The sequence below is a fragment of the Dyella jejuensis genome (genome assembly GCF_044904675.1).
GTDB classification, from domain to species: domain Bacteria; phylum Pseudomonadota; class Gammaproteobacteria; order Xanthomonadales; family Rhodanobacteraceae; genus Dyella_B; species Dyella_B jejuensis.
In genome coordinates, this window is the sequence record NZ_JADIKJ010000010.1 from 57,672 (window position 1) to 115,342 (window position 57,671).

Sequence of the window (57,671 nt, forward strand, 5' to 3'; positions counted from 1 at the left end):
AGGGCAAGATTGAATTCATCCAGGCGCGGCACGAGGAAATGGCCGCCTTCATGGCGTCGGCGCATGCGAAGTTCACCGGCGAGCTGGGCGTATGCATCGCCACCTCCGGGCCTGGCGCGGCGCACCTGATAACCGGGCTCTACGACGCGCGGCTCGATCACATGCCGGTACTCGCCATCGCCGGCCAGCAGGCGCGCGCCGCGCTGGGCGGACACTATCAGCAGGAAGTGGACCTGCCTGCCCTGTTCAAGGACGTCGCCGGCTCCTTCGTGCAGCAGGCGAGCGTACCGGCGCAGATACGCCATCTGGTGGACCGCGCCGTGCGCACGGCCCTGTCCGAGCGCGTGGTCACGGCGCTGATCCTGCCCAATGACCTGCAGGATTTGCCGTATGAGGCGCCGGGACGCAAGCACGGTACCTTGCACTCGGGCGTGGGTTACCGCAAGCCCAAGGTGGTGCCTTACGAACAGGACCTGCGCCATGCGGCCGATGTGCTCAACGCAGGCAAGAAAGTCGCGATCCTGGTCGGCGCCGGCGCACTGCATGCCACTGACGAAGTGATCGCAGTAGCCGACAAGCTCGGCGCCGGCGTGGCCAAGGCGTTGCTCGGCAAGGGCGTGCTGCCGGATGACCTGCCGTGGGTCACCGGCTCCATCGGCCTGCTTGGCACCGAACCTAGCTACAAGTTGATGACCGAATGCGACACCTTGCTGATGATCGGCTCGGGCTTCCCCTATTCCGAATTCTTGCCCAAGGAAGGCAAGGCGCGCGGTGTGCAGATCGATACCAAGGCCGACATGCTCAGCCTGCGCTATCCGATGGAAGTCAACCTGGTCGGCGACAGCGCGGAAACGCTGCGCGCCCTGCTGCCTCTATTGCAGAAAAAGGAAGACGAAGACTGGCGCGAGGACATCCAGCATTGGATGTCCCAGTGGTGGAGAAAACTCGAAGGGCGCGCGCTGGCTTCGGCGGAAACCGGCGTCAACCCGCAGCGCACGGTATGGGAACTGTCGCCGCGCATTCCCGCCAACGCGATCGTCACCAGCGATTCCGGCTCCGTCGCCAACTGGTATGCACGCGACTTGAAAGTGCAGCGCGGCATGCTGTGCTCGCTTTCCGGCGGCTTGGCTTCCATGGGTGCGGCCGTACCCTATGCGATCGCCGCGAAATTCGCCTGGCCGCAGCGGCCGGTGATCGCATTGGTCGGCGATGGCGCGATGCAGATGAACAACATGGCCGAATTGATCACCGTGGCCAAGTACTGGAAGCAATGGGATAACCCATGCTGGATCTGCATGGTGCTGAATAACGCCGACCTCAACCAGGTAACCTGGGAACAGCGTGTGATGGAAGGCGATCCCAAGTTCGAAGCATCGCAAGATATTCCCTCGGTGCCGTATCACCGCTTCGCCGAATTGATCGGCCTGAAAGGCATCTATGTAGACGATCCCGAACAAATGGGCGCCGCCTGGGAAGACGCGCTGAAATCGGATCGCCCGGTGGTGATCGAAGTGAAGGCCGACCCGAACATACCGCCGCTGCCGCCGCACATTACGCTGGCGCAGGCCAAGGCCTTCGCAACGACGCTGATGGAAGGCGATCCCGACGAAGGCCACATCGTGCGCGATACCGCCAGGCAGGTATTAGGCGCGGTATTGCCCGGACACAAGGACAAGGAGTAATGAGGGCCGAGCCTGGCTCCGTGCCCGACCCTCATCCGGCATGCCGATGACGGGCAAACGCACGTCATGGATCGCGCTTGGTTGCGCGGTGGCGACGGTTGCGGCGACGGCGGCGCTCGCGCCGCATGCGTCCGGCTTGCTGCCGCGCCGACGCAAGCGGGCGCGGCAGGCGCATGTCGAAACCTCGCGCAGCTTCAATCGCGGCTCCGCCCTGCTGGCTTGTTCGGTGCTCACCGACAGCGCCATGGAACACTATCGCGGCGCCTTCTCCAATCCGGCGATGTATCTGCCGCCTGCCGTCGCCACGCTTTCGCTCCTGGCCGGACTGCACGGCGGCGCCGACCGGCATGCGCGGACACACGAAGTGCGCCATGCGATCTACTGGGGCGCCGCGCTGACCGGTGTGGCCGGCACCGGCTTTCACCTCTACAACGTCATGAAGCGCCCGGGCGGCTGGAGCTGGCAGAACCTGTTCTACGCCGCACCGCTCGGTGCGCCCACCGCGCTGTTGCTGTCCGGTGCGCTCGGCGCCGTGGCCGAACGCCTGCGCAACCAGCCGGCGCGTGCGCCGCGCTTGCTGGGCATGCCAGCCGGCAAGGCGCTCGGCTTGCTGTGCGGCATCGGCCTGGCCGGTACGGCGGCCGAAGCGGCGCTGCTGCATTTCCGCGGTTCGTTCCAGCACAAGGCGATGTATGCCCCGGTCAGCGTACCGCCGGCGGCATCCATCCTGTTGCTGCATGCCTCGCTGACCCCGCCGCGCCCACGCTGGCTGGCGCGCACCGTACTGCAACTCACCTGGCTGCTGGGCTGGATCGGTACCGCGTTCCATGTGCGCGGTGTCGCACGCCATCACGGCGGCTGGCGCAACTGGAGCCAGAATCTGTTCAACGGGCCGCCGGTGCCGGCACCGCCGAGCTTTTCCGCGCTGGCGCTGGCGGGGCTTGCCGCGCTGCGGTTGCGCGAGGGGGAGAGACGATGAGCACGCCGACTCGTTATCCGGACTACGACGTCCTGCGCAAGCGTCAATCGCCATCGTGGGACGAGGTGACTCGTTCGGTCATCGACGAGCGCCTCAAAACGCCTTCGGATCCGTGCTTTCTCGATGCCGTGCAATGGCGTGCGCTGGAGGCGTTGTGCGCGTGCATCGTGCCGCAAGATCGCCAGGACCGGCCACCGGTACCGCTGGCCGGCATGCTCGACCAGCGCCTGCATAAAAACAGCGGCGACGGTTTCCGCCATGCGCGCCTGCCGCCGTTGCGCGATGCGTGGCGCATCGGCCTGGCCGCGCTCGATGCGGAAAGCAAGGCGCGGCATGAACTGCCGTTCGCCAGCCTCGACCACGACCGGCAGGTAGCATTGCTCAAACAGCTCCAGCACGGTGAAGTCGCCGGCAGCGCATGGCACGGCATGGATGCGCAGTTGTTCTTCACCCAGCGGGTGTTGCCGGATATCTGCGGCGCCTATTACTCGCACCCGTATGCGTGGAGCGAGATCGGCTTCGGCGGTCCCGCCAATCCGCGCGGCTATGTGCGCATGTATTACGACCGCCGCGATCCGTGGGAAGCGGTCGAGGCCAAGCCGGGCCAGGAGCAGCGTGCACGCCGGGAAAACCGCCGTGTCCGCTGACGCGCAACACCAGCCACGCGGGAAAAACGGCCGTGCGCCGGATGTATTCCGGGTCGGCGGCTGGGTGCCGATGCGCGAATATCCGCAGAACGAAGAGGTGGATTTCGCCATCGTCGGCACCGGCGCCGGCGGCGCCACCCTGGCCTGCCGGCTGTCCGAATTAGGCTTCAAGGTGATCGCCTTCGACGCCGGCGCCTGGTGGCGCCCGCTGGAAGAATTCGCTTCCGACGAATCGCACCAGAAGAAACTGTTCTGGACCGACGAGCGCCTGTGCGACGGCGAGGATCCGGTCAAGCTCGGCAACAACAACAGCGGCAAGGCGGTAGGCGGCAGCATGGTGCATTTCGCCATGGTCTCGCTGCGCTTTCGTCCCGAATGGTTCAAGGCACGCACGCTGCTGGGCTACGGCGCGGACTGGCCGCTCGACTGGCGCGAGATGTGGCACTACTACGCGCAGGTCGAGGACGCGCTGAAAATCTCCGGGCCCGTGCGGTATCCCTGGGGTCCGGACCGCGGACGCTATCCCTATCGCGAGCACGAATTGAACGCGGCGGCGCTGGTACTTGCGCGCGGCGCCGAAGCGATGGGTATCGCCTGGACGCCGACGCCGCTGGCCACGATCTCCGCGCCGCGCGGCCTGGCGCATCCATGTGCCTATCGCGGCTTCTGCGTTTCCGGCTGCGCCACCAATGCCAAGCAGAGCACCTTGAATACATGGATCCCGCGTGCGTTGCAGGCCGGCGCGGAAATCCGCGACCTGTCGATGGTCGGCAAGATCGCGGTCAACGATGCCGGGCGCTGCACCGGCGTGGAATATTTCCGCGAAGGTCGCTGGCAATTCCAGCGCGCGAAAAACGTCGTGGTGGCCGGTTACGCGATCGAGACCCCGCGCCTGCTGCTGCTCTCGGCTACCGGGCGCTTTCCGGACGGGCTCGCCAACAGCTCCGGCCTGGTCGGCAAGAATTTCATGGTGCAAGCCAACCAGGCGGTATGGGGTTTGATGGACGAAGAAATCCGTGCCTACAAGGGACCACCCTCGCTGGCGATCACCGAACACTGGAACTACACCGACGAAGGCAAGGATTTCTTTGGCGGCTACTGCTACATGAGCCAGGGCCCGCTGCCCATCGTGTGGTCGCTGGCCGAGGCAAAGCGCGGCCTGTGGGGCGATGCGCTGCTGCAGGAGATGCAGCACTACAACCATCAGGCAGGCCTGAAGATCGTCGGCGAAACCCTGCCGCAGGAACGCAACCGCGTCACGCTGGCTGATGAAAAAGACGAGCACGGCCTGCCGGTCGCGCGCGTTACTTTCTCGTATTGCGACAATGACCGCCGCCTGATCGAGCATTCGCTCGACTTCATGGGCAAGGCATTGCACGCGGCCGGCGCAAAGAACATCTGGCGCGAGACCGACGATACCTGCCATCTCAATGGCACGGCGCGCATGGGCAGTGATCCGCGCAGCAGCGTGGTCAACGCGGACTGCCGCAGCTGGGACATTCCCAATCTCTGGATCTGCGACGGTTCGGTCTTTCCCACCGTCGGCGGCGTGAATCCTTCGCTCACCATCCAGGCCATCGCCTGCCGCACTGCGGACAGGATCGCAGTGCTCGCTTCGCGCGGCGAGCTATGACGGACGAGAGCGTTTGGCCCGGTCGCGTTCCCACTTGTTTTCAAGGGCTATTGCCTGGGCAATGCGAAGCACGTCGAGGCTGCGCACGCATCACGCCTTTTCGTTGATGACCAGGTCGAGCACGCGCTTCAATTCCGGGAGCCCGACTGGCTTGACCAGGTGGCAGTCGAAGCCGGCGTCCGTGGTGGCCGCCCTATCGGTTTCCTGGCCCCAGCCGGTTTGCGCGACAATGACCGTGTCTTTGAGCACGTCGTCTTGACGAAACAGCCTGCAAACCGCGTGTCCGTCCATATAAGGCATGCCGATATCCAGCAGCACCGCGTCGGGCCGGAATTCGCGCCCCGCCTCCAATGCCGAGCGGCTGTCATGGACCAGCAGGAAATCGTGGCCCATATCTTCCAGCAGCCAGCCAACGGTTTCGGCCACGTCGGCATTGTCGTCGACGACGAGTATGCGCAATCGCCTGCCCGGCTCGTTTTCACCATGCGGGTCGCTGCTGGGGGCATGCCGGACTTCCTCCGGCATTGCCGGGAGCCGCACCGTGAAGGTGGCGCCGCGGTCGATGCCATCACTTTGGACCGAAATGCTGCCTTCGTGCATCAGCACCAGTTGCTTGACCAGGGCAAGACCGATGCCGAGACCGCCCTTGGCGCGATGCACATGGCCTTCGACCTGCGTGAACATCTGGAAAATCTGCGATTGCATCTCGGCGGGAATGCCGATGCCATTGTCGGAAACGACGATGACAAGCTCGTCGTGCTCGCGATAGACATCCAATGCGATCACGCCATTCTGCGGCGTGTATTTGGCGGCATTGTTGAGCAGGTTGCCAATCACCTGGGCGATGCGGGTCTTGTCCGCCTTGATCGAAATCGGATACGAAGGCAACGTGACGTTAAGTGTATGGCTGCCGGCATCGATCAGCGGCCGGCACAGTTCGACCGCCGACTGCACCACCTCGCTCGCCGCCACCTCGGCTTTCTGCAGCGTGATCTTGCCCTGGCTGACGCGGGAAACATCGAGCAGATCGTCGACCAGCCGGACCAGATGGTTGAGCTGCCGGTCCATCATGTCACGCACCTGGGCGGCTCGTTCCGGATCGGGACAGCCGCTCAGGACATCGATGCCCATGCGCAGCGGCGTGAGCGGGTTGCGCAATTCGTGGGCAAGCACCGCCAGGAACTGGTCTTTGTTTCGATCCGCATGCCGGAGCGCCTCCGCCGACGCCTCCAGTTCGTCACGCTGGGCGGCGATCTGCTGCTGCTGGCGATGCAGCTCGAAAAAGACGTTGGTCTTGCTGCGCAGGATATCGGTCTCGATGGGCTTCTGGATGAAGTCGACGGCACCGGTCTCATAGCCGCGAAACTTGCGCTGGCTGTCGGCGCTTCCGGCCGTGACGAAAATGATGGGAACCCGGCGCGTGCGATCGTTGCCGCGCATGAGTTCGGCCAATTCAAATCCATCCATGCCCGGCATCTGGACGTCCAGCAGAGCCAGCGCGACATCGTGGACGAGCAGCAGCTCGAGCGCCTCTTCGCCCGAGCGCGCTTTCAACAGCACCAGTCCGTCGCGGCGCAACAGCGCCTCCAATGAAAGGAGGTTTTCCGCAAGATCGTCAACCAGGAGAAAATAAATCGGTGCCATAGACGACTTGCGCCTCACAAGGATTTCAGAAACTCGGATAGTTCGCCCACGGAGAGCATCCGGGCCTCGCTGCACGCGGCCAATGCCGCTTCCGGCATGGCCGAAGCGTAAGCCTGGGATGCGTCCTGCACGAGTACCATTCCGCCCGCTTCCTGGATGGCCCTCAATCCGTTGGCACCATCCTCGTTCGCTCCGGACAACACGATGCCGACCAATGAAGGGCCGTAAATGTCGGCAGCACTCTCGAACAATACGTCGATGGCCGGCCTCGAATAAAACACCGGCTCATCCGAGGAGAGCGCCATCGTTCCATCTTTCTCGATCAGCAAGTGATAGTCCGGAGGAGCCACGTATACGGTTGCCGGACAGATGGGTTCCTTATCCTCGGCTTCGCGAACTTCGAGCTGGCATTTCGATTGCAAGACTTCCACCAGGGCGTTCTTCCGATCGGAGGGCACGTGCACCGTTATGAAGATGGATGCCTGGAAACCCGCGGGTATGCTTCCGAGGATCGTTGACAATGCTTCGAGAGATCCCGCCGAACCGCCCATCACCACGGCTTTAACGAGCGGGCGATTCATGCGTCACGTTTTTGGTAGATGCGTTCATTTTTATCGAAATCGAGGAAAAAATCGGCTTCGCTGGAAAAGCGGAGGCTTTCTTTCGCTCCCAGCCCAAGGAACCCTTTCCTCACCAGCGATTCGCGGAACAACTTCAACGTTCGATCTTGCAGTGTCCGGTCGAAATAAATCAACACATTCCGGCAGGAAATCAGGTGCATTTCACCGAATACCGCATCGGTAACCAGGCTGTGGTCGGAAAATACCACCCGGTCGCGCAAGGTGCGGTCGAACGATGCCTTGCCGTAGGCGGCACTGTAGTAATTGGAAAGCGACGATTTGCCGCCGGACTTCTGGTGGTTTTCGGTGAACAGCTTGATCCGGTCCAACCCGTAGATGCCATCCGATGCCGCCTTCAACGCCGCCTGGTTGATGTCGGTCGCATAAAACATCGTGCGCTGTTCCAGGCCTTCTTCGCGGAACAGGATGGCCAGCGAATGAACTTCTTCGCCGGCGCTGCAGCCGGCTATCCAGACCTTGAGCGACGGGTAGGTCCGCAGCACCGGCACGACTTTCTCGCGTATCGCCCGGAAATAGCCGGGGTCGCGGAACATTTCGCTGACCTGCACCGTGAGATAGGCCAGCACGTGCGGCAGGATGCGCGTGTCGTGCAGCAGACTTTCTTGCATGGCCGAGAAATTGGTGAAGCCGAGTTTTTCTTTCAGCTGCCGCAGCCTTCTCTTGATCGAAGCCGGCGCGTAATCGCGAAAATCGTAGTGATAGCGCTGATAGAGCGCCTCGAGCAGCAGCTGGATTTCCAGGTCCTCGACCGGATCGTTCACGTCAATTCCTCAGCGTGACAGCCAGACGCGGACCAGCGAGAGCAATTTGTCGACGTCCAGCGGCTTGGCCATGTAATCGTTGGCCCCGGCCTGCAGGCAGGTCTCCTGGTCGTCGGGCATCGCCTTGGCGGTCAGCGCGATGATGGGAAGTTTCTTCCAGCGCGGGTCTTTGCGGATTTCGCGCGTCGCCGTCAAGCCGTCCATCACCGGCATCATCACATCCATGAGCACCAGGTCGATTTTCTTGCCGGTGTCGTCCTCGGACTTATTGAGCGCGGCGATGGCTTCCTGGCCATTTCTCGCGATCACCACCGAAGAGCCGTGCGGCTCCAGGATGTTGACCAGGGCATAGACGTTTCGAACGTCGTCCTCGACCACGAGGATCCGGCGTTTTTCCAGCACCGCGTCGCGATTTCGCGCCTTCTGGATCATGCGCTGCTGTTCGAGCGGAAGGTCTGAAACGACCTGGTGCAGGAACAGCGTCACTTCATCGAGCAGGCGCTCGGGCGATTTGGCGCCCTTGATGATGATGGAGGTCGAGTAGCGGCGAAGGCGCTGCTCTTCATCGGCGGACAGGTCGTGACCGGTATAGACGATGACCGGCGGGAAGGCATACGTACCCTCCTCGCTGAGCTTTTCCAGCAGCGAGAAACCCGATGCGTCGGGCAGCGACAGGTCGAGCACCATGCAATCGAACGTGTGCTCTTCCAGGCGCTTGAGGCATTCCCCCGCCGTTCCGGCGCCGATGATCTCCACATCGTCCGAGCGCAGCAGTGCGCAGATAGCCTCGCGCTGGACTTCGTCGTCTTCGACCACCAGCACGCGCCGTATGTCCTGGGAAAGCCGCGCTTCGAGCTTGTTCAACACATCGGCCAGTTGCTCGCGCTTGACCGGCTTGAGCAAATAGCCGATCGCGCCCAGCGAAAGCGCCGCGTGCGAGTGATCGCTTGCCGAAACCACATGCACGGGAATATGGCGGGTGCGGACATCGCGCTTGAGCAGGTCAAGCACCGAGAGCCCGGACTGGTCGGGCAGGCCCACGTCCAGCACGATGGCATTGGGCAGATACCGATGCGCCAGATACAGGGCCGTTTCGGCGCTCGTGGCGATGAGACAGCGGAAATCCATTTCATGCGCCAGGTCGCGCAAGATCTTGGCGAAGCTTTCATCGTCTTCGACGACGAGCAGGACGCGCTTGCGGTCGGACAGGTTTTCGCGGTCGTCCTGCAGTTCCGATATCGGAGCCGCCTTGCCGGCAGCAGGCTCGCGGTTGACCGGTACGCTCGGGACAGGGCTGGACAGCGGTGTGTCCTCCCGGCGGTCGGTCGCGGCACGGGACAGCTGTTGCGATACCACCACGGTAAACGTGCTGCCTTTGCCCGGATCGCTCTGCACGCTCAGGCTGCCGCCAAGAAGGCGCGACAATTCCAGGGAAATGGACAGGCCCAGACCGGTACCGCCGTACTTCCGGCTGATGGTCCCGTCGGCCTGCCGGAACGCCTCGAAAATGCGCTGCTGCTGTTCTTCCGAGATGCCGATGCCGGAGTCGATCACCGAAATGGCGATCTGGTCGCCCTCCTTCGCCTGCAAGTGCAGCTCGACGGCGCCGGTTTCGGTAAATTTGAAGGCGTTGGAGAGCAGGTTCTTGACGATCTGTTCCAGCCGCTGGCGATCGGTACGTATGATCGCCGGGCAACCGGGCGCGATGGACGCATCGAAGGCCAGGCCTTTTTGGTCAGCTACCGGCTTGAACAACGACGCCATGTCGTTGACGAGCCGCTCGACCGAAACCGGCTCCGGCCGGATATCGACGTGGCCAGCCTCGATCTTGGATAGATCGAGAATGTCGTTGATGAGCGTCAACAGATCGTTGCCGGAAGACTGGATCGTCTTGGCGTATTTGACCTGTTCCTCGGTCAGGTTGTTGTCGGGATTGTCGGCCAGCAGCTTGGCCAGGATCAGCGACGAATTCAGGGGCGTGCGCAATTCGTGCGACATGTTGGCGAGGAAGTCCGACTTGTAGCGGCTCGCCTGCTGCACTTCGCGTGCCTTGTGCTCGATATCGAGATTGGCGCGTGTGAGGTCGTCCCGCTGTCGCTCCAATTGCTGCGCCTGCTCTTCCAGCTGCGAATTGGTCTGCTCCAGCTCGACCTGCTGTTGTTCCAGGCGCAGCTGGGATTCCTTGAGGGCGCGGCTTTGTTCTTCCAGTTCCTCGTTCGAGACGCGCAGTTCCTCGCCTTGCACCTGCAGCACTTCAGACTGCCGCTGGGTTTCTTCCAGCAGCGTCCGCAGTTCGGCGCGATATTTCGCCGAGCGAAGGGCGGCGCCGATAGTCGAGGAAGCTTGTTCGAGCAGCGCCACCACATCGTCGTTCACCGGACGCAGGAAGCCCAATTCAATGACCGCGTTGACATCGCCATCGGCCACCACCGGCGAAATAACCAGATGCTTGGGCTTGGACTGTCCCAGCGCGGATTCGACATACAAGTAGTCGTCCGGCACGTCGGGCAGGATGACGGTCTTGGCCTCCACCGCGACCTGGCCGAGCAAACCCTCCCGCGGCACAAAGCGTTGCACGATTCTTTCGGCCTGGGCGACGCCATACGTGCCGATGCGCTGGTAATGCTCGCCCATCCCGACAAACAGCGCGCCGGCCTGCGCGCCGAGAAAGCGCGCGAGGAAATCCAGGATGTTCTCGCCCAGACGCTCGGTTTCCGGGTCGCCCAACATCACCGTTCCCAGCTCCAGCTGCCCGGCCTGGAGCCAAGTCTCCCGCTGGCGCGCGCGCGCTGCATTACCTATCAATATGCCGACCAGGATGGTCAGCACGATTCCCACCAAACCCGAAAGCGCACCCGTGGTCAGTGCCGAGTTGTAAGCCACCGACATTTCCTGCAACCGCCTTTCGCGCAGGCTCAATTCCTCTTCCTGCATGTTGGAAAGCTGCGCGCGAATGGCATCCATGTCGGCCTTCCCGCGATCCGTATTCACGATTTCCAGGGCCGCATCCATGCCTTTGTCCTTGCGCGCATCGATGGTTTCCTTGAGTTCCGCCAGTTTGTCGGTCACAAATCCATTGAGCACCTTGATCCGCGCCTGCTGGCTGGGATCGGCCTGGGTGAGCCGGGTGATGGTATCGATCGCCGAGGGGATCGCGGCCAACGCAGCCCGGTAAGGTTCCAGATAACGTTCGTGCCCGGTGAGCAGGAATCCACGCTGCCCGGTTTCCGCATCTTGTGCGCTTGACAATAATCCGTCGATCGCCGTGATGGTTTCCTGCGAATGCACCACCAGCAGGGTATCGGTCCTGATCTTTTGGATGTTCAAGTAGGCGATGACGCCGCTTACGATGAAAAAGGCGACGACACCGAGCAGGGCGAACGAGGTTCGCTTATCGGCGAAAAAATTGCGCAAGGGAGCCCCACGGGAATTGGTTGGATGCATTGGATCGGCGTGAACTGTCACAGGTAAGCAGAGGAACGACGATTCGGGACGGTCAGCTGGTCATATTCGCACTCGCCCACCGATTTGTGGAGGGCCGTTGTCCCGGGCTCGGATGTTGTCACAACCGGCACGCTTCCAGGCGCCGGCATCTGCAACAAGGCAACCGTCCGCATTCCGGCATCGCGCGGCTTTCCGGCATGGCGGAGTCACGCAGCCATAGCTCCCCACGAAATCCCGGCATCCACGGTCGGGTAAAGTGCTGAACGTCACGCTTGCGCGATGGGGTTTTCCCGCAGCAGCCGTTCCACCAGTGCCGAATCCAGATAGGCACGAACGCGCACGATGCGCCCGTCCTGGAAATAGACGATCCAGCAATAGCGGTTGTCAAAGCGCAGGCCGTTCAACGCCGTGGACATGGCGTGCAGTTCCACCACGGCCTGGTCGCCGGCCACGATGCAATGCTCGAGGCGAAGCCGGGCACCGTCCGGCAGCACCTTGTCCAGCTTGGCAAAGGTGCCGTCGATAAAGGCTTTCTTGGAGGGATAGTGCCCGGCCAGCGGATGGGTGCCCATCACGGTCCAGTCGACATCCTCGGCAACATGGTCGAAGAAGGCGGAACCGTCGCCCTGCTCCAGTTGCTTGAAGATGCCTTGCACGTACTCGGCGGTAATCGTCACACCGGCATCCCTAGAACGCCGAGGGCGGCAGGGTGTGCGAGGGCGGCGAGCGCACCAGTCCCAGCAGGTCTTCGCTGAGCATCGAGGCATGCGTGGCGAACAAGCCATGCGAGGCGCCTTCGTAAGGCCGGAAAACACTGCCCGGCAGCAGATCGGCGGTCCGGCGGCCATTGGCGGCAAAGGGGGCGATGCGGTCTTCGGTGCCGTGGATCACCAGCGAAGGCACGTTGATGGCGGCGGCCATGTCGCCGGTGAAATCGGTTTCCGCGAAGGCACGCACGCAGGCCAGCATGGCAATGCGCGATGCCGGCACGGCGAGGGAGCGGATCCAGTCCACCGTCGCCGGGTTGATGCCGGAGCCATCCAGCAGCTGTCCGACGAACTGGTCGATGTAGGCCAGGCGATCGGCCCGGATGCGCGTGCAGACATCATCGAACCGTGCCTCGTCAGCACCTTCCGGATTGTCGCGACTGCGCGCGATCGACGGCGTGATCGTGCTGACCAGGGCGAAGCGGGTGACGCGCTGGCCGAGATGGCGGCTCATGTAGCGCACCACTTCGCCTGCGCCCATCGAGAAACCGACCAGAACGACGTCGTGCAGGTCGAGTTCGTCCAGCAGGCTTTTCAGGTCGTCGGCAAAGCGATTGTAGTTGTACCCATCGACAGGCTTGGACGATTTGCCAAAGCCGCGGCGATCATAGGTAATCACCCGGCAGCCGCCACTGGCCAAGGCAAACGCCTGCTCTTCCCACATGGCGTGATCGAACGGCCAGCCATGCAGCAGCACTACCGGTGGCCCATAGCCGATGTCCTCGTAGTAGAGCTCGATCGGCCGGCCCAGGCTATCCGTTTCTACCTGTAGCATGCTCATGGCACTCTCCTCTTTCTATCTCGAACCTAGCGTCACGGCGATGAAGACGATGCGTAGGGACCGCGCATGCGTTCAGTTCTCCGCCGGATTTTTCGCGGTTGGCGTGGAATCGTTCGGGGTAAGCAGCGTTTGCGTGCGCGGATTGGCGATTTCGATGCCGAGTTCGCGAAAACGCAGCAGGATGCGGCGATTGAGTTCGCGCTGCACGCCCCAGCGGCCGCTGTCGGTACAGGGAATCTGTCCGTCGATCGTCACTTTGGAGCCGTCCATGGCATCCACCCCCCATACCTGGATGTCTTTGAGGATCGAGCCCTGGAAGGCGGGATCGCTGCGCATTTCGCTGCCGATCTTCTTCAGTTCCTCCATGGCGCGATCGACATCCTCGACATGGGCGATGTTCACGCTCATCGCGGCATTGCCCAGTCCGCGATTGGTGTTGTTCACCGTGGTCACGGAGCTGAAAGGCACCGTGTACAGCGAGCCGTCGCCGCCGCGCAGCCGCACCGTGCGCACCGACAGATACTCCACCGTACCGGACACGCCCGCCACGGTGACCCAGTCGCCAACCTGCATGGCGTTTTCCATCAACAGGAAAATGCCGGTGATGAAATCCTGCACCAGCTTCTGCGAGCCGAAGCCGAGCGCCACGCCGACGATGCTGGCGCTGGCCAGTAGCGGCGTGGTGTTGATGCCGATCTCGTTCAACGCGGTAAGGCCCACCACCAGCACCACGGCGACCAGCAAGCTGGTGCGCAACATCGGCAACAACGTGCGCAGCCGCGCGGCGCGCATCAGGTCGCCATGGCCGGTCCATTCGTCGATGCGCCGCTCGATGCTGATGCTGGCCGCTTCCCAGACCGCGATGGCGATCACCGTCGCCACCAGGATGGTCAATGCGGCCGAGGTCAGGTTGCGCCCGATCGCGCCGTGCACGAACCAGCCGACGGCATCCAGTCCCCAGGCTTGCAACAACGCGACGACAGTGAAGACGATGATGAAAAACGAAACCAGCCGGCTGGCGACCGGGTAATAGCGCCGGGTGAGCCGGTTGCGTGCGCTGCCGGCCGGCACGGCGGCGGCCGCGTCGCCTTCGCTGCGCCGGAACAGCCGGCCCAGCGCTCCTTGCGCGAGGATCGCGAGCAGGCGCGCGGCAATCAGGATGCCGGCCGATACGCCAATGAAATGGATCAGCTTCGGGAAACCGTCTTCCACGCCTAGCGCCCACACCACCCATACGCCCATCACGAACACGATCGCGAACAGCGCCCATACTCGCGCCAGCCAATTGCGCGCCGCGGCCACCGGTCCGGTGCTCGCCGGCGGCGCGGCGATCGCCTGCGCCACCGGCCGGCGCACCCGCAGGATCAGGATCACCGCGGCGATGTGCACGCCCAACGAGACCAGCTTGATGAAGGCCATGCGGCTTGCCGCGCCGCCGCCCAGGGCCAGGATCGTGTCGCCGATGGCGATGCCGAAGGCCGCCAGCACGACGATGCAGCGGATCCAGGCGAGCAGGATGCCGGTGGTGCGCCGGCTGACCCGCAGCACACACAAGCCGGGCCCTTCCGGCGAAACCAGCAGGCGCAACACGGCAATCGTGACGCGGGTGGTGATGTACGCATCGATGAACGCGCTCACCACCGCGTGCACGCGCTCGACATTGCCGCCCAGTTCGCGCAGCACCAATCCGGCTACCACAAAGAACACGATCAGCGGCAACAGGTTGAGCAACAGCGCGCCCGTGGCGAACAGCAAGTGGTGCAGCGTATTGACGTAACGCGCCGGCCTGGCGTAATGCGCCGCTTTGTGCATTTTGTCCTTCAGCGTTGCAACGGATGCCGCCGCCACCAACGTATCGCGCGGCTTGTCCTGCGGGCCGCCCGCGGTGTTCTGTGCGCCGACGCGCACCGGCTCGACCCGGTCGATGCCATCTTCATGCGTCTGCACCAATGCCACGTCATCGGCGGCTGGCTGCACCCCGGCCGTCGCTTTCGCCTGCGTATCCGCGCCTCGCTCCGCGGCTGGCGCCTGGGCGTCGACATGCACCGCGGCGCGATCCTGCGTCTCGTGCATGCGATCGCGCGCTTCCACTGCGTTGGCCCGCGCCACCAGCGCGCGCAGCGGGCGCTTGAGCAGCCAATGAAGCAGCCATTCGGACACCAAGCCGGCTGCGAACACGCCAGCGAGCGCGGTGCCGGCCTGGATCAACAGGCGCCGGTCCGCATCGTTGGCGATATGGCCGCCGGAACGCGCGAGCAGCTGCAACAAGCCCCACAGCGCCTGCCTGGCTTGATCGAGCTGGCTGCCGAGACCGTCGAACCATTGGCCAAGCTGGCGCAGGCTGCGTTCGATCAGTCCGTTCGCCTGCAACGGCACGATCGGCGCGGCGGCCGGCTTGGCCGCTGGCTTCGCACTGGCGGCGGCGGGAGCGGCGGCTTTGGCCGTTGTGCCCGTGGGCGTGGGCGACGAAACAGGCGCGCGTGCGTTTGCTTGCGCACACGCGGCGTCATTCGCCGGCGCGGTGCTCGATGCCGTCGCCGGAGCGGACAACTGGCTGGCGAACACCGGCGCTGCTGCCAGGATCCACCACGCGAGCAGCATGGCGAAAAGGGTGCGTGGAGCTTCTGTGCATTTCTTTCGAACGAGAAAGCGCGTGTCGTTCACTGCGATGAGCTTGTATCGCCACTGTCCGGGTAAGCGCGCTGGGCCGTCGACGCACACCATCAAGGCATCGGTGGCAATACCTCCATGTGGAAACAAAGGCCAACCGTGCACCGTGGGTCGTAAAGGTTGCGTGCAATAGAAGTTGTCCGGGTCTTGATGGACCGTCGCCCGACGACCACGAACAGCCACATCAGGACATCGATCGCAACGCTTCGTCTCGCGATCTTCACTTTGTCGCATCGCCGGCTGTACGCAAGTTTGATGCTCGGCCCCCTAACCTCAAGCACAGCGCTCCGCAGCTTGCAGGCGAATTGGCGCCTTGCGGAAACTTATGAGAACCCGTGGATGACTATCGCAAAACCGCTTTACAAGACCTATCCCGCGCGCCGCCAACAGCAACGTGTGGCTATAGCGGGAGTGCATCGCCGCCGGCCCGAACAGCCGCCATCTGGCGCCCGGATCGACCGGGGCGAGAAAATATTGTTCGTTACCACGGAAATGCGGGATTTCATCAAGGCCGGCGGCCTGGGCGACGTGTCCGCCTCGCTGCCCCGCGCGCTGACCAAAAGCGACGATGTGCGCGTACTGCTTCCGGGCTATCGCAGCATCGTCCATTCGGATCGCCCGATCCGCATCATCGGCAAGACGCGCAGCTTCCATAAGCTGCCTTCCTGCGATATCGGCGAGATGCAGACCGACGACGGCCTGACCGTGCTGGTGTTGTGCAACGAAAAGCTGTTTGACCGCGACGGTTCGCCCTATACCGACGCAAGCGGACACGAGTGGCCGGATAACGACATTCGTTTCGCCACGTTGTCGCATGCGGCCGCGGACATCGCGCGCGGGCGCGCCCAAATGAGCTGGCGCCCGGACCTGCTGCATCTCAACGATTGGCCGTGCGCGCTGGCCGCGCATTACCTGGACGGCGATGCCGGCGACAAAGTGCCGACGGTGCTGACCATCCATAACCTGGCCTATCAAGGTGTGTTCCCGGCGTCTACCGTCGGCTGCGTGGGCATATCGCGCCGGCATGCCGAGCACGATCGCCATGGCCGCATCTCGTTCCTGCAGGAAGGCCTGGCCACGGCCACCTGCCTTACTACCGTCAGCGAAAGCTATGCCCGGCAGATCACCGAACCGGCCTATGGCTGCGGGCTGGATGCCCTGCTCAGGAAACGCGCGGCGGAAGGCCGCCTGGTCGGCATCGTCAACGGCATCGACACGAGCTGGAACGCACAGCGCGATCCCGCATTGGTTGCGCCTTTTTCAATTGGCGGCTGGGGCCAGCGCGCCATCAACACGCGCGAGCTGCGTACCGAGATGGGTTTGCGCCAGCAGGACGGCCCGCTATTCGCGGTGATCTCGCGCATGGTGCAGCAAAAAGGCGTCGATCTGATTTGCGAAGCGGCGCCGCAAATGATCGCCGCCGGCGGCCAGCTGGCCTTGATCGGGCGCGGCGATCCGTCGATCGAACGCGCCATCGCCCGGCTGGAGCGACGCTTTCCTGGCCGCGTGGCGGCGCACGTCGGTTTCGAGGAAGGATTGGCGCGGCGCATGTTCGCCGGCGCCGATTTCCTGTTGATGCCTTCGCGTTACGAACCCTGCGGATTGAGCCAGATGTATGCGCAAGCCTATGGCTGCCTGCCGCTCGCGCATGCCACGGGCGGCTTGATCGATACCATCGAGGACGGCGTCACCGGACTATTGTTCCGCGAGGCCAGCGTGTGTGAATTGCGCAGCTGCTTGCAGCGCGCCTTCCGCATCTTCGCCGAGCCGCTGCTGCTCAACGCCATGCGCGGCGCGGCCATGCTCGAGAAGCACGGCTGGGATGGCCCGGGTCGGCAATACGCAAGCCTCTACCACCGCATGCTGCTGCGAAAGGCTGCGGCGTGAGCGCCGTGGCCGGCACGGTGAAGGAGGCGACCAACCCCAGCACATGCATTCCTGCCGAGGTATTGCATGCCCTGGACCTGGGCCGGTGCAACCGTCCGTTCGATTGGCTCGGACCGCATCGCCATGGCGAAGAATGGTACATAGGCACCGTCGCGCATGGCGCTGCCGCGGTCGAGATCGTCTTGTCGGACGGCCGCACGCGGCCCGCGCAACGTTGCGCGGAAGGCGTGTTCATCGCCGTGCTGCCGGGCCGGCCAGGCGGCTACACCGCCGACAGTTACCGCTTGCGCATCCAGTGGCCCACGGGCAAAGACACCATCTGCGATCCCTATGCGTTCGCCCCGTTGCTGACCGAGGGCACGCTGCGCGCGTTCCATGCGGGCGAGCTGAGCCGTCCGGGCGACCTGCTCGGCGCCCATGTGCTGCATATCGGCGACACCACCGGCGTGCATTTCTCGGTGTGGGCGCCGAATGCGCAGCGTGTGTCGGTAGTGGGCGATTTCAACCAATGGGATGGCCGCCGCCACGTCATGCGACGCCACGAGCAGGAAGGCCTATGGGAAATCTTCATTCCGCACGTGCGCGCCGGCGCCCTGTATAAGTTCGAGTTGCTCGATCGCCATGGCACTCTGCTGCCGCTCAAGGCCGATCCGATGGCGCGGCAAACCGAGATGCCGCCGGCCACGGCGTCGGTGGTAGCCGCGCCGCTGACGATCACCTGGCATGATGCGTCCTGGATCGAGCACCGCGCATCCATGGAGTTCGATTACGCGCCGCTTTCCATCTACGAAGTGCATGTCGGTTCCTGGCAGTGGGACGAGCACGGCCGGCCGCTCACCTGGGACGCGCTCGCAAAGCGGCTGATTCCCTATGTGCAGGCGCAGGGCTTCACGCATATCGAGCTGCTGCCGGTGAGCGAATATCCGTTCGGCGGCTCCTGGGGCTACCAGCCGATCGCGATGTATGCGCCGACCGCGCGCCTGGGTACGCCGGACGCCTTCGCCCGCTTCGTCGATTCCTGCCACGTCGCCGGGATCGGCGTGATCGTCGACTGGGTCAGCGCGCACTTCCCTTCCGACGAACATGGCCTGCGCGATTTCGACGGCACCGCGCTGTACGAGCACAGCGATCCGCGCGAGGGCGTGCACCAGGATTGGGACACGCTGATCTATAACTACGGTCGCCACGAAGTGCGCCAGTTCCTGCTTGGCAGCGCGGTCGAATGGATACGCCATTTTCATATCGACGGACTGCGCGTGGATGCGGTGGCAAGCATGCTCTATCGCGACTACAGCCGGGCCGAAGGCGAATGGATCCCGAACAAGCACGGCGGCCGCGAAAACCTGGAAGCGATCGCCTTTCTGCAGGAACTCAACGCCACTATCGCGCGCGAGCACGCCGGCATCCTGGTGATGGCCGAAGAATCCACCGCCTGGCCCGGCGTTACCCGGCGCATCGACCAGGGCGGCCTTGGCTTCAACTACAAATGGAACATGGGCTGGATGCACGACTGCCTGCGTTACATGCAGCGCGACCCGCTCTATCGCCGCTATCACCACGACGATCTCACCTTCGGCATGGTGTATGCGTATTCGGAAAAATTCGTGCTGCCGCTCTCACACGACGAAGTGGTACACGGCAAGGGTTCGCTGATCGCGCGGATGCCGGGCGATCGCTGGCAACAGTTCGCCAACCTGCGCGCCTTCTATGGCTTCATGTGGGGACATCCGGGCAAAAAGCTGTTGTTCATGGGCGGCGAATTCGCCCAGCAACGCGAATGGCATCACGACCGTCCGCTGGATTGGCACCTGTTGGACGATCCACTGCATCGCGGCATGCAGCAGCTGGTGGGCGATCTCAATCGCCTGCTGATCCATGAGCCGGCATTGCACCGCGCCAGCCACGATCCGGAAGGTTTCCAATGGGTGGTGGGCGACGACACGCATAATTCGGTCTATGCCTTCCTGCGCTACGGTGGCGAACACGTCCCGCCGATCCTGGTGGTCTGCAATTTCACGCCGGAAGTTCGCCACCGCTATCGCGTCGGCGTACCCGAAGGCGGCATATGGCGCGAGCTGTGCAATACCGACAGCGGTCACTACGGCGGCTCCAACCTGGGCAACGGCGGGCAATTGCATGCCGATGCGAACGGACAGCACGGACAGCCGTATTCGCTGGAGTTGCTGCTGCCGCCACTGGCCACGCTGATCCTGCGGCCGGACAGGAGCGAGGCGTGAATGCAAGCGCCCAGGCGCCCGCCACGTCCATCCACCGATGCACGTATGGCGCGCAGGTGCTGGATGACGGCAGTACGCGCTTTTGCCTGTGGGCACCCGGGGCCGCGCACGTCCAATTGCTGATCGACGGCCGCGCGCAGGCGATGGCGCGCGACGAGGAAGGCAACCACCTATTGATCACCCAGGCACCGGCCGGCACGCGCTATGTTTATCGCGTGGATGGCCGGCAAGTGCCCGATCCCGCCTCGCGCGCGCAACCCGGCGGTGTGTCCGGCGCAAGCATGGTGGTCGACCCGGCCGACTATGCATGGCGCTGCGACACCTGGCACGGTGCGCCATGGCACACCGCCGTGATCTGCGAGCTGCATGTCGGTGCGCTGGGCGGCTTCGACCAAGTGTGCGCATGCTTGCCGCGCCTGGCGGCGTGCGGCTTCACCGCGATCGAGCTGATGCCGATCGCCTCGTTCCAGGGCGATCGCAACTGGGGCTACGATGGCGTGCTGCCGTACGCACCGGATGCCTCCTACGGCACGCCGGCTTCGCTCAAGGCGATGATCGACGAAGCGCACCGGCTTGGCCTGGCGGTGATCCTGGACGTGGTCTACAACCACTTCGGCCCGGTCGGCAACGAACTGCCCAACTACGTCCCGGAGTTTTTCCGCGCGGACATCCATACGCCGTGGGGCGCGGCGATCGATTTTTGCCGTCCGCAAGTAGCGCGCTATTTCATCGACAACGCGCTGATGTGGATCAACGAATATCGCTTCGATGGGCTGCGCCTGGACGCGGTGCATGCGATCCAGCCGCCGGCCTTCCTGGAGGAATTCGCCGCCGCCGTGCGCCGCACCTGCCTGCCGCACGGACGCCAGGTCTGGCTGATCCTGGAAAACGAGCACAATGCGGCCGGACTGTTGCGCGGCGACTACGACGCGCAGTGGAACGACGACGCGCACAACGCGCTGCATGTGTTGTTGACCGGCGAGCACGAGGGCTACTACGCCGATTTCGCCGGCGACCCCACCGGCGAGGTCGCCAAGGCCCTGGCCGAGGGTTTCGTGTTCCAGGGCCAGCATGACCGGCGCGGCATCTCGCGCGGCGAACCCAGCCAGGACCTTCATCCCACTTCGTTCGTGTTGTTCTTGCAGAACCACGATCAGATCGGCAACCGTCCCATGGGCGAGCGGTTGACCTGCCTGGCCGATGAAGCCGACCTGCGCGCGGCGATGGTGCTGGTGGCGCTCAGTCCGATGATCCCGCTGTACTTCATGGGCGAGCCATGGGGCTGCCGCACGCCGTTCTACTATTTCACCGACTATGACGGCGAACTGGCCACCCAGGTACGCGAAGGCCGGCGCGAAGAGTTCGCGCATTTCTCCGGTTTCGCCGACCCGGCCCGGCGCGAGCGCATACCCGATCCGAACGCACTGGAAACCTTCGCCGCATCGATCCCGCGCGTAACGGACGAAGCTCGCGCCGCCGACTGGGAACGCTGGTTCGCGGGGCTGTTGCAGTTGCGCCGGCAACATCTCGTGCCGCGCCTGCAAGACTGCTATGCCCTGGGGTGCGAAGTATTGGCCGACAAGGCCGTCTTCGCGCGCTGGCGACTCGGCGACGGGCATTATTGGGAAATGGCCTTGAACGTATCCGGCAATGACGTGCCGCTGCCGCGCGATCCGGCCACCAGGGTGATCTGGATCGAACCACAGGACGCGATGGACGCGCTCGACAGCGGTGTCCTCAAGGCGCATGCCGCCGTAGTGCTGGCGAGGGAGATGCAAGATGAGCGACTCATCGCTTGAAGCGCTCGCGCACGCCGCCGGCATCGCGGTACAATGGACGGATGCGTTCGGCCAGGCGCAACACTTGTCGGACGAGGCATTGCACGGATTGCTGGCCGCCCTGCAACTGCCCGCGCACGATCTGGCCAGTCGCCGCTCCAGCCTGAACCTGCTGCACGAACGGCATAAGCTACTGCCGGCGCTGGTGACCGTAGACGCCGGCGACCGGTGCATGCTGCCATCGCCAGCGCTGGCCGGATCCGCCGTGCTGTACCACGAATCGGGCGCGACGCATGCGATCGAAATCGATGCGCAAGGTGGTTTCCAGGCGCCTGCCGACTACGGTTACTACCGGTTGGCCATCGGCACGCGCGAAATCACCCTGGCGGTGGCGCCCGTGCGTTGCTTCGGCGTCAGTGACAGCCTCGCGCAACCCGACGCGCACGCATGGGGCGTCGGCGCACAGGTGTATGCGTTGCGCCACGCTAACGATGGCGGCGTCGGCGACAGCCGCGCGGTGGCCGCACTGGCTGCCGCCACCGGCCGTGCCGGCGGCGATGCGCTGGCATTGAGCCCGCTGCATGCGATCAGCCCGATCGGACAACACTACAGTCCGTATTCGCCCTCCGACCGCGGTTTCCTCAATTGGCTCCATGCCGATCCCGCGCAACTGCTTGGCGAGGCCGCGCTGCACGCCGCGATCCAGGAAGCGGGCATTGCGCCGGCATGGGATAGCGCGCACAAGAACCGGCTGGTCGACTGGCCCAAGACCTATGCCATGCGCCGCAGTGTCTGGCGCATGTTGTACGAACAATTCGCGCATGCGCCTCGCGGTTTGCGCGAAGACTTCGATGCGTTCGTGCGCCAGGGCGGCCAGCGCTTGCGCGACCATGCCTTGATTGCAGCGCGCCAGGCTTTCGCCGCGCTGCGCGGCGAATCCACCTCCTGGCGCCACTGGGAACACGAATGGCAGGAAGACGCCCCGGCCGCGGATGCGTTCGCCGGCATGCACGATGTGGAGCTGGCATTCGAAACATTCTTGCAGTGGCTGGCCGCGCGCTGCTGGGAACGCACGCAACAGCAGGCACGCGACGAAGGACAACGCATCGGCCTGATCTGGGACCTCGCCGTGGGCTTCGAGCCCGGCGGCGGCGAAGCATGGAGCCATCGACAACATCTGTTGCAGGGCCTGGAACTGGGTGCGCCGCCGGATGCATTCAATCCGTCCGGCCAGCAATGGGGCATCACCTCTTATTCGCCGTGGGGGCTGGCATCCTCGGGCTTCGCGCCTTTTATCCAGCTGCTGCGCGCGAACATGGCGCGCGGCGGCGGCGTGCGCATCGACCATGTGATCGGCTTTCGCCGCCTATGGATACTGCCGGAAGGCGGATCGGCTGCCGCGGGCGGCTACATCCGCTTGCCGCTGGAAGACATGCTGCGACTGGTGGCGCTGGAATCGTGGCGCAATCGCTGCATTGTCATCGGCGAAGATCTCGGCACGGTGCCGGAAGGCTTTCGCGACTTGCTCGCAGCCAAGGGGCTGCTCGGCATCGACGTGCTGCTTTTCACCCGTGACGGGCACGGCCGATTCCTGCCGCCGGAACGCTGGCGCCCGAGCGCCATCGCTACCACTACCACCCACGACCTGCCGCCCCTGCTGGGATGGCGCGAAGGACTGGATATCGCACACCTTGCCGCGGCACACGAATGGCCCGATGAAGCACGCGACCGGCGCCAGCACGAACGGCAGGCGGACGTGGCGCAGCTGGATCGCGCATTGGCGGCGAACGCCGGTCCTTCGCAAGCATTGGCGGCGAACGCCGGTCCTTCGCAAGCATTGGCGGCGAACGCCGGTCCTTCGCAAGCATTGCCGCCGCACGCCGATAAGGCAGAGATTTGCCGGCGCAGCTTCCAATACATCGCGCGCGCGCCCTCGCCGCTCCGGCTGATCCCTCTGGAAGACGCACTTTGCAGAAAGGAACAACCCAATCTTCCCGGCACCGTAAGCAGCTATCCGAACTGGCGGCACCGTCTGCCAGAGGCCACGCTCACGACACTGCCACCGGTATTGCAATCGCTGGGCGGCACGTTGAAAGGCAGCGCATGAGCGAACTGCGCGCCACCATCCGCTTGCAGCTCAACCGTGAATTCGGTTTGCTGGCGGCTGCCGAACAGGTGCCTTATTTCGCCGCGCTCGGGCTCAGCCATGTCTATCTTTCGCCGATCGCGATGGCCCGGCCCGGCTCGACGCACGGCTACGACGTAATCGATCCGATGATCGTCAATCCCGAGCTTGGCGGCGAACCCGCGCTCGCCCGGCTCGCGCATACGCTGCATACGCATGGCATGGGCGCGATCCTCGACATCGTACCCAACCACATGGCCGCCGATGTCGCCAATCCATGGTGGAACGATGTCTTGGCGCTCGGCCGCGCCAGCCGCTATGCGCATTTCTTCGATATCGACTGGCAGGCACCCGAGACGGGAGGCAAACTGTGGCTGCCGGTGTTGTCCATCCCGCTGGAGCAGGCGTTGGCCCGCGATGAACTGAAGGTGGAGCGGCATGTCGGCGGCACCACCATCGCGTTGAGCGCGGCCGGCGCCAAGCTGCCGCTTTCCGAGCAAAGCCTGCGCCTGCTGTTCGACCTGGCCGGCCACGCACTGCCGCGCTTCAAGGCATCCGCGGATGCGCTCGATGCGGTGCGGCTGGCCATGCAGGACGAGCAAAGCCGCGCGCACATCGACCGGGCCATCGCGCAGTTGCACGCCGACCGTTCGCTGATGCGACGGTTCCTGGACCTGCAGCATTACCGGCTGGCCTGGTGGCGCAGCGGCAGCCAGGTGATCAACTATCGCCGCTTCTTCGATATCGACGGACTGGTTGCGCTGGCGATGGAACGCGACGATGTGTTCGACGCCGTGCACGCGCTGCCCTTGCGCCTGATCCGCGAAGGGGTGATCGATGGGCTGCGCCTGGACCATGTCGACGGCCTCAGCCAACCGCGCGAATACCTGCGCAAATTGCGCCTGCGCACCGACCGTGCCGCGCGCAGCGACCCGCGCCAGGCAGCCCGGCGCATCACCCTGCACGTAGAAAAAATCCTGGCGCACGACGAAACGCTGCGTGGCGACTGGCCGGTGGATGGCAGTACCGGCTACGACTTCATGAACCAGGTCGGCGCGTTGCAACACGATGCGCAAGGACATGACGTACTGGCCGACGCATGGACCGCACTGACCGGACGCTCCGCCCGTTTCAGCGACGAGGAACGCGCCGCGCGGCGCGAAATCCTCGCCACCAGCCTTGCCACCGATCTCTATCGCTGCACGCGCGCCTTCCATCGCTATATCGAAGACATGCCCGAGCATGGCGATTTCACCTTGCCGGCGCTGCGCGACGTGCTGGCCGATGTGCTGCAATACATGCCGGTTTATCGCACCTACCTGGGCACGGGCGTGGTGACCGATGAAGATCGCCGCACACTCGAACATGTGTTCGAGCGCGCGATGAAAGATGGCGATCCGGACCTTGTCGCACAGCGCGCCTATTTGCGCCAATACCTGCTGGAAACCAGGGCGCGCTGGCTGGCTACCGTTTCGCAGCGGCGCCACCTGCAAGTCGCGCGCCGCCTGTTCGAGCAACTGTCCACCTCGCTCAACGCCAAGGCGGTGGAGGACACCGCCTTCTATCGCTACGGCGTCCTGTTGTCGCGCAACGAAGTCGGCGGCGATCCGCGCGTCTTCGCGCTCGATCCAGCACGCTTCCATAGCCTGATGCAGCAGCGCGCCGCGCAGGCGCCGCGCGCACTGCTCGCCACCGCCACCCACGATCACAAGCGCGGCGAAGATACCCGTGCACGGCTCGCCGTATTGAGCGAACGCGCGCCCTGGTTCGTGCAGCAGGCCCGTGCCTGGATCAGCGCGCTGAACGGTCCGCGCCGGCCGTCGAACGGCACGCTCTGGATGTTGCTGCAGAGCATCCTGGCCGCGTGGCCACTGGCGATGCGCCAGGACGATGACGAAGCGTTGCGTGCCTTCGCCGAACGCCTCGAGCGCTGGCTGTTGAAGGCCGAGCGCGAAGCGAAGCTGCACACGCGCTGGACTACGCCGAACCATGGTTACGAAGAAGCCTGCCGCAACGCTGTGCACGACCTGCTGCTCGCACCGGAGCATGGCTCGTTGCGCGACAGCCTGCACGACGCGGCTCGCAGCCTCGACGCAGCCGGTGCAGTCAATGGCCTGGCCGCGGTGACGCTGCGCCTCACCGTGCCGGGCGTTCCCGATCTTTATCAAGGTACCGAATACTGGGACCAGTCGCTGGTCGATCCGGATAATCGCCGGCCGGTGGACTACGCGACGCGCAAGGCGACGTTCGACGGCAATATCCTTCCCGGCCGCCTGCTCGCGCATTACCGCGATGGCGTGATCAAGCAGCAGGTGATCCACCGCCTGTTGCGTGCGCGAAAGCGCTGGCCGGATTTGTTCGCACGCGGCAGCTACGAGCCGCTCGATATCTCCGGCCTGCGCGCGCAGCATGTCGTCGCCTTCACGCGCCAGCACCATGGACATCAATTGCTGGTCGTCGTGCCGCGCCTGTGTGCCGAAGCTTTCGACGCCAGTGGACGGCCACTGGCGGACGCGGCTTTCTGGGCCGATACCACCGTGGCCTGTCCCCGCGATGACGGCGCGTGCACCTTCACTGATTTATTTACTCATCGGACGCATGCACGCGACGCGGCGGGATTGCCCGCCCGAGCGCTTTTTTCCGAATGGCCCGTGGCCGTATTGATTTCCGAGTCCAACCCATGAATGCAACACCTACTCCCGCCGAGCGGCAAGCTCGCATCAGCGAGATCGCCCACAGCATCTGGGAATCGGAAGGACGCCCTTCCGACCAGGCGCTACGCCACTGGCAGATGGCGGAAAAACTGGTGCAGGCGGAAGAACGCCACGCCGCACAGTCTTCTTCCGGGCAAAGCGAGCAATCCGCGGGAAGCCGATGAAACGGAACCATACACGCCGAACGAACCACCAAGCTGGCCGCTGCCGGTGCGGCGGTTGTAGCAGGCGCTGCCATTGGCTTCAGCCTACGAGCAAAGTACATGAATCATTCGATTTACCGGTATCCGGAGCTAGGTCTTGAGGATGGATGCCATGACTAAGCCCGCACGCGCGCAGCAGGCCGCGGAGAAAACATTCCATGCTGCCAGCCTGCGCGAAGGCCTGCCCTTCCCGCTTGGCGCAACCTGGGATGGCCTGGGCGTGAACTTCGCGCTGTTTTCCGCCAACGCCAGCATGGTCGAATTGTGCCTGTTCGATGAACTGGGCCGGGAAACCGAGCGCATCGCGCTACCCGAATACACCGACGAGATCTGGCATGGGTACCTGCCCGACGTGCGGCCGGGCCAGTTGTACGGCTATCGCGTGCATGGCCCTTACGAACCCGAAGCGGGCCACCGCTTCAATCCCAACAAGCTGCTGCTCGATCCGTATGCCAAGCAGATCATCGGCGAACTGATCTGGCACGACGCTTTGTTCGGCTACACCATCGGCCACCCGGACGGCGACCTCAGCTTCGACGACCGTGACAGCGCGCCGTACATGCCCAAGTCGCGCGTCATCGACCCGGCATTCACCTGGGGCAATCACTACTGGCCAGGCATACCGTGGGATCGCAGCGTGATCTACGAGACGCACGTGCGCGGCTACACCATGCTGCATCCGCAAGTGCCCGAAAAACTGCGCGGCACGTTCGCCGGGCTGGCGCACCAGCCGGTGGTGGATTACATCAAGTCGCTGGGGGTGACCTCGGTGGAACTGATGCCGATCCATGCCTTCATCGACGACAAGCATTTGCTCGACGCGGGGCTGCGCAACTACTGGGGCTACAACACCATCGGCTTCTTCGCGCCGCACCCCCGCTACATGGCCGCGCCCACGGTGGCGGAGTTCAAGGAAATGGTGGCGCATTTCCATGAGGCCGGGCTGGAAGTGATCCTCGACGTGGTCTACAACCACACTGCCGAGGGCAATCACCTGGGGCCGACGCTATCGCTGCGCGGCATCGACAACGCCACCTACTACCGGCTCGCCGATGACCGCCGCACGTACATCAACGATACCGGCACCGGCAACACGCTGGACTTGAGCCATTCGCGCGTCCTGCAAATGGTGATGGATTCGCTGCGCTACTGGGCGACGGAAATGCGCGTGGACGGCTTCCGCTTCGACCTGGCTACCATCCTTGGACGCGAATCGCACGGCTTCGACCAGGGCGGCGGCTTCCTCGACGCATGCCGGCAGGATCCGGTGCTCGGCCGCGTCAAGCTGATTGCCGAACCCTGGGACATCGGCCCGGGCGGTTACCAGGCGGGCAAATTCTCGCCGGGCTGGGCGGAGTGGAACGACCGTTTCCGCGATGCCACGCGCGCGTTCTGGCGCGGCGACGAAGGCCGCCTGCCGGAATTCGCCACGCGCCTGACCGGCTCGGCGGACCTGTTCGACCAGCGCGGCCGCCGGCCCTATGCGTCGATCAATTTCGTGACCGCGCACGACGGCTTCACCCTGCACGACCTGGTCAGCTACGACCACAAGCACAACGAGGCCAATCGCGAAAACAACCGCGACGGCACCGACAACAACCTCAACTGGAACCACGGCGAGGAAGGCTATACGGACGACCCGGACATTCTTGCGCTGCGCCAGCGGCAGATGCGCAACCTGCTCGCCTCCGTGCTGCTCGCGCAAGGCACGCCGATGCTGCTGGCCGGCGACGAATTCGCCCGCACGCAAGGCGGCAACAATAACGCCTACTGCCAGGACAACAATGTCACCTGGCTGGACTGGCTCGGCGCCACCCAGCAGCGCGACCTGACCGACTTCGTGCGCCGGCTCACGCGCCTGCGCCGCGATTACCCGCTGCTGCGGCGCAGCCGCTTCCTGCGCGGCATCGTGGATGAGGAATCGGGAATCCGCGAGGTCACCTGGCTTACCCAGGATGGCCGTGAACTCAGCGAGGAGCAATGGCACGATCCGCATCAGCGCTGCCTGATGATGCTGCTGGATGGCCGCGCCAAACCCACTGGCCTGAAACGGCCGGGCGTGGACAACACGCTGCTGCTGCTGATCAATGGACACTTCGAGGATGTGCCCTTCGTGCTGCCGGCCATCCCGGGCAAGATGGAATGGCGCCTGCTGGTCAGCACGGCGCCGGATGCGAACGTGCAGGCCATCGAATCGGGCAGCATCACGCTTTGCGCGCGCTCGCTGGCGCTCTATCGCGCGCGACCCATCAAGTCGCGCTGAGGCGGGCGCCATGGGCAAGCCGGTGTTGACGGAACCATGAAATGCTTACGCCTCTGCGCGCCACGTTCAAGCAAGCCATAACCGGCTTCAACGAAGACGAGCTGTTTACGCGCGCCGCGGCGATCGCCTACTACTCCGCGCTGTCGATGGCTCCGATCATCGTCTTGATGCTATGGCTGCTTTCGCTGTTGCGCGCACAATGGCAGCCGCAGCTCGCCGGCGCCTTGACGTCGATCATGGGCCGCGAGGCGGCCTCGACCGTGATCCTTATCGTCAACAACGCGAAATCGCGTCCGGCGCTGGGCAACGTGGCGGGCATCCTCGGCGTGGTGGTTACTTTTTTCAGCGCGTCGGCGGTGTTCGCGCAGTTGCAGGGCACGCTCAACCGCATCTGGCACGTGGAGGAACCCCGACACGGCGCCATCAGCGCCTGGTTCAAGGCGCGCGCGCGCGCATTCGGCCTGGTAATCGGCATCGCTTTCCTGCTGATCATCTCGTTCGCGGTCAGCGCGCTCATCCACCTGATGATCCCCTATGACTCGGTCGCCTGGTCGGTCTTCGAATACGTGGTTTCGCTGGTGATATTCGTGACCGCATTCGGCGCGATGTACCGCGTGCTGCCGGATACCGAGATCGCCTGGGTGGATGCCGGCTGGGGAGCGCTGCTTACCACGGTGCTGTTCACCCTGGGCAAATACGCTATCGAGCTGTATATCCAGCATGCCAGCATCGGCGGGGCGTATGGGCCCGCCGGCGGCCTGGTGGTAATGCTGACCTGGGTGTATTACGCATCGTTCGTGGTCCTGCTGGGCGCCGAGCTGACGCACGGGCTGGCGGTTGCGCGAGGACGCGCCGCGCCGGGCAATGCCGTGGTTCCCGGCGCCGAAAAAAAATAGGCGCCCGCCAGGCGAAGCTGTGGTTTATCGCTGGTCGATGACCTTGGCCACCGCATCCGCCAGCATGGCCTGCGAGAACGGCTTGGACAGGCGCGGAAGTGCCGCATGCAGCCCCGGCGGCAATTCGGCGTAGCCGGTGGCGAGGATGATCGGCAGTGCGGGCCGCAGCTTGCGCACTTCGGCCACCAGTTGCGCGCCGGTCATGTGCGGCATGGCGTGATCGGTGATCAGCAAGTCGAACGGCGTGTGCTGCAGCATGCCCAGGGCCTGCCTGCCGGAGCGGGCGGGTATCACCTGGTAGCCAAGGTCTTCCAGCATCTCCACGGTATTCATCAGCACGAGATCGTCGTCATCCACGACCAGCACGGCGGCCGATGGCATGGCGCTGCGACGAGCCTCCGGCACGTACTCCACCGGATTGATCGCAACGGGCGTCGCGTCCGGCAGTGCTGGCAGCCAGATCTCGGCGGTGGTGCCGCTCCCCGGTTCGCTGCGCATGCGCAATACGCCGCCGGATTGCTCGGCCAGCCCGTGCACCATCGACAGGCCCAGCCCGGTGCCCTTGCCCACGCCCTTGGTGGTGAAGAACGGTTCGGTGGCGCGCTTGAGGGTAGCCTCGTCCATGCCTTCGCCGAAGTCGGTGACGGACAGGCAAACATAGCGTCCCGGTTTCAACCCGCCGTCGCTGCTGGCCACGGACTCCTCGCGCATCTCGATGACGATCGATCCTTCTCCATGCATGGCATCGCGCGCGTTCACCGCAAGATTGAGCAAGGCGGACTCGAGCTGGTTCGCGTCCGCTTCGACGGCGGGCAGCTCCTTGGGGAAACGGGTTTCCACCCGGATCGTGGCGCCGAGCGAACGTTGCAGCAATTCGGTCATGCCTTCGATCAGCCGGCGCGGATCGATGCGCTCGGGTTTCAAATCCTGGCGGCGCGCGAAGGCAAGCATGCGGCGCGTCAGCGAAGCGCCGCGGTCGGCTCCGGCCTTGGCGATGTCGAGCAGGCGCAGCAGCGGCGGATCTTCCGGCATGCGCCGGCGCAGCATTTCCAGGCTGCCGAGCACCGCCATCAGCAGATTGTTGAAATCGTGGGCGATGCCGCCGGTGAGGTTGCCCAGCGCTTCCATCTTCTGCACCTGCTGCAGCGCCTGTTCGGCCTTCACGCGCGCCGTTTTCTCCACCGCCTCAGGCACCATCGCGACGACTTCGCCGTTTTCGTCCTTGACCGGACGCAGGGAGAAATCGAACAACCTCAGGCCGGTAGGCAGTTGCAACGCCAGGCTGAGGTTTTCGGTATCGCCAGCCGCGACCCGCGCCACCGCCGCGCGCACCCGCTCGGGCATGCCAGGGGTGCCGGTGAACCATGGCGTTTCCCAGAAGGGACGGCCTACGACATCGGCCAGCTCCGCTTCGATACCGGCAAGCGCGGTGGCATTGGCGTAGCGGAGCACGCCGTCGACTGACATCAGTCCCTGGTAGAGATGCGAAGATTCGAAGATGGTGCGAATGTTCGCTTCGCTGCGTTCGAGCGCCGCGGTGCGCTCGGCCACCTTCGCTTCCAGTTCCTGCCGGAAACGCTGCGCGCCCTGGCGCACCGCTTCTTCCGAGCGCACGCGCTCGATATGCGCCCAGGAACGCTCGGTTACCTCGATCACCAGCGCCAGTTCGTGGGGCTGCCATTCGCGTGGCACCTTGTCGTGCACGGCCATCAACGCGGTGAGCTGGCCCTGCTTGATCAGCGGCATGCTGACGGTGGCGGCGATGCCCAGCTGGCGATAGCGCGCGGCCACTTCGGGCGCCAGCTCGCCGGAGATATCGTCGAGGACGAGCGGCCGGCCGGCGCGAAGCTGTTGTACCGTCACCTCGCCGAAACTCGCCAGGCTGTAGCGACCCACGATGCTGGATGATCCCGTAGCGGTCCAGTCGCCGCGCACGGTAACCAGATCCCCGTCGGGCGCCACATCGGCGTAGGCGCAGATGGCGGCGCGCAGATGCCGGCCGAGCATGCGGGTGGTGATACCGAGGATCTCGTCAGCCTTGCTCGCGCGTGCGGTTTCGTTGGCGAACGCATCGAGGAAACGCAGGCGCGCTTCGTTCTGGCGCAGCGATTCCTCCGCCTGCCGGCGCGCAGTGATGTCGCTGGCGGTACCGAACCATTCGACGATCCGGCCGTGCTCGTCGAGCAGCGGAATCGCGCGCGACAGCATCCAGCCCGGCGAACCGTCGACCCGGCGCACCCGATGCTCCAGCTGGAAAATGCTTTTGTCGGCGATCGCCCGCCGGATGGCCGCGGAAACGGCCGGTTGGTCTTCCGCATCGACGTAGGCGTCGAGCCAGTCGTTCCTGGGCGATATCGTGTCGGAGATGAAACCCTTGCCTTCCAGGTATTGCAGCCTGGTCCAATCCGGGTCCATCCGGTAGACCACGTCGGAGGTGGCGTTGACCAGCACGCGGAAGCGTTCTTCGCTGCTTTGCACCAGCGCTTCGGCCGCCGACCTTTCGGTGATGTCATGCCCTTCGATGAAAATGCCGCTGACCTGGCCACCGGCATCCAGCATGGGCTGGCAGACGAAGTCGAGCACGCGCCACTCTTCCTGCGCGCCCAGCTCGCGCTGCAGGCTGACTTTGGTCGCCGTGCCGACGAAGGCCGTGCCGCTGGCATAGACACGGTCGAGCAATTGGACGAAACCTTGCCGGGCAACATCCGGCAGCGCTTCGCGCAGCGGCCTGCCAAGCACGTGGCGGTCACCGATCAATTGCATGAAAGCGTGGTTGGCCAATTCGAACACATGCCCGGTGCCGCGCACCATCGCCATCATGCCGGGTGCCTGCTCGAACAGGCGCGCAAGGCGGCTGCGCTCGGCCTGCATGTGCCGCACCGCCAGTACGTGTTCGGTGGTTTCCACCACGATGGCGATCACGCCAGCGGGACGGCCGCTTTCATCCAGCACCGGCGAGTAATCGAGGTTCATCCACACCTGCTCGGGCCGGCCGTGGCGATGCAGCGTGAGTTCCTGGTCCTTGTAGGCCAGCGTGCCGCCGGCGAGGCCGACCTTCATCACGTTGTCGTTGAAGTCCGCCACTTCCGGCCAGCCCTTGCGCACTTCCGAACCGAGCAGCCCGGGATGACGTCCGCCGGCAAACCCCGAGTAGGCATCGTTGTAGATCATGATGCCCTTCTCGCCCCACAGCAGCACGATCGGCACCGGCGACAACAGCAGCAGCGCGGTGACCGACTTCAGGCTCTGCGGCCATTCTCCCAGGGGCCCGAGCCCGGTATCGGACCAGTCGAAGGCGCGGATCCGTTGTCCCATTTCGCTGTCCGCCGGGGGAAACGCCGTTGAAGGATCAAAAGACGAATCGCTCGCTTCGGCCTGAATCTGGAATGGTTTCAAAGGGCAGCCTCTGCTATCGATACCGATGCCTGTCCGGATATTTTTGTCCTCCAGTCGTGCGCAGATTACCGCATACGGCATGGCATACGAATGGTGTGCGCGGTCGCCGAGGCGGCGCTTGCGGCAGGCAGGGCGCCGCCGCGTGCACAGCCCGCGGCACGGCGTAAGAACGTTATCACGCTGCGTGCTACGAGGCTTTCACCCGCAATGTGGGAAACAGTTGGCATTGGACGCACGTCGCCCCTCGTCGAGATTGAACCCCATGCATTGGCTGGACCCCAACTACCTGCCCGAAACCCAAGGCACCCTGGAACGCTTCGTCTTGAATCCAGAAGGCGACGTCGACGGCATGTTGCTGACCGACGGCACCGAAATCCACACGCCGCCGCATCTGTCGCGGCAGCTGGTAGAAGCGTTATCGCCCGGATCGAAACTTTCGGTGCGCGGCGTCAAGCCGCGTGACGGCGATGTAATCGTAGCCATTGCCATCAGCCCGGCCGATGGCGAATCCATCGTGGACCAGGGTCCGGATGAAGCGCATCACAAGGCACACCATAAGAAGCACCACAAGAAACGCCAGGAAAAGCCGGTCATTCATTGCGGCATGATCGCGCGCCTTTTGCATGGCCCCAAGGGCGACGTGCATGGGGTTCTGCTTACCGATGAAACCGTCGTGCGTTTTCCGCCCCATGTTGGCCAGGCGCATGATGCATTGTTGCTGCCGAAGGGCGAGCTATGGGTGCGCGGGCACTTGGTCGCCAATGAACAAGGAAAGTCGATCGTCGCGCACGCGCTGGCGAGCGATCCGGATGCGCTGGAAGCCGCGCAGGATGAGGATGAATTGGCCTGATGCCCGTGCGTCGCCCCTTCGACCGTCGGAGGGCAGCAAGTTTGCTTATTTCCGGAAGGCTCGAATCCAGGCCGGTCGGATCGTGCGAATTACCCATGCCGGAAACATTCGTGCGGTCAAAAACTGAATAGCCACTTTCGCCATGGTGACGGGTAGCGCCAGGGAAACGCCAAGGATGCCCTGCCCGCCGCCAGGCATCCGGTGCCCGAACCTGGCGTTCCATCGACGTGAAATCTGCCCTGACGCGCACTCTGCGCAGCGTTGAGATGTGCGATGCCATAGTCCCCGGCGCCTGGAACCGCTACCGCGTTCCGCCAACGAGCCGGACATGCCATGTCGCTGATACTGATCATCGTTCTCCTGATCATCCTGTTTGGCGCGCTGCCAACCTGGCCTTACAGCCGTTCATGGGGTTACTACCCGTTCGGCGGCGTGGGTGTGGTAGTGGTCATCATCATCGTCTTGCTGCTATTGGGCATCATCTGATCAACGCGAAAGCACGTGCGGGATATTGCGCGGCAATCCAATGAAAACGATAAAGAAAAAAAATGAAAACATCCGTTTATTGCACCACCCGCACGCTTGAGCAGACCGAAGCCATTGTCGATGACCTCAAGCGCGCCGGCTTCGGCAGCGATGAAATTTCCGCCTTGTTGCCAGACCAGCGCGGCACCCGCGACTTCGCTCACGAACACAACACCAAGGCGCCCGAGGGCGCTACGGCGGGTGGCGTCGCCGGCCTTGGCGTCGGCGCGGCGGTCGGCTGGCTGGCCGGTGCCGGCGCGCTGGCGATTCCGGGCTTAGGTCCACTGATCGCGGCCGGGCCGATCCTGGCGGCGTTGAGCGGCGCGGCGCTGGGCACCACCGCCGGCGGCATCATTGGCGCCCTGGTCGGCATGGGCGTGCCTGAATTCGAGGCCAAGCGCTTCGACGGCAAGCTCCGGCAGGGCGGCATGCTGATTTCGGTGCATGCGCAAGACGCCAACCAGCGCAATGCGGCGAAGGCTATTTTCGAGCAACACAACGCCGACGATATCACTTCAGGCGCCGAAGCCCATGCTCTCGCCCGTTGACTCATGTCATCGGACCGCCGTTCGATAGTCACCTTCGTGCAAAAGGTTCGCGCTTTCATTCTTATGTCGGCCATGCCCAAGACCCCCGCCCCCCCACGACCCAGCCAAGCGCGAAAGCCGGTATTCCTTTCCGCGTTGCGCTTGCGTGTTTCCACCGCCTTCGCCCAGCGACGCACGGCCCGGGCCGTGCCCGGCCCCGTGCCGCATCGGGACACGGCGCTGACGACCCCACTCGCCCAACAGGTGGAAGAGCGGTTGGGCACGCCCTCGCTTTTTTACAGCAGCGCGGCCGAAGCGCCCGGACTGGACCAGCAACTGTGGGAGCAGGCGAAGGCGGCCTATCTGGATATTCCTTTGCCTTCGGTGTTCAAGGAACGGTTGTTCGTACATTTGTCGCGTTTTTGCGAGATGCGTTACTGCATCGTGCGCCACGTCGGATTCCTGGTCGGCCGCGGGCATCCGTCAGGCGATCCGTCCGCGACGCCGGAAACGATCGAGCAGGCGATAGAACTGCTTTGCCGTCCGGTTCCCAACGTCTCCGAACTGGAAGCGGCGCTGGCCCGGCTGGAAGCCTATCCGGCGCCCGATGGCATCCCCGCGCCGCGCACGCTGGCCGAAAGCGACCTGTTTGATGCGCTGACCGTGATGTTCGTGGTGCCGACCGGTTCCATGCAGGCGCGCAACGCCGTGCGCCGTGCCGTAGGCAACGCGAAATTCGAATTCCTGGCCGCGTTCCTCGCCTTCATCCGTACCGCGCATTACTGGACCGAAACCCATCCGGACCTGCCGTTCGAAAACGACATGATCTTGTTGATGGCGCAACGCAAGGACCTGGCGCGCTTGCTGCTGGATACCGCCGAAGCCGAGCGCGTACACGCGGGCGACGCCCTGCGCGAAGCGCTGACCGGCCAGTTGCAGGTGTTGAATACCGAACTGCAGCACCGCACGCGCAACTTGCTCAGCGTGATCCAGGCGGTATTCGACAGGACCCTGTCCAAGCATCGCACCCTGGAGAATTTTGCCGAGGTGTTCTCGGCGCGGCTCGATGCGCTCAGCCGCGTACAGACCTATCTCTCGCGTCTGGTAGGAGGAGAAAAGGTTACCTTCGACGGCTTGCTGCGCACCGAACTGGCAGCCCATGCCGCCTCATTGCGGCAGATCACGCTGGACGGCCCGGATGGCGTGCGCCTGCGCTCGACCACCTTGCAGACATTCGCGCTGGCGATCCACGAATTGGCGGTCAACGCCGTGAAATACGGCGCGCTATCCTGCCCCTCGGCGCACCTTACGGTGCGTTGGCGCCTGGAGTATGCCGATGGTCGCTCGCCCCTGCTGCACGTGCACTGGCAGGAATCGGGCGTGGATATGCAGCGTGCGCGCCATGAGGCCGTGCACGGCGGCTATGGCCGGGAATTGATAGAGCGGGCCTTGCCCTATCAACTGAAGGCCAAGACCAACTATGTGATGACGCCGGAAGGCGTGCGCTGCTCGATATCCGTACCGGTGCTGGCCTGAGCCGATAGCTCGCGCGTGCGGTCGTAACGTCTTGTAGATGTGGCGCACGCTAGCTTCATTGGTCCTGCATGCCAACAAATAAATGCATCGAGGGTGGAGCGTCTCATGGTTTCCAGCGAACTGCGCGGAAAGACCGTATTGATGGTCGAAGACGAGTACCTGATCGCTGACGCGCTCTGTTCCGCGTTCGAGATGCAGGATGTCCACGTGGTAGGGCCTTTCCCTACCGTGGCCGGCGCGGTCCAGGCCTTGGACCAGGGTGCAAAGGCGGACGTGGCGGTATTGGACGTCAATCTGAATGGCGAACGAGTCTACCCGCTGGCCGACCGGCTGATGGCCGACAACGTGCCGATCGTATTAACCACCGGCTACGACAGCGATGCCATTCCCTGCGGGTATGAGCACCTGCAGCGCTTGCAGAAACCCGTGCACCTGCGCGAGTTGTTCGATTGCCTCAGCGCGCTGATGGCGAAGTAGCTTTTACACTTCGATCCAATGAGTGGGTACGTAGAGTCACCACCGCTGGATTTCGTCGCATTGGAGGCAAGTGTGCGCCCTCAGCCCTCGCCCTCTCCCCTTGGGGAGAGGGCGGATAACGCAATCGATCAATGCTGCAACGAGTGCTTCAGCCGACTCATTTCATCGTGGCCGGATCGCACGGAACCGTAGGCCTGTTGCGCGACGGTGAGCGAGGAGGCGGAAAGCTTGCCGTCCTTGAACGCATCTTCGTACTTGGCCTTGATGTGGTCTTCACCGCGCTCTACTTCATCGATGACCACCCGGTCACCGGACTGCACCGAATTGCGCAGATTGAGAAATTTGCGATGCATCGATGCCAGCACCGTGCCGTCATCCTCGGGCTGGCCGCCCAGCGCCCTCACCTGCGACTGCAACGCTGCGGTTGCCGTGCGCCGTTCCACGGCGCGACGCTGGAAGATAGCTTTGAGTTCCGGATTCTTGACGTCGCCGGCCGCCTCCTTGTAGCCCTCGGCGCTGTCAATCGTCACTTCGATCAGTCCGTTCAATACACCGATATCGTCATCGTTGGTCGCCATGCTGCTTGCTCCGCGTCTGCGCGAGCGCACTGTCGCCCGCGCTTCGATCATTGCCCCCGCCGTGTAGACGAGAAGCGAGCCTTGCGTGAAAGAAGTGGGATGCGTGCCGCCGACTCACTTGTTACCGGCAAGGCTCACGGCTGCCTGTCGCGTGCTCTCGTTCGGGCGCGATGGCGCGCTCGGGTCGGTACGGCCGAGCGTGATATTTTTGGATGCGCGTACTTCGCGATTGGCAAACGTCCAGATCTCGCCCGTCTTGGTAATGAATACGGTCCAATACAGATCCGATTCCGGTCCGTAGTCGATCAGCACGTGGGCCATGCCTTCGCCCTTGGGCGTGTTCAGGGGCAACGGGGGATCGAGCTGCAGCATAGGCGTTCTCATGGGCATAGGATTGGTTGGTCGTCAGCGGCCGGCATGGGCGCGCGGCTGCAAGGTCATGGTGACAACATTGGCAGGCGCCAGCGGCAGGCGGTCATCCTGCTGCAAGGACTGGATTTCCAGTAACAGGCGCGCGTTACGCTCGATCAGCCGATGGTTCTGCGCCAGCAGTTGTCCACATAGGCGTTCGAGCTGCTTCAGGCGTTGCTCGGATACGTTTTTCATCGCTGCCTCCATTTACTGCGACTATCTCTTGGGCGAGGTGAAGCAGGCGTCTGTAGCAATGACCGCCTGTATACGCGCGTGTCTTGGCGCCACCACGCTCGCGTGACGCTGCCTTGACCCTGTTGGCCTGAGTCTTTGGCTGTTATCCCGAACGGAAAAGCAGACATGCAGATCAAAGCGCTGGGCCTCAACGGCACGCTGAAAAGCTCCTCTGAAACCTCATCCACCCAGAAACTGCTCGACCAGCTGTTACAGCGGCTGGGCGATTTCGGCGTGGAAACGAACTCGGTCCGGCTGGCGGACCGCCATATTCCGCCCGGCGTGAAAGCCGACGAAGGCGAAGGCGATCAATGGCCGGACATCCGCCGCCAGATGATGGACGCGCAGATCCTGGTGCTGGCCACGCCGATCTGGGTCGGCCAGCCCAGCAGCTTGATCAAGCGGGCCATCGAGCGCATGGATGCCTTCCTGGACGAGATCGACGAAGACGGCTATTACCCGACGTTCGGCAAAGTGGGAATCGTCGCGGTGGTCGGCAATGAGGATGGCGCGCACCATGTCGCGGCCGAGTTGTATCAGTCGCTGGCCGACTTCGGCTTCACCATTCCCGGCGGCAGCAATGCGTATTGGGTGGGCGAAGCCATGGGCAGCAAGAATTATGTCGATCTGGACAAGACGCCCGACAAACTGGTGGAGGCGATCGATACGCTTGCCTGCAATGCGGCGCACCTGGCGCACGTGCTGGCGAAGTCGCCTTATCCGCACGTGCCCAAAGGCGGCAAGTCGAAATGACTGCCATGCCTGCGGACCGGGCCATCGCGATGGCCTGGCCCGCAGGCGTGGTGGAGATCAGGCGCTCTTTCGCTGTTGCGCCGCGCGCTGGTTGCCACCCTGCTCGGCCAGCCTGGTAAGCTTTTCGTCGGCGCCCTTCTCTTCTTTGAGCGTATCCATGATCAGCGGGATCGCATCCTCGTAGCCAAGCTGTTTGGCTAACGCGGCCAACGTGCCATAGGACGCAATTTCATAGTGCTCCACTTTTTGCGCGCCGCCGATCAACGCGGCATCACGCAGCGGGCCCTTCTCCACTTCCTCGATCACTTCCTTGCCTTCTTCCACCAGCCCTTCCATGGCCGCGCATTTAATGCGCTTGAGCCGCAGATCGAGCAATTCGACGATCTTGTCGATACGTTCGACCTGGCCGTTGGTTTCTTCCAGGTGACTTTCAAAAGCCTGCGCAAGCTCGGGCGAGGATGAAGCGCGAGCCAATTTTGGCAGCGCTTTGGTCAATTGCTTTTCGGCGCTATAGATGTCCGAAAGTTCATGCACGAACAGTTCTTCGATGGATTTCACGGCCATGGGTCGGCCCTCTTGTCGGATGGTGGCGAGCCATCCACTCTAGAAGCAACGACGTCGCCGAACTGGCACTGGCGGGTGAAACAGGTGTGGTGCGCGCGACATGGCACCCTGTATCCGATGGATGCGACACCCAGACCTGCTGCGATGGCTACATTGCTGCAACGGTCCATACAACCGACGCGGCAATACGAAGACCGCTCCGAATACGCTAAAGGATGCGTGGCATAACGAAGAAGCGCCATCGCGACACACCCATATGCCAAGAGCCCGGCGCATCCCTGTACCGGGCTCTTTCTTTCCGATGGCTGCTGTGTTGCCGAAACAACGTCAACAGGCCTTGGAAAACGAGGGCTTTACCACCCTTAGGTCGTGCCGACCCGATCTTAGGTATTTTTGTGGCTTTGCTGGCCGGCCTTCACGTGTTGCTCGTGGGTACCGCCGCTGCTCTGCCTGCCGGCAGCTACATGCTGCTCATGGGTGGCATGATCACCGCCGCCGGCCTTCCCGCCTTTACTGGCGATCTTGCGCTGCTTGGACTCGTCCATCGAGGCGAATCCGCGGTTGCTTTTCTCGTTAGTCATTACATAACTCCAGTGAGGAACAGAATGTCCGTCTGTCGACGAACGGGGGCCACTCTAGGCACGCGCGGGTCAAATAGATTTGAGCCATGCGTGAATGCCGTTTTGCATCGGTGACAGGCCTGTCATGCGCAGAGAAAATTTATACCGTGCAACAGCACGGCCATCCGCCTGCATGCCTGGTTCAGAGGGAATTTTTCCCTAAGCGCGCATGAACGGAAGGATGAGGGATCGCGCTCGCCCTATTTTTTTCTTTGCGTCGCCCGATCGTTTTTCAGGCCCGCGCCTGCGATCGGCGATGACGGCTTGCAAAACATGCATGCCGCAAGGAGCTAAGGAGACCGGGCATCCTCGTCATGCGGATATCTTTTCGCGCCTCTCTCGAAGCGTCTTGTTCAAGCTGATGCACGCTGGCTAAATCTTCACCTTCTTTTTCCCACACATTCACGCCGCGCGCAGGCACACGGTAAAAAACTGGGCGCCCTCCCTGCAGCTTGCAACGAGAGCGTTTATGTCCGATCAGCTTAAAGCCGATACGTCCCCGCGAGGTTTCGCCGCCATGGATGAACATCGGCGCCGTGAAGTCGCCAGCCTTGGCGGCCGCATAGCCCATGCACGAGGCCGCGCCCACCAGTTCACGCCCGAAGAGGCGCGCAAGGCCGGCCAGAAGGGTGGCAGCCAGATAAGCCGCAATCGCAAGCACATGGCCGAACTCGGTCGTCGCAGCGGCCAGCAGGAGGAAGACATTCCCGAGCCTTCCGCACAACCATGATCGTGACGCAGTCAACCCTGCTGGTCGGCATTCTTGCTTTCGTGGCCTGGGTGGCCATGTCGCAATGGCGCGAAAGCCGTGCGCGCGGGAGCGGGATCAGCAAGGAAGACCGTCACTTCCTGCGTCAGGCGGTTGCGGTCGGCGCGAGCGAGGTGACCCTCAGCGAACTGGCGCTGCAAACCTCGACCGCCGTACCCGTACAACACCTGGCCAAACGCATCGTCGATGATCACTCGCAGGTGAATCGCAAACTGGCGAGCCTGGCCTGGCGCTACAAGGTAAACGTTTCGGCGCAGCCAAGCGCCGAAACGCAAGCCAGGGCGCGGCAACTGAACACCCTGCGCGGCTACGCCTTCGATTGCGCCTATGACGATGTCATCGTGGAAGACGAACTCAAGGCCATTGAACTGTTTACCGCCGCATCGCGTAGCGACAACCCGGATATTCGCCGACTTGCGGAAGCGACCCTGCCGACGCTGGACCTGCATCTGAAACTGGCAGAGAACCTGGAGACCGGCATGACGCATGCGGCCTTGCCACCGATGTAAGCCGCCGATTCCGCGCGTCGGCGGTCCTTGCCCATGCCGCGCATGCTTGCATTCCGGCGCACCGCGTCGAGTTTTTTTCATCCGCGCCCAGGCACTGTCTATCCTGCTGGTCGATGGCGACCGCACTCTTCGTCATGTCACCGCGGGCTAATGCGGATAAAGCGAACCGACCCTACGGCAAGCTGATGCGTTATCGGGAGCAGGTCAATTGATCATCCACGCCATCGGTCGCCAGCTGGGCGGCGGCGCCGGGTCGTCGATCGGCGGCGGCTCGGGATTGGGATCGACCAGCGGCGGACGGCCGGGTTGCGGAACTGGCGTTTCCGGGCCGGGCATCGGCGGCATCGGGCTCGGCGGTTTGACGGGGTCCGGCGGCGGTGCGGGCTGGGGATTACACGATATACGGAACACTGGCATCACTTCGACGGCATCGATCATCGGTCGGTCACAGGCTCGGGTACGGCAGCTCAATGCGGCGAGGAAACACGGTGCGATACCTTCGCCTTCTGCGAGCGAGCCTTCGAACGCTCCAGGTCCGCCTGCGCGACGATGCCGCAAAGCCGCCCTGCTTCATCGGTAATAGGAATACGCCGTACAGCTTCCTTGGCCATCAGGTTGGCTACGTCCTCGAGGCTGGCATCCTTGCCAAGCGAGACGGCGGGCGCGGTCATATAGGCATCGACCACGCAGGTATCGGGCGCATCGCCCGCGGCCACGCAGCGCACCACGATATCGCGGTCGGTAATCACGCCAACCAGCTGGTGGCGCTCGTCCACCACCGGTATCTCCCCGACGTCTGCTTCAAGCATCAGCCGGGCTACGCCCTGCAGGGAATCGCGCGCCGAACAGTAGCGCGGATTGGTTGTCATGATGTCGCTTGCTTGCATGAGGCTTTCACTCCAGCGTGGCCCAGACGCGCGGGAAAGGCGGCGGGGCCTGCTGTGCCGCCTGTGCCGCATCCCGGTGATGGGGCATGTTGGCATGGCTGGCGGATAAGGACTTGCGCACATCGCATCAACGGACTCATCCACAACCAATGTGGCGGCAAGTACCCTCCCCGGCAGTAATGGCCGTGTAAGCCGATCCTGCAAAAATGTTGCGACAGCAACCAGTGAACAGTTATTGCCGTTATTTTTCACACCACCGTTACGGAAAAACGATCATCTTGAACCATCAGCAACGGACCAAGGTCGCCTGAAGCGATATGCGAACATTGCAGTGGCCCTTGATCAGGGAGCAAGGGAGGCAACGCTCAGGGTTGCCGCGTCATGGGGAACCGCAAGCGATATCGCTTGCGTACAACGCTATGGTTGCACGGTGTTCGTCCGCTGAAGCATGAGTAAAAACGCAGCTTTTTCGAGCTTGATGAGAACCAGGCTGAAGACGCTGCACGGTACCGCCCGGCTTTACCCGTTCCAGAGCCATGACATGCCAGCTGTCCTGCATCGCACCAGTCGCTATGCCAACAACTCAACGGATTACGCCGTCTTCACCCTGGATCGCCGCGGATATGTCGTGGCCTGCCATGTGGAAAGTGAACTGTTCAGCGCCTATCGTCCACGGGAATTGCTGGGCAAGCACTATTCCACGCTCTATGCGCCCGGTTCGCAGGATTCGGAATTACTGCGCGTTGCGCTGAAGGCCCACGGCAGCGGTAAGCGCGCGAAAACCGAGGCATGGCTGTTGCGCCGCGGCGGTCGCCGCTTCCGTGCCGACATTTCCGTCGACGTATTGAAGGGTGCCAGCGGCAAATGCCATGGCTTCGTCATGATCGTCCGCGACATCAACTTGCGCCGCCATACCCAGGACCGCTTGCGCGAAAGCGAGCGCCGCTTCCGCCTGTTCGTGCACGGCGTAACCGACTACGCCATTTGCATGCTCGATCCACAGGGCATCGTGCTGGATTGGAACCTGGGGGCGCAGCGCATAACCTGCTTTCCAGCCAAGGACATCGTCGGCAGGCACTTTTGCGTTTTTTTCAACGAGGAACAGGTCTCCCAGGATCTTCCTTCGCAACTCCTGCGACAGGCTTGCGAGGCTGGCCGCTCCCATGCCAATTGCGAATTGCTGCGCGCCAACCGCGAGAGCTTCCCGGCCGAGGTCGTCATCGAGGCGATCCATGAAAGCGATGGCTCGCTGATCGGCTTCGCCATGATCGTGCGCGATCGCACCCAGCAGCAACTGACCGAGCGGCGCCTGTTCGAAGCGCGCGAACAGATGGTGCATGCGCAGAAAATCGAAGCGATCGGCCAGCTTACCGGCGGCATCGCGCACGACTTCAACAATGCGTTGCAAGGCATCATCAGTTCGCTGGAACTGGCCTCGCTTTGCCTGGACCGCGAAAGCGCCGACCAGGCCAAGCGCTATGTGATGGTGTCGCTGGATGCCGCGTTGCGCGCCGGCCGACTGACCCAGCGCCTGCTGTCGCTTGCGCGCAGGCAGGCCCCGGCCAACCATCGCACCACGGTTGTCAGCGTGCTGCGTTCCATCCGCGAGCTGCTGGGACGAACGCTGGGCGACGGCATCGTACTGGATGTCTCGTTTCCCGAAGACGTGCCGCCCCTCACCTGCGACAGCGGCCAGCTGGAAAGCGCGCTAGTGAATCTTGCCGTCAACGCGCGCGACGCCATGGACGGCCAGGGCCGCCTGCGCATGACCAGCCGCCTTTGCAGCCCGGCCGACAGCAGTGTGCAGGTGGCATTGGATCCCTTGCGCGAAACCTACGTGGAGATCGCGGTCATGGACGATGGTCCGGGCATGAATGAGGAAACGCGCCGGCGCGCGCTGGAACCCTTTTTTACCACCAAGCCCGAAGGTCACGGCACCGGCCTTGGCTTGTCGATGGTCTACGGATTCGTGACCCAGTACGGCGGCGCCATCGACATTCGCAGCATGCCCGGCGCGGGCACGTCGGTACTGTTGTACCTGCCCTGCGACGACAGGGACGTGGAAGCGCCGCCCTTGAAAGAACAGAAACCGGAGCCAAACCTGACCGGCTTTCGCATTCTTATCGTCGAAGACAACGAAACCATCCGCGAGTCGGTGGCGGTGCGGCTGCGCCAACTCGGCTGCCAGGTCTACGAGGCCGCCTGCGGCAATGAAGCACTATCCATACTTTCCAGCAATGAGTCCTGGGATTTACTGCTGTCGGACATCGACCTGCCCGTCATGGACGGCTACGAACTATGCAGCCAGGCACGCAAGCTATTTCCCTCGCTGCGCGTGATCCTGATGACCGGCTACGCGGACTCCGAGTTGCTCGAACTGGAAGGACTCGACCACGCCACCGAGGCCTTGATCAAGCCATTCGACATGGGCGACCTGCTGGCCAAGACGCGGCTGTTGTTGCAACCGGCAAGCTGACGCGATCCCAAGGCCTGGACCGGTTTTCCGCGCAGCAAGGCACGCGCTAGCGCTTCGTCCCTGCCGCAAACGTCCGCAGGTCCTCCACCAACTGCTGGTACCGGTGATCGTGCGTGTCGCGATTGATCGAACGCAGCACCGATGCCGGATGCCATGTCGCCATGCCGTCGATGTCACCCGGCAAGCGTATCCATCGACCACGGCTGATCGTGAGGTGGAAGTTCGTGCCGAAGAACGCCTGCGCCGCCATCGCGCCCAGCGCGAGGATCCGTTGCGGACGCACCTCGCGCAGTTCCGCCGCCAGCCACTCGCGACAGATCGCCTGTTCGGCGGCGTTGGCGCGTTTGTGCAACCGCCGCTTGCCGCGCTGTTCAAACTTGAAATGCTTGACCGCATTGGTGATGTACACCTCACGCCGATCGAGGCCGCTCTCCTCCAACGCGCGATCGAGCAGCGCGCCGGCCGGGCCGACGAACGGCTCGCCGCTGGCATCTTCCTGCAAGCCGGGTTGTTCGCCGACCAGCATGATGGATGCGTGCAGGGGGCCTTTGCCGAACACGGTCTGCGTGGCGTGCCGCCACAGCGGACAGTCGTGGCAATGCGATGCCAAGCTCCGCAATTCCTTGACCGAGCCGGGCGGCGGCGGTGCGCTCGGCGGCCGCGCCAGCGGGGAATCCCATGCCGATCTTGATTGCCGCATCTTGGCTGACCTCACGTTTCCTGGATCGAAGCTTCCGCTTCCGTCTATCGAAAAAACGTGCAGGACAGGCCAGCCACTCCATCCATGCATATTTCACGCGCTCGCGTCCCGCGCTTGCGTCACGGCCGCGTTACGGCGCTATCTGTCCGCGCCTTTCCGGTCGTTCGGAGTACGCCCGCGCTGGCCGCCCTTCTTGCCCAGGGCAACGTAGCCTTCCCTTCCCAGCTCTTGCCTGCGCGCCTGACCGCCTTGCTTGCCCAACGCCGAATAGCCTTCCGAACCGAGTTCTTCCTTGCGCGCAGCGCCGCCTTTTTTTCCCAGCGCCGAATAACCTTCCGGGCCCAGCTGCTGCTTGCGCGCCTGGCCGCCTTTTCGCCCGGCCTCGCGCACAGTCATCCCGCCACTGCCTGGATCGTGTTGTTTCGTGGTCATGCCATTACCTCTGTGCTTTCGGATGCGCGCCAGCCTTTCACCACAGCCTGCGGACTCGCAAATTCGTCTTCAACCATGCGTTCGATGGCATTGAGCACGTGCGCAGGAGCATCGCTGCGCCTGGCCTGTGCGAGCACTTCATGCTTGCTCGCTGGATAGTGGACATCGCGAAGGTATTGCTGAACGTTCGCCGGGGATTGGCCGCCCATCCCTCTTGTCATGACTTCACCTCTTTGACCAGCTGAAAATCCGGCGGCATGGCTGCCGCAAAAAATCCGCGAACAACATGCCATCGCCAGCGTGATGCTCACGTGCTTCAGTGCGCCTGGAAAAAGCAGCACATGCATCAGAAAATTTTTCCGCCACCGCAGAAATGTCTCGAATACACGCAGGCGCCTGTGAGTGTGCTCGCCGCGCGCATATGAACGGGCGCGGCGCGATTACATCGGGCTATCTTTCGATTCACCCCGCCGCCACTCGCCGCGCCATAGGTTTTAGCCATCCATGCATTACGACGAATGGGAGCGGCTTCATGACCAGCAAATCCAGCGAAGCAAAAACCAAGGCGGCCGCGCACGACGCGGAGCAAGGCATGACGGCGCAGGAGCAAAGCACCGCTTCCACCAGCGCCCTGCCAAGCCTGCACGATCCGGATGACGCCACTGTCGGCTTCGGGCCACGCAGCCTCGATCCGGATCGGCGTACCGAACGCTTGAGCTATCGCGATCCGGAGGAAGCCTCGCAGGGGCCATTGCGTTTTGACGAAACCAATTACAGCGTCGAACGGCTGACGCTGCCCGAAGGCGGCTTTAACGAATATGCCGATGAATATTCCGATTACCGCGACCAGGAAGGCACGCCTCGCCAGCACTACGGTCCACTGCGGGAAGGCCAATGGGAAAGTCCTCAATACGCGGATTCGACGCAGAATGATTTGCTAGCCGAGCTTTCTGCGGAGGTCAGCCCGATCGACGAGCCCGACGATCCGGACCTTGGCTTTCGTCTTTCCGCGGAAGACGAGGACGGCCAGGGAGCGGATCGGCTCGATCTCGAAACATCGCCCGATGCCTACGAGGTCGAGAAAACTCCCGGTTTTGGCCACCATGCGCCACGCAAGCCACAGCCCAGCGATGATCGCCTGCGCGAAGCCGTGCACGCAGCCCTCGACAACGGCACGGATATCGATGCTCCGGATATCTCGGTGCACGTAAAGAACGGCACCGTCGTGATCGAAGGCGAAGTCGCCGACGCCATGCTGCGCCACCGTGTCGAGCAATGCGTCGACAGCGTGGAAGGCGTCGAGAACATCGACAATCGTTTGCATCTTGCCGCTTCGCAACCGCGACGCCCGTGGAGCGATGAATAAATCGGAGCATATGCCATGAACAAGAAAGCCCGCGCCACGACCGCACGACAGCAGCAGATCCAGCGCGATACCGAGGCGCGTCCGGAGCAGTCGGAAAAGGTGCCAGGCGCCGATTCCAAGCGCGCTACCCAGGCCGGTGCGCACGCTTATCCTGAAAACCCGCTGCCCGCCCAGCATCAGGCCAAGCCGGGCTCGGAGGCCGAACTCGATCCGCGCCCGCAATTCCTGGCGCCCGAGTATGTCGGCAGCAGCAAGCTATCGGGCAAAATCGCGCTGATCACCGGCGGCGATTCCGGTATCGGACGGGCGGTGGCCGTGCTGTTTGCGCGCGAAGGCGCGGACGTGGCGATCATTTATCTCAGCGAACGCGAGGATGCTGCCGAGACCAAACGCCATGTGGAAGACGAAGGCCAGCGATGCCTGCTGATCGAAGGCGATGTGCGCGACCAGGCTTTTTGCAAGGCGGCGGTGGAAAAAGTCGTCGGCGAGTTCGGCAAACTCTCCATTCTGGTCAACAATGCGGCATTCCAGGAACACGCCGCGCGGCTGGAAGACATCACCGAGGAACATTTCGACGAAACCATCCACACCAATGTGTACGGCTATTTCCACATGGCCAAGGCGGCCCTGCCGCATCTCCAGAACGGCGACTGCATCATCAATACCGGTTCGGAGACCGGGCTGTTCGGCCACAAGATGCTGCTCGATTATTCGATGACCAAGGGCGCGATCCATGCGTTCACCAAGGCGCTCGCGGCCAACGTGATCAAACGTGGCATCCGCGTGAATGCCGTTGCGCCGGGACCGGTGTGGACACCGTTCAACCCCGCCGACAGCAGCGCCGGAAAAGTGAGCAAGTTCGGCGAGGCCAATCTGATGGGTCGACCCGCGCAGCCCGAAGAACTCGCGCCCGCATATGTGTTCCTTGCCTCGCCGATCTGCTCCAGCTATATCTCCGGTGCGGTGTTGCCGGTGATGGGCGGGCCTACACCACAGTAACGATTGGCGAATTGGTGGTGGCGTTGCAGTAGGCACGCCAGTGGACAGTGGCAGGGTCGTAACTGAAACGTCAGCGCTATAAAGGCGATCAAGCCGTGCTGGAAGCCATGCCTTGCCAAGGTCTTCCTGGAATAAGCGCAGCGCGGACTCGCGCGCCGTTCGCGTGCCTTGTCCACGGCCGGCTTGCGACCTGCAAAACCCGTTATATGCGCCCTATACAGCCGGCACGTTAGCCTCGCGACATGCGCCGCTGGCTGTTACTGATCGCAGTCATTGCCCTGATCGCCCTGGGCTGGTCGCAGCGCCGACGCCTGCCGGATCGCTATAACCCGTGGGCGCCACTGGATTTGCGCGCGCCACCGGATCTGTTTCTCGGTTACAAATTGCAACGGCTCGACGCGGATGCACCGCGCTGCCTGGCCGCGCTCCAGCAATCCGGCGCGACATTTTCGATCGTGCGTGATTATGTCGGCGCCGGCGGTTGCGGCTGGAACCATGCAGTCCGGCTGCAAGACACCGGCGTAGCGCGGCTGGAGCGACCGACCATCGTCACCTGCCCGCTCGCCGCTTCGCTGGTGCTGTTCGATCGCCATGCGCTGCAACCACTCGCGCGACAATGGTTCGGGCAGCCGGTCGTGTCGATCTCGCACGTGGGCAGTTACGCTTGCCGCACCATCTATTCGCAGCCCGACGCGGCGTTGAGCCGCCACGCGCGGGCGGAAGCCATCGACGTCACGGGGTTTCGCCTGGGCAATGGCCGCGCTGTCGTGATCGCCAAGGATTGGGACAAAGGCCTCGACGGCACCTTCCTGCATAAGCTGGAAGCACGCGGCTGTCCGTTTTTCGGTATCGTGCTGGGGCCGGAATACAACGCGGCGCACCACACGCATTTCCATCTCGAAGCGGGAAGCTGGGGCTGGTGCCGGTGATGGCAATGATGATGCCAGAAACAATGGCCCGATTCGGCTTATCTGCGCAACGCGGCCGCGTGATAGGCCACGTGCTCGCCAATGAAACTGGCGACGAAGTAGTAGCTGTGGTCGTAGCCTGGCCGCATGCGCAGTTCCAGCGGGTGTCCTGCCGCGTCGGCCGCTTGCTGCAACCATTCCGGATGCAATTGGCTGTGCAGGAATTCATCGGCATCGCCCTGATCGATCAGCAGTGGGAGTTTTTCGTTCGCGGTCTTTACCAGCTCGGTGGCATCGTAGCTGCGCCATGTTTCCCGATCGCCGCCCAGATAGGCCGAGAATGCCTGCTCGCCCCACGGCACGCGCGATGGCGCGACAATCGGCGAGAACGCGGAGACGCTGCCGTAGCGGCCCGGATTCTTCAGCGCGATGGTGAGCGCACCATGGCCGCCCATCGAATGGCCGCTGATGGCGCGCGCATCCGTCAACGGGCAATGCTTTTCGACCAGTTCGGGCAGTTCGTGCACCACGTAGTCGTACATGCGGTAATGCCTGGACCACGGCGACACCGTGGCGTTGACATAGAAACCCGCGCCCATGCCCAGGTCATACGCCGCAGCATCGGCTACGCCTTCGCCGCGCGGACTGGTGTCGCACACCACCAAGGCGAGACCATGCTCGGCGGCATAGCGCTGCGCACCGGCCTTGTTGATGAAGTTCTGTTCGGTGCAGGTCAATCCGGATAGCCAGTAAAGCGCCGGCACCGGCCGTTCGCTCGCCTGTGGCGGCAGATAGACGGCCAGCCGCATCTCGCAGTCCAGCGCATGCGAGCGGTGGCGATAGACGTCCTGCCAGCCGCCGAAACAGGCGCGATGTTCGATGCGTTCCATTTTCGTAGGCCTCGGGTATCAGAAGTGAATGACAGTGCGGATCGACTTGCCTTCGTGCATCAGCTCGAAGGCTTCGTTGATGCGCTCCAACGGCAGCGTGTGCGTAATGAACGGATCGAGCCGGATCTCGCCGCGCATCGCCTGTTGCACCATGCCCGGCAGCTGGCTGCGCCCCTTCACTCCACCGAAGGCACTGCCGCGCCATACGCGGCCGGTCACCAGCTGGAACGGCCGCGTGCGGATTTCCTTGCCGGCGCCGGCCACGCCGATGATGATGCTTTCGCCCCAGCCCTTGTGGCAGCACTCCAGCGCGGCGCGCATCACGTCCACGTTGCCGATGCACTCGAAGCTGTAATCCACGCCGCCGTCGGTCATCGCCACGATCACGTCCTGGATCGGCTGGTCGTGATCCTTCGGATTGATGCAATCGGTGGCGCCCATGTCGCGCGCCAGCTCGAATTTGGCCGGATTGGTATCGATCGCCAGGATGCGCCCGGCGTTTGCCTGCACCGCGCCCTGGATCACCGCCAGGCCAATGCCGCCCAGGCCGAACACCGCCACTGTGGCGCCCGCCTCCACTTTGGCGGTGTTGTGCACGGCGCCGATCCCGGTCGTGACGCCGCATCCGAGCAGGCACACTTTCTCCAGCGGGGCCTGCGCGTCGATCCTGGCCAGCGAGATTTCCGGCACCACGGTGTATTCGCTGAAGGTGCTGGTGCCCATGTAGTGATAGATGGGCTGGCCCTGGTACGAGAAGCGCGTGGTGCCATCCGGCATCAGTCCCTTGCCCTGCGTGGCGCGCACCGCCTGGCAGAGGTTGGTCTTGCCGGAACGGCAGAATTTGCACTGGCCGCATTCGGCCGTGTACAGCGGAATGACATGGTCGCCCGGCTTGAGCGTGCTCACGCCCTCGCCTACTTCCACCACGATGCCGCCGCCCTCGTGTCCCAGCACAGCCGGGAAAATACCTTCCGGATCGTCGCCCGAGAGCGTGAACGCATCGGTATGGCATACGCCGGTATGGGTGATTTTCACCAGCACCTCGCCAGCCTTGGGCGGAGCGACGTCGATCTCGACGATCTGCAGTGGCTGGCCGGGCGCAAAGGCGACGGCGGCGCGTGATTTCATGGCATTGCTCCTGGGCGGTCGAGCGGAAAGCATCGATTATCGGCCATGCCTGCCGGCCACCGGAATACATAAAACTCTGCCTGGCTAAAGACCCGTTTGCTGATCGCCGCGGCGGCGCAGGCAACGCCAGAGCTCTTCCGTGTACGGCGCCAGCTCGAACACCAGGATCAGTAACAGAATGCATGCAAGATAGCCGGCCGGCAGCGCCTGCCGCTTCCACGCCAGCGCATAAGCCGCTGTTTCCCGGCCGAACCCGAACAGCGCCAGGAATTGTCCCCAGTGACGGGAGATCACCAGCAGCATGGCCATCAGCGGCACCATTTCGAGAAAGCTGTGTAGGTGCTGCTCGACCGGGCCGACCTCGCGCGCGGATACCGCATAACTCACGTCCCACAGCGCGGTCAATTCATGGATGAAGAACGCAACGATCATCAGCGACAGGATGCCGGCGTTCACCTGCAAAAACAGCACGGCCAGCAATGGCGCGCCCACTTCCACGAACATCAGCAGATGGATCAGCGACTCCTTTGCGCCGGTGGTCGATTCGATCCGCGTGGCGCGATGGCATAGCCAATCGGCAAAACCGGCGGCAAGCCATAGCGGCATGACGAAGTACATCAAGACCAGCAAGGCCGGATCAGTCGCCATCGAAAGCAGCCATTGCGCACATGCGCGGGATCATGGCATCCACGGCCTGCGCCGCGACGTGGAAAGTCGGTGCAGGCGATGTGACAGGACGATGCGGCTTCCGCCATCCGGCACCGGTTGAGCTTGCCTACCGATGGGATCACTATCGCGCATCGGTCGGCGCACGCCGTGTGCCGTGTACCGTGCCGGCATCGTCCGCGCGGGTCCATGCCAATCCAAGGAGAGCCCTTTGAACGCCAACGCACCCGTTGTCTTTCGTACTCCCGTCTGGCTTTACTTTACCGTGGCCTTCGCCATCAGCTGGATGGTGTGGCTGTTGCCGGTACTGGCCAGCCGCGACCTGTTGAAGCTCTCGCCCGGCTTGCAGCTGGTGTGCCTGCTCGGCGGCTCGTTCGGTCCTTTCATTGGCGCGTTCTTCTGTGTCTACCGCGATGGCGGCTGGGCCGCCGTGCGCGAATTCGCCGGACGTAGCCTGCGTTACCGGATCAGCCCAGTCCACGTGTTGTGCGCCGTGTTGCTTGCCCCCTTGGCCGCCAGCGTGACGATGTGGTGGCTGGCCAGGCACGGCGGGCCAGCGTTCGCCTTGCTGGTTCCGTTGTCGCAAATTCCGCTGGTGTTCGTGGAGTTGTTCTTTATCGGCGGCTCGGTGAACGAGGAGTTCGGCTGGGCCTATGCGATTGACCGCCTGCAGCAGCGTCGAAGCCTGCTGCGAGCGGCCGTGTTGCTGGGAATCATCTGGGGCTGCTGGCACCTGCCGCTGTTTTTCGTGATCGGCCTGACGCAATCGTTCATGCCATTCTGGGCTTTCCTGATCTTCACCATCGCCTTGCGCGTGTTGATCGTGTGGGTCTACGAGAGCAATCGCAAAAGCATCCTCGCCGCATTGCTGTTCCACACCGCCGGCAATTTCAGCTTGAACCTGTATCAGGTCATCGACCGTTCGCCGCAGCGCGACGAGCGTGGCTTCATCGGCTTCGCTTTGCTCATGCTGGCGGCAGCACTGGTGGTCGCGCTTTGCGCGCGCTGCTATCGGTCCGCGCCAGCCTCGCAGGCCGCCCTGGAAGGTGGCATCAACCGGTGATGGCTGCTGTGCGAAACCTTATCCTCCTCGCCGTTGCCTTGATGGCTGCCACGCGAGCCATGCCGGCCCGCAGCCAGCCGCTGCCAGACACCGATGACGGCAGCGCGGCCCGGCACGGACCGATCGTGGTGCTCGTGACCATCGACGGTTTTCCGGCGCGTGCGTTGAACGATCCGCGCCTGCCGATGCCTGCCTTGCGCGCCATGCAGGCCAGCGGCGCCTACGCCCAGGCCATGCAACCGATCAATCCGACGGTGACCTGGCCCAACCACACCACGCTGATCACGGGCGTGGACGCCAGCGAGCATCATGTGATGGCCAATGGCCTGATCACCTTTCCAGCCGATGGCGGCATGCCGCAAGTGAAACCGTGGACACCCCGCGACCAACTGGTGCATGCACGCACGCTTTACGACGCGCTGGCGGAAAAAGGCATGACCACCGGCCAGGTCGACTGGGTCGCGATCTACGCCGCGCGCCATGTGCAATGGTCATTCGCCGAACGCCCGGATGCCAACGGACCGATTGCGCGCGACCTGGTTGCGCAAGGCCTGGTGACGCAAGAGGACATCGCCACCTTCGGCGAGCGCGGCAGCCCGGCCTGGCATGACCAGGTGTGGACCGATGCCGCCATCGATATCCTGACCCGGCATACGCCGAACCTGCTGCTGTTCCATCTTTTGCAGACCGACACCTTGCAACACGGCTACGGCGCGCTGTCGCCTGCCGCCTATGGCGCGTTCGCCGATGCCGACGCATGCCTGGCACGACTGGTGGATGCCGCGCGCAAGGCCGGCCTGCTGGATCGCATCACGTTCGTCATCGCTTCCGACCACGGCTTTGCCGACTACACGCATGCCATCCGCGCCAACGTCGCGCTGGTGCGGCAAGGGCTGCTGCGCGAGAACAAGGGCATCTATCGAGGCGAGGTGTGGGTGCAGCCGGAGGGCGGCGAGGCATCGTTATACATTCGCAACCAGGCGCGTCGCGCGAAACTCACCCCCCAGCTGAAAAGCTATTTCGAAAAGCTGCCTGGCATAGCCGCCGCCTACACCAACGTGGAGGCGCGCAAGCTCGGCCTGCCCTCGCTTCGCGCAAGCGACCAGGCACCGGATCTCTACCTTGTCGCCAAGCCCGGCTACGCCTTTTTAGAGGGTAGCGAGGAACCGCTGATCCAGGACATCGCGCCGGCCCGGGGCGCACACGGCTATCTCGATACCGACGCGGATATGCAGGCATTGTTTATCGCTTCGGGTGCACATATCCACCGTGGCGTGAAGCTCGGCGCCATCAGCAACCTGCGCGTGGCGCCGACCATTGCAAGAATCCTGGGTGTTTCCCTGCCGGCGGCAACCGCGCCACCACTCACGGAAATAATCCAGTAATGAGAACTGCGCTACAGATTTGCGTGCGCAGGCCGAACACATTACAAAGACCTGGGGGCGCTTTCCTGTTTGATTGAGTCTGGCCCGTCATCACGTCCGGGCTGCCGCCCTCTATACCTTGAACGTCTATGCTTATTAAAAAATTCGCCCCCCGCGCTCCCGCCCTCGCCTTTTCCTTCATCGCAAGCCTCGCCGGTTTTACCAACCTCGCGCACGCCGTCGACCTCCCCGCGCCGGCCGGCTGGACGCTGCAATGGGGCGACAATTTCGCCGGCCCGGCGGGCACGCTGCCGTCGAACACCAATTGGCGCATCGATACGGGGCATGGCTATCCCAATGGCCCGATCGACTGGGGCACCTCGGAAATCGAGAACTACACCAGCGACCCGGCCAATATCCACCTGGATGGGCATGGCCACCTGATGATCATCCCGCGGCGCGATGCCAGCGGGCAATGGACGTCCGGGCGCATCGAGACTCTCCGCGACGATTTCACTGCGCCCGATGGCGGCATGCTGCGGATGGAGGCGCGCATCCAGATGCCGGATGTGACCGGTCCGCGCGCGCTGGGTTACTGGCCGGCATTCTGGGCGCTGGGGAGCAGCTACCGCACCACCATGGCGTGGCCACGCGCAGGCGAATTCGACATCATGGAGAGCGTCAACGGGCTCGATTCGGTATGGGGCATCCTCCATTGCGGCATGAATCCGGGCGGCCCCTGCGGCGAGCCGATCGGCATCGGCAGCCGCTTGCCCTGTCCGCACGAGGCCTGCACTGCGGGGCCACACACGTTTACGTTCGAATGGAACCGCAGCGTGACGCCGGAACAGCTGCGCTGGTTCGTGGATGGGCAGCTGGTGAACCAGGTAGCCGAGAACCAGCTGTCCGCCGACACGTGGCGCTCCCTTACCCAGCAGCGCGGCTATTTCATGCTGCTGGACGTCGCCATGGGCGGCGGCTTCTCGTTCGTGATGGCCGGCTGGAAACCCACGCCTACCCCGCAGACCGAGCCCGGGCATTCGATGGTCGTGGATTATGTCGCGGTATGGACCCGGCCCGGAACGGGCAAGAAAGTGCCGGCCGCAACGGAAATGGCCGCGGAAATGCCCAAGCGGACACCGCCGCCGGTCAAGCGTTGATCGCATGTGCAACAGGCAGCGCAGCGCCTTGAGCGTGGCGCTGCGCTGCCAGGGCCTTAGCTAGCCTTGTGCAGGCCCTGCACGATCGCCAGCGATTTCGTTACATGCTGGTCCGGCCTCAGATGATCGTCTTCCGAGGACAGCGTGGCGATGATCTTGCCGTCGCGGCCAATCACGAAGGTCGTGCGCGCAATGAAGCCATGGTCGATGGCGACGCCGCGCACATCGTTCACTCCCGGCTGCGCCGCTGTTTCCTTCAGGTCGTAGGACGCCGCGATCTTGCCGTCGGCATCGGAGGCGACCGGGAATTTCCCGGCGCAATAGCTCGGATCGGCTGAAAAGGCGTCAAGCCGCCCGATGCTGTCGGCCGAAACGCCGATGATGGTGGCGCCAGCGGCCTCGAACCTGGCCTTGTTCGCGGCAAAGGTATGCGCCTCCAGATCACAGCCGCCGGTATAGGCCGACGGATAGAAATACACCACTACCGGGCCTTTCTTGAGCGCCTGGGCCAGCGAGAAATTGAATTCCTTGCCGGCCAGGCTGGCCTTGGCGTGGAAATCCGGCGCCGCGGCACCGGGCTTGAGCGCCGCGAGCGCCGGCGTGGCCATAAGCAGCATCGCCAGGGCGCCGCCTGACGTCCATCCTGCAAAACGCTTGTGCATGGTTGCGAATCCTCCGGGAAGTCGATCGAAAGCCGAAATGCCGTCCGCATGGTTGTCCAAGCATGATCGGCTGGCAATATGTCAGATCTCCTGCCGGCCATCATTCTTTGGCGGCGCCCGCATGCCGCTGGCCGCTTTCGACCAGCGGCCATTTCGTGGGTCATCCGGCGCCAATAAAGCAGGCACGTCCTCGCCGGCGACCGCATCGCGGCGGCTCCGCGGCGGCTGTTCGATGCACGCTGCCGTCACTTTATGACGGCATTGAGCGATATATACCTGACGCCATCACGCAGCACCGACTCTGCTCTTTTCGCATGGCGACAGGCAAAGATGAATTCGGCCCATGAGCTAAGCACCCTGATCGAGGCTTTGCGCACATTGCATCGCGATGCCGCCGGCAAGGCTGCGGTAGCCACCTTGACGCGCACGCGCGGCTCCACCTTTCGCCGTCCTGGCACCCGCATGCTGGTAATGGGCGACGGCCGGGTGGTGTGCGAACTCTCCGGCGGCTGCCCGCAACGCGACATCGTGGCGCGCGCGCAGGAAGCGATCGGCAGCGGCGAACCGCGGCTGCTTCGCTACAACGCGGAATCCGGCCTGGACGTACTGCTCGAAATGGGCTGCGGCGGCGAACTGGAAGTGCTGGTCGAGCCGTTGCTGGCGATCCAGGCCACCGATTTCATCGACACGCTGTCGTATTGCCTCGATGCGCGACTGACCACGCATATGGCCACCCTGTTTGCCGTGGACGACACGGCCGTGATGCCGCGCCGGCTGGTGTGGCACGAGCATGGGATCCTGCACGATTCGATCGGCGAAGCGGCGCTCGTCGCATCCATCATGGCCAGCCCGCGCTCTGCCAGCGAACGGCGCGCCCGCACGCTGCAACTGCCGTGTGCGAACGGCATGGCCGACGTGCTGGTGGAAACCATTGTCCCGCCGCATGCCCTGGTCGTCATTGGCAGCAGCGCCGCCGCGCGCGCCTTGCTGCCATTGGCCGGCGCGCTGGGCTGGCACGCCACGCTGGTCGATCATGATCCCGCGCGCCTGCAGGCCGCCGACCTGCCCGCCGGATTGCACACGGTTTGTGCCGAACCGAAGCACTTGCGCGGCGCCCTGCCGCTGGATGCGCACAGCTCAGTCGTAGTGATGACGCACAACCTGGAACAGGACATTGCTTATCTGCATGCGTTACAGGGATCTCCCGTTGCCTACATTGGCGCCTTGGGGTCGCGTGACCGGGTGGCACGCATGCACGATCACGCCGCACTGGACGGCTTGCCGCTGCATGCGCCCGCGGGCCTGGATATAGGCTCGGAAACGCCGGAAGAAATCGCCTTGGCCATCGCCGCCGAGATCATGGCGGTCATCAACCGGCGCAATGCAAAATCCCTGCGCGACAACCGTGGCGCGATCCATTGATGACGGACCACACCTCGCCCGTCATCTTGTTGCTTGCCGCCGGCGAG

Annotated in this window: 51 protein-coding genes (2 of these 51 cut by a window edge); 29 read left to right on the forward strand and 22 right to left on the reverse strand. The window is 63.5% G+C overall.

Features of this window, described 5'->3' with window-relative positions; translation table 11 throughout:
- The 4 genes in view from ISP15_RS09930 to ISP15_RS09945 are tightly spaced (at most 46 nt apart) and all read left to right on the forward strand, a layout consistent with a single transcriptional unit that may run on beyond the window.
- A protein-coding gene (locus ISP15_RS09930; RefSeq protein ID WP_404547138.1) for a thiamine pyrophosphate-requiring protein crosses the window boundary here: on the forward strand, positions 1-1,682 show its 3' portion. It extends 121 nt beyond the left edge of the window; only the last 1,682 of its 1,803 coding nucleotides appear in the window; its start codon lies beyond the left edge, outside the window; the stop codon is at positions 1,680-1,682.
- Between the two features lie 46 nt (positions 1,683-1,728).
- Complete coding sequence (locus ISP15_RS09935; protein ID WP_404547140.1) at positions 1,729-2,661, forward strand: hypothetical protein; 933 nt, start codon at positions 1,729-1,731, stop codon at positions 2,659-2,661.
- Positions 2,658-3,308 carry a gluconate 2-dehydrogenase subunit 3 family protein gene (locus ISP15_RS09940; protein ID WP_404547141.1) on the forward strand — a complete coding sequence of 217 codons (651 nt, stop codon included), beginning with the start codon at positions 2,658-2,660 and terminating at the stop codon, positions 3,306-3,308. Before ISP15_RS09935 ends, ISP15_RS09940 begins: the two co-directional genes overlap by 4 nt.
- Entirely contained in the window at positions 3,298-4,941 is a 1,644-nt protein-coding gene (locus ISP15_RS09945) for a GMC family oxidoreductase (protein WP_404547142.1), read from the forward strand. The genes ISP15_RS09940 and ISP15_RS09945 overlap by 11 nt, the downstream gene beginning before the upstream one ends.
- Positions 4,942-5,031: 90 nt before the next feature.
- Here the strand turns inward: ISP15_RS09945 and ISP15_RS09950 are convergent, their stop codons facing one another.
- The 7 genes from ISP15_RS09950 to ISP15_RS09980 all read right to left on the reverse strand — a co-directional run bounded on the left by ISP15_RS09950 (position 5,032) and on the right by ISP15_RS09980 (position 15,580).
- On the reverse strand, positions 5,032-6,585 hold the full coding sequence (locus ISP15_RS09950) for a response regulator (RefSeq protein ID WP_404547143.1): 1,554 nt from the start codon (positions 6,583-6,585) through the stop codon (positions 5,032-5,034).
- Positions 6,586-6,599: 14 nt separating this feature from the next.
- Complete coding sequence (locus tag ISP15_RS09955) at positions 6,600-7,166, reverse strand: chemotaxis protein CheB (protein WP_404547144.1); 567 nt, start codon at positions 7,164-7,166, stop codon at positions 6,600-6,602.
- Complete coding sequence (locus tag ISP15_RS09960; protein ID WP_404547145.1) at positions 7,163-7,987, reverse strand: CheR family methyltransferase; 825 nt, start codon at positions 7,985-7,987, stop codon at positions 7,163-7,165. Before ISP15_RS09960 ends, ISP15_RS09955 begins: the two co-directional genes overlap by 4 nt.
- 9 nt (positions 7,988-7,996) lie before the next feature.
- Complete coding sequence (locus ISP15_RS09965) at positions 7,997-11,401, reverse strand: response regulator (RefSeq protein ID WP_404547146.1); 3,405 nt, start codon at positions 11,399-11,401, stop codon at positions 7,997-7,999.
- Positions 11,402-11,697: 296 nt separating this feature from the next.
- Positions 11,698-12,108 carry a nuclear transport factor 2 family protein gene (locus tag ISP15_RS09970; protein WP_404547147.1) on the reverse strand — a complete coding sequence of 137 codons (411 nt, stop codon included), beginning with the start codon at positions 12,106-12,108 and terminating at the stop codon, positions 11,698-11,700.
- A 10-nt stretch (positions 12,109-12,118) separates the two neighbouring features.
- A complete protein-coding gene (locus ISP15_RS09975; RefSeq protein ID WP_404547148.1) occupies positions 12,119-12,979 on the reverse strand; it encodes an alpha/beta fold hydrolase in 861 nt (286 codons plus the stop codon).
- Between the two features lie 72 nt (positions 12,980-13,051).
- Entirely contained in the window at positions 13,052-15,580 is a 2,529-nt protein-coding gene (locus ISP15_RS09980; RefSeq protein WP_404547149.1) for a mechanosensitive ion channel domain-containing protein, read from the reverse strand.
- A 408-nt stretch (positions 15,581-15,988) separates the two neighbouring features.
- Here ISP15_RS09980 and glgA point away from each other — a divergent pair, with 408 nt between their 5' ends.
- The 8 genes from glgA (at position 15,989) to ISP15_RS10020 (ending at position 29,752) form a co-directional block, all read left to right on the forward strand.
- Positions 15,989-17,536 carry a glycogen synthase GlgA gene (gene glgA / locus ISP15_RS09985; protein ID WP_404547150.1) on the forward strand — a complete coding sequence of 516 codons (1,548 nt, stop codon included), beginning with the start codon at positions 15,989-15,991 and terminating at the stop codon, positions 17,534-17,536.
- A 5-nt stretch (positions 17,537-17,541) separates the two neighbouring features.
- Complete coding sequence (glgB, locus tag ISP15_RS09990; protein ID WP_404547271.1) at positions 17,542-19,773, forward strand: 1,4-alpha-glucan branching protein GlgB; 2,232 nt, start codon at positions 17,542-17,544, stop codon at positions 19,771-19,773.
- Entirely contained in the window at positions 19,770-21,572 is a 1,803-nt protein-coding gene (gene treZ, locus ISP15_RS09995) for a malto-oligosyltrehalose trehalohydrolase (protein ID WP_404547151.1), read from the forward strand. The genes glgB and treZ overlap by 4 nt, the downstream gene beginning before the upstream one ends.
- Positions 21,553-23,658, forward strand: a complete 2,106-nt coding sequence (gene malQ / locus ISP15_RS10000) for a 4-alpha-glucanotransferase (protein WP_404547152.1) — start codon at positions 21,553-21,555, stop codon at positions 23,656-23,658. The genes treZ and malQ overlap by 20 nt, the downstream gene beginning before the upstream one ends.
- A complete protein-coding gene (gene treY, locus ISP15_RS10005) occupies positions 23,655-26,360 on the forward strand; it encodes a malto-oligosyltrehalose synthase (RefSeq protein WP_404547153.1) in 2,706 nt (901 codons plus the stop codon). The genes malQ and treY overlap by 4 nt, the downstream gene beginning before the upstream one ends.
- Positions 26,357-26,554, forward strand: coding sequence for a DUF2934 domain-containing protein (locus tag ISP15_RS10010; protein ID WP_404547154.1), 198 nt, complete (start codon positions 26,357-26,359; stop codon positions 26,552-26,554). The genes treY and ISP15_RS10010 overlap by 4 nt, the downstream gene beginning before the upstream one ends.
- Positions 26,555-26,705: 151 nt before the next feature.
- On the forward strand, positions 26,706-28,856 hold the full coding sequence (gene glgX, locus ISP15_RS10015) for a glycogen debranching protein GlgX (protein WP_404547155.1): 2,151 nt from the start codon (positions 26,706-26,708) through the stop codon (positions 28,854-28,856).
- A 41-nt stretch (positions 28,857-28,897) separates the two neighbouring features.
- Complete coding sequence (locus ISP15_RS10020) at positions 28,898-29,752, forward strand: YihY/virulence factor BrkB family protein (protein ID WP_404547156.1); 855 nt, start codon at positions 28,898-28,900, stop codon at positions 29,750-29,752.
- Between the two features lie 24 nt (positions 29,753-29,776).
- Here ISP15_RS10020 and ISP15_RS10025 read toward each other — a convergent pair whose 3' ends face one another.
- Entirely contained in the window at positions 29,777-33,067 is a 3,291-nt protein-coding gene (locus ISP15_RS10025; RefSeq protein ID WP_404547157.1) for a PAS domain-containing protein, read from the reverse strand.
- A gap of 343 nt (positions 33,068-33,410) precedes the next feature.
- Between ISP15_RS10025 and ISP15_RS10030 the strand changes: the two genes are divergently transcribed.
- From ISP15_RS10030 to ISP15_RS10050, 5 genes are all read left to right on the forward strand, one after another.
- A complete protein-coding gene (locus ISP15_RS10030; RefSeq protein WP_404547159.1) occupies positions 33,411-33,998 on the forward strand; it encodes a hypothetical protein in 588 nt (195 codons plus the stop codon).
- 333 nt (positions 33,999-34,331) lie between these two features.
- Positions 34,332-34,484 (forward strand): DUF3309 family protein, encoded by a 153-nt coding sequence (locus tag ISP15_RS10035; protein ID WP_404547160.1) that lies wholly within the window; start codon positions 34,332-34,334, stop codon positions 34,482-34,484.
- Between the two features lie 62 nt (positions 34,485-34,546).
- Positions 34,547-35,071: a hypothetical protein gene (locus ISP15_RS10040; RefSeq protein WP_404547161.1), complete on the forward strand. Its 525-nt coding sequence runs from the start codon at positions 34,547-34,549 to the stop codon at positions 35,069-35,071.
- Between the two features lie 3 nt (positions 35,072-35,074).
- Positions 35,075-36,586 (forward strand): sensor histidine kinase, encoded by a 1,512-nt coding sequence (locus ISP15_RS10045; RefSeq protein WP_404547162.1) that lies wholly within the window; start codon positions 35,075-35,077, stop codon positions 36,584-36,586.
- Between the two features lie 105 nt (positions 36,587-36,691).
- Entirely contained in the window at positions 36,692-37,063 is a 372-nt protein-coding gene (locus ISP15_RS10050; RefSeq protein ID WP_404547164.1) for a response regulator, read from the forward strand.
- Between the two features lie 128 nt (positions 37,064-37,191).
- On the opposite strand, the gene ISP15_RS10055 is transcribed toward ISP15_RS10050, so the two are convergent.
- The 3 genes from ISP15_RS10055 to ISP15_RS10065 form a co-directional block, all read right to left on the reverse strand.
- Positions 37,192-37,641 carry a PA2169 family four-helix-bundle protein gene (locus ISP15_RS10055; protein ID WP_404547165.1) on the reverse strand — a complete coding sequence of 150 codons (450 nt, stop codon included), beginning with the start codon at positions 37,639-37,641 and terminating at the stop codon, positions 37,192-37,194.
- Between the two features lie 114 nt (positions 37,642-37,755).
- Complete coding sequence (locus ISP15_RS10060) at positions 37,756-38,013, reverse strand: hypothetical protein (protein WP_404547166.1); 258 nt, start codon at positions 38,011-38,013, stop codon at positions 37,756-37,758.
- 33 nt (positions 38,014-38,046) lie between these two features.
- Positions 38,047-38,247 (reverse strand): hypothetical protein, encoded by a 201-nt coding sequence (locus ISP15_RS10065; RefSeq protein ID WP_404547168.1) that lies wholly within the window; start codon positions 38,245-38,247, stop codon positions 38,047-38,049.
- Between the two features lie 165 nt (positions 38,248-38,412).
- Between ISP15_RS10065 and ISP15_RS10070 the strand changes: the two genes are divergently transcribed.
- Entirely contained in the window at positions 38,413-39,039 is a 627-nt protein-coding gene (locus ISP15_RS10070) for a flavodoxin family protein (protein WP_404547169.1), read from the forward strand.
- 57 nt (positions 39,040-39,096) lie between these two features.
- Here ISP15_RS10070 and ISP15_RS10075 read toward each other — a convergent pair whose 3' ends face one another.
- Complete coding sequence (locus tag ISP15_RS10075) at positions 39,097-39,603, reverse strand: YciE/YciF ferroxidase family protein (RefSeq protein ID WP_404547170.1); 507 nt, start codon at positions 39,601-39,603, stop codon at positions 39,097-39,099.
- Positions 39,604-39,986: 383 nt separating this feature from the next.
- On the reverse strand, positions 39,987-40,184 hold the full coding sequence (locus ISP15_RS10080) for a KGG domain-containing protein (protein ID WP_404547171.1): 198 nt from the start codon (positions 40,182-40,184) through the stop codon (positions 39,987-39,989).
- Between the two features lie 508 nt (positions 40,185-40,692).
- On the opposite strand from ISP15_RS10080, the gene ISP15_RS10085 reads away from it, so the two are divergent.
- Entirely contained in the window at positions 40,693-40,953 is a 261-nt protein-coding gene (locus ISP15_RS10085; RefSeq protein ID WP_404547172.1) for a stress-induced protein, read from the forward strand.
- Positions 40,954-40,955: 2 nt separating this feature from the next.
- Positions 40,956-41,501, forward strand: a complete 546-nt coding sequence (locus ISP15_RS10090) for a DUF4142 domain-containing protein (protein ID WP_404547173.1) — start codon at positions 40,956-40,958, stop codon at positions 41,499-41,501.
- Positions 41,502-41,705: 204 nt separating this feature from the next.
- Here ISP15_RS10090 and ISP15_RS10095 read toward each other — a convergent pair whose 3' ends face one another.
- Positions 41,706-41,939 carry a hypothetical protein gene (locus ISP15_RS10095; protein ID WP_404547174.1) on the reverse strand — a complete coding sequence of 78 codons (234 nt, stop codon included), beginning with the start codon at positions 41,937-41,939 and terminating at the stop codon, positions 41,706-41,708.
- Positions 41,940-41,968: 29 nt separating this feature from the next.
- Positions 41,969-42,370: a CBS domain-containing protein gene (locus ISP15_RS10100; RefSeq protein ID WP_404547175.1), complete on the reverse strand. Its 402-nt coding sequence runs from the start codon at positions 42,368-42,370 to the stop codon at positions 41,969-41,971.
- Between the two features lie 496 nt (positions 42,371-42,866).
- Here ISP15_RS10100 and ISP15_RS10105 point away from each other — a divergent pair, with 496 nt between their 5' ends.
- A complete protein-coding gene (locus ISP15_RS10105) occupies positions 42,867-44,864 on the forward strand; it encodes a hybrid sensor histidine kinase/response regulator (RefSeq protein ID WP_404547176.1) in 1,998 nt (665 codons plus the stop codon).
- 46 nt (positions 44,865-44,910) lie between these two features.
- Here the strand turns inward: ISP15_RS10105 and ISP15_RS10110 are convergent, their stop codons facing one another.
- The 3 genes from ISP15_RS10110 to ISP15_RS10120 form a co-directional block, all read right to left on the reverse strand.
- Complete coding sequence (locus ISP15_RS10110) at positions 44,911-45,564, reverse strand: UdgX family uracil-DNA binding protein (protein WP_404547177.1); 654 nt, start codon at positions 45,562-45,564, stop codon at positions 44,911-44,913.
- Positions 45,565-45,702: 138 nt separating this feature from the next.
- Entirely contained in the window at positions 45,703-45,996 is a 294-nt protein-coding gene (locus ISP15_RS10115; RefSeq protein WP_404547178.1) for a KGG domain-containing protein, read from the reverse strand.
- Entirely contained in the window at positions 45,993-46,343 is a 351-nt protein-coding gene (locus ISP15_RS10120; protein ID WP_404547179.1) for a DUF2795 domain-containing protein, read from the reverse strand. Before ISP15_RS10120 ends, ISP15_RS10115 begins: the two co-directional genes overlap by 4 nt.
- Positions 46,344-46,528: 185 nt before the next feature.
- Between ISP15_RS10120 and ISP15_RS10125 the strand changes: the two genes are divergently transcribed.
- From ISP15_RS10125 to ISP15_RS10135, 3 genes are all read left to right on the forward strand, one after another.
- On the forward strand, positions 46,529-47,362 hold the full coding sequence (locus ISP15_RS10125; RefSeq protein ID WP_404547180.1) for a BON domain-containing protein: 834 nt from the start codon (positions 46,529-46,531) through the stop codon (positions 47,360-47,362).
- 15 nt (positions 47,363-47,377) lie between these two features.
- Positions 47,378-48,361, forward strand: a complete 984-nt coding sequence (locus ISP15_RS10130; protein WP_404547181.1) for an SDR family oxidoreductase — start codon at positions 47,378-47,380, stop codon at positions 48,359-48,361.
- A gap of 242 nt (positions 48,362-48,603) precedes the next feature.
- A complete protein-coding gene (locus tag ISP15_RS10135; protein ID WP_404547182.1) occupies positions 48,604-49,290 on the forward strand; it encodes an extensin-like domain-containing protein in 687 nt (228 codons plus the stop codon).
- 38 nt (positions 49,291-49,328) lie between these two features.
- On the opposite strand, the gene fghA is transcribed toward ISP15_RS10135, so the two are convergent.
- The 3 genes from fghA to ISP15_RS10150 all read right to left on the reverse strand — a co-directional run bounded on the left by fghA (position 49,329) and on the right by ISP15_RS10150 (position 51,935).
- The gene (gene fghA / locus ISP15_RS10140; protein WP_404547183.1) at positions 49,329-50,159 is read right to left on the reverse strand and encodes an S-formylglutathione hydrolase; all 831 of its coding nucleotides are present in this window, start codon (positions 50,157-50,159) and stop codon (positions 49,329-49,331) included.
- A gap of 18 nt (positions 50,160-50,177) precedes the next feature.
- Positions 50,178-51,287: an S-(hydroxymethyl)glutathione dehydrogenase/class III alcohol dehydrogenase gene (locus ISP15_RS10145; RefSeq protein WP_404547184.1), complete on the reverse strand. Its 1,110-nt coding sequence runs from the start codon at positions 51,285-51,287 to the stop codon at positions 50,178-50,180.
- Between the two features lie 84 nt (positions 51,288-51,371).
- Positions 51,372-51,935, reverse strand: coding sequence for a hypothetical protein (locus ISP15_RS10150; protein ID WP_404547185.1), 564 nt, complete (start codon positions 51,933-51,935; stop codon positions 51,372-51,374).
- Between the two features lie 229 nt (positions 51,936-52,164).
- Between ISP15_RS10150 and ISP15_RS10155 the strand changes: the two genes are divergently transcribed.
- From ISP15_RS10155 to ISP15_RS10165, 3 genes are all read left to right on the forward strand, one after another.
- Positions 52,165-53,016, forward strand: a complete 852-nt coding sequence (locus ISP15_RS10155) for a CPBP family intramembrane glutamic endopeptidase (RefSeq protein WP_404547186.1) — start codon at positions 52,165-52,167, stop codon at positions 53,014-53,016.
- Positions 53,017-53,057: 41 nt separating this feature from the next.
- Complete coding sequence (locus ISP15_RS10160; protein ID WP_404547187.1) at positions 53,058-54,401, forward strand: alkaline phosphatase family protein; 1,344 nt, start codon at positions 53,058-53,060, stop codon at positions 54,399-54,401.
- Between the two features lie 128 nt (positions 54,402-54,529).
- Entirely contained in the window at positions 54,530-55,540 is a 1,011-nt protein-coding gene (locus ISP15_RS10165; RefSeq protein ID WP_404547188.1) for a glycoside hydrolase family 16 protein, read from the forward strand.
- A 56-nt stretch (positions 55,541-55,596) separates the two neighbouring features.
- Here ISP15_RS10165 and ISP15_RS10170 read toward each other — a convergent pair whose 3' ends face one another.
- A complete protein-coding gene (locus tag ISP15_RS10170) occupies positions 55,597-56,202 on the reverse strand; it encodes a peroxiredoxin (protein WP_404547189.1) in 606 nt (201 codons plus the stop codon).
- Positions 56,203-56,532: 330 nt separating this feature from the next.
- Between ISP15_RS10170 and ISP15_RS10175 the strand changes: the two genes are divergently transcribed.
- Complete coding sequence (locus ISP15_RS10175) at positions 56,533-57,624, forward strand: XdhC family protein (protein ID WP_404547190.1); 1,092 nt, start codon at positions 56,533-56,535, stop codon at positions 57,622-57,624.
- On the forward strand, positions 57,624-57,671 hold the start of the coding sequence (locus ISP15_RS10180; protein WP_404547191.1) for a nucleotidyltransferase family protein. Its footprint extends 561 nt past the window's final position; 48 of the gene's 609 nt are visible here — the first part of the coding sequence; it begins with the start codon at positions 57,624-57,626; its stop codon lies beyond the right edge, outside the window. Before ISP15_RS10175 ends, ISP15_RS10180 begins: the two co-directional genes overlap by 1 nt.

What these genes read in the sequence shown, in the direction of transcription:
- ISP15_RS09935 (WP_404547140.1), top strand. Translation starts at nt 1,729, where the DNA reads ATGACGGGCAAACGCACGTCATGGATCGCGCTTGGTTGCGCGGTGGCG.
- ISP15_RS09940 (WP_404547141.1), top strand. Translation starts at nt 2,658, where the DNA reads ATGAGCACGCCGACTCGTTATCCGGACTACGACGTCCTGCGCAAGCGT.
- ISP15_RS09950 (WP_404547143.1), bottom strand. Translation starts at nt 6,585, where the DNA reads ATGGCACCGATTTATTTTCTCCTGGTTGACGATCTTGCGGAAAACCTC.
- ISP15_RS09955 (WP_404547144.1), bottom strand. Translation starts at nt 7,166, where the DNA reads ATGAATCGCCCGCTCGTTAAAGCCGTGGTGATGGGCGGTTCGGCGGGA.
- ISP15_RS09975 (WP_404547148.1), bottom strand. Translation starts at nt 12,979, where the DNA reads ATGAGCATGCTACAGGTAGAAACGGATAGCCTGGGCCGGCCGATCGAG.
- ISP15_RS09980 (WP_404547149.1), bottom strand. Translation starts at nt 15,580, where the DNA reads ATGCTGCTCGCGTGGTGGATCCTGGCAGCAGCGCCGGTGTTCGCCAGC.
- glgA (WP_404547150.1), top strand. Translation starts at nt 15,989, where the DNA reads ATGACTATCGCAAAACCGCTTTACAAGACCTATCCCGCGCGCCGCCAA.
- malQ (WP_404547152.1), top strand. Translation starts at nt 21,553, where the DNA reads ATGAGCGACTCATCGCTTGAAGCGCTCGCGCACGCCGCCGGCATCGCG.
- treY (WP_404547153.1), top strand. Translation starts at nt 23,655, where the DNA reads ATGAGCGAACTGCGCGCCACCATCCGCTTGCAGCTCAACCGTGAATTC.
- ISP15_RS10010 (WP_404547154.1), top strand. Translation starts at nt 26,357, where the DNA reads ATGAATGCAACACCTACTCCCGCCGAGCGGCAAGCTCGCATCAGCGAG.
- glgX (WP_404547155.1), top strand. Translation starts at nt 26,706, where the DNA reads ATGACTAAGCCCGCACGCGCGCAGCAGGCCGCGGAGAAAACATTCCAT.
- ISP15_RS10020 (WP_404547156.1), top strand. Translation starts at nt 28,898, where the DNA reads ATGCTTACGCCTCTGCGCGCCACGTTCAAGCAAGCCATAACCGGCTTC.
- ISP15_RS10025 (WP_404547157.1), bottom strand. Translation starts at nt 33,067, where the DNA reads ATGGGACAACGGATCCGCGCCTTCGACTGGTCCGATACCGGGCTCGGG.
- ISP15_RS10030 (WP_404547159.1), top strand. Translation starts at nt 33,411, where the DNA reads ATGCATTGGCTGGACCCCAACTACCTGCCCGAAACCCAAGGCACCCTG.
- ISP15_RS10035 (WP_404547160.1), top strand. Translation starts at nt 34,332, where the DNA reads ATGTCGCTGATACTGATCATCGTTCTCCTGATCATCCTGTTTGGCGCG.
- ISP15_RS10040 (WP_404547161.1), top strand. Translation starts at nt 34,547, where the DNA reads ATGAAAACATCCGTTTATTGCACCACCCGCACGCTTGAGCAGACCGAA.
- ISP15_RS10045 (WP_404547162.1), top strand. Translation starts at nt 35,075, where the DNA reads ATGTCATCGGACCGCCGTTCGATAGTCACCTTCGTGCAAAAGGTTCGC.
- ISP15_RS10050 (WP_404547164.1), top strand. Translation starts at nt 36,692, where the DNA reads ATGGTTTCCAGCGAACTGCGCGGAAAGACCGTATTGATGGTCGAAGAC.
- ISP15_RS10055 (WP_404547165.1), bottom strand. Translation starts at nt 37,641, where the DNA reads ATGGCGACCAACGATGACGATATCGGTGTATTGAACGGACTGATCGAA.
- ISP15_RS10060 (WP_404547166.1), bottom strand. Translation starts at nt 38,013, where the DNA reads ATGCTGCAGCTCGATCCCCCGTTGCCCCTGAACACGCCCAAGGGCGAA.
- ISP15_RS10065 (WP_404547168.1), bottom strand. Translation starts at nt 38,247, where the DNA reads ATGAAAAACGTATCCGAGCAACGCCTGAAGCAGCTCGAACGCCTATGT.
- ISP15_RS10070 (WP_404547169.1), top strand. Translation starts at nt 38,413, where the DNA reads ATGCAGATCAAAGCGCTGGGCCTCAACGGCACGCTGAAAAGCTCCTCT.
- ISP15_RS10075 (WP_404547170.1), bottom strand. Translation starts at nt 39,603, where the DNA reads ATGGCCGTGAAATCCATCGAAGAACTGTTCGTGCATGAACTTTCGGAC.
- ISP15_RS10080 (WP_404547171.1), bottom strand. Translation starts at nt 40,184, where the DNA reads ATGACTAACGAGAAAAGCAACCGCGGATTCGCCTCGATGGACGAGTCC.
- ISP15_RS10085 (WP_404547172.1), top strand. Translation starts at nt 40,693, where the DNA reads ATGTCCGATCAGCTTAAAGCCGATACGTCCCCGCGAGGTTTCGCCGCC.
- ISP15_RS10095 (WP_404547174.1), bottom strand. Translation starts at nt 41,939, where the DNA reads ATGATCGATGCCGTCGAAGTGATGCCAGTGTTCCGTATATCGTGTAAT.
- ISP15_RS10100 (WP_404547175.1), bottom strand. Translation starts at nt 42,370, where the DNA reads ATGACAACCAATCCGCGCTACTGTTCGGCGCGCGATTCCCTGCAGGGC.
- ISP15_RS10105 (WP_404547176.1), top strand. Translation starts at nt 42,867, where the DNA reads ATGAGAACCAGGCTGAAGACGCTGCACGGTACCGCCCGGCTTTACCCG.
- ISP15_RS10110 (WP_404547177.1), bottom strand. Translation starts at nt 45,564, where the DNA reads ATGCGGCAATCAAGATCGGCATGGGATTCCCCGCTGGCGCGGCCGCCG.
- ISP15_RS10115 (WP_404547178.1), bottom strand. Translation starts at nt 45,996, where the DNA reads ATGACCACGAAACAACACGATCCAGGCAGTGGCGGGATGACTGTGCGC.
- ISP15_RS10120 (WP_404547179.1), bottom strand. Translation starts at nt 46,343, where the DNA reads ATGCATGTGCTGCTTTTTCCAGGCGCACTGAAGCACGTGAGCATCACG.
- ISP15_RS10125 (WP_404547180.1), top strand. Translation starts at nt 46,529, where the DNA reads ATGACCAGCAAATCCAGCGAAGCAAAAACCAAGGCGGCCGCGCACGAC.
- ISP15_RS10130 (WP_404547181.1), top strand. Translation starts at nt 47,378, where the DNA reads ATGAACAAGAAAGCCCGCGCCACGACCGCACGACAGCAGCAGATCCAG.
- ISP15_RS10135 (WP_404547182.1), top strand. Translation starts at nt 48,604, where the DNA reads ATGCGCCGCTGGCTGTTACTGATCGCAGTCATTGCCCTGATCGCCCTG.
- fghA (WP_404547183.1), bottom strand. Translation starts at nt 50,159, where the DNA reads ATGGAACGCATCGAACATCGCGCCTGTTTCGGCGGCTGGCAGGACGTC.
- ISP15_RS10145 (WP_404547184.1), bottom strand. Translation starts at nt 51,287, where the DNA reads ATGAAATCACGCGCCGCCGTCGCCTTTGCGCCCGGCCAGCCACTGCAG.
- ISP15_RS10150 (WP_404547185.1), bottom strand. Translation starts at nt 51,935, where the DNA reads ATGGCGACTGATCCGGCCTTGCTGGTCTTGATGTACTTCGTCATGCCG.
- ISP15_RS10160 (WP_404547187.1), top strand. Translation starts at nt 53,058, where the DNA reads ATGGCTGCCACGCGAGCCATGCCGGCCCGCAGCCAGCCGCTGCCAGAC.
- ISP15_RS10165 (WP_404547188.1), top strand. Translation starts at nt 54,530, where the DNA reads ATGCTTATTAAAAAATTCGCCCCCCGCGCTCCCGCCCTCGCCTTTTCC.
- ISP15_RS10170 (WP_404547189.1), bottom strand. Translation starts at nt 56,202, where the DNA reads ATGCACAAGCGTTTTGCAGGATGGACGTCAGGCGGCGCCCTGGCGATG.
- ISP15_RS10175 (WP_404547190.1), top strand. Translation starts at nt 56,533, where the DNA reads ATGAATTCGGCCCATGAGCTAAGCACCCTGATCGAGGCTTTGCGCACA.